Genomic DNA, 55817 nt, shown 5'->3' with positions numbered 1-55817 from the left:
CGCGGGCGGCGTGCAGATCGGTATGGCAGACGCCGCAGGCATCGACCTTGACCAGAATCTGGTTTGCGTTGATCTGCGGAATATCAAGTTCCTCGATCGTCAGCGGCTTGCCGAATTCCCGCACGACTGCCGCCTTCATCTTGCCAACCATCTTGCACCTTCAGTTTCACTGCCCTGAACGGGCCGGTATTGCACCTTGCCGCCTGCCAGCCCGGTCAGGGCGGCGGGGGCGGCATCCGGGATGTGACTCTTTCACCACAGCGCCAGATCAGCCTTGATCTGCGTCAGGCTGGCCCGTGCCGGTGGCGGCCAGCAGACATGCCATCAAGCCCACGGGCCAGATCAGCTACCAGCGCCTCGCCTGCTTCAAGCCCGATATGCAAACGGCACGTTGGCCCCGCCTGCGTAACCGAGGGACATTGCCGCGAAATCCCGCCCGTGGTGGGCAGGATCAGGCTTTCATACCCCCCCCATGAGGCCCCGATGCCGAACAGGGAAAGCCCGTCGATCATCGCCACCATGTCATCCATGGTGAAAGCCGCGTCAAACACCACGCCAAACAGCGAGGACGCGCCAGTGAAATCGCGCTTCCAGTATTCATGGCCGGGGCACGATGGCAGCGCCGGGTGCAGCACGCGCGCCACCTCCGGCCTACCTTCAAGCCACAGCGCCACGGCCAGCGCGGTTGCAGCCTGCTGCATCTGGCGCACGCCCATGGTGCGCAGGCCGCGCAGGGTCAGCGCGCAGTCATCGGGGCCTGCCACCTGACCTGCCTGAATGGCGGCATCACGCAGGGGGCGCCAGTCAGCCTCGCTGGCCACCGTCACCGCGCCGATAATGGTATCGGAATGGCCCGACGGGTATTTGGTCAGCGCCTGCACCGACACATGCGCCCCGTGGGCGAACGGGTTGAACAGGCCGATGCCCCATGTATTGTCCACGATCAGGCGTGCGCCGATCTGGGCTGCAAGGCGGCCCAGCATGGGCACGTCCTGCACCTCGAACGAGTGGCTGCCGGGGCTTTCGGCAAAGATGATCTGGGTATTGGGCTGGATCAGGCCGCGCAGTTCGGCCTCGGTCGCGGTGGGGGGAAAGTAGGTGATCTCCACGCCAAAGCGGCGCAGTACCTTCTCGGCAAAGCGGCGGGTGGGGCCATAGACGGAATCAGCAAGCAGGCAGTGTGCACCCGCCTGCGCGTAGGCCAGGAACGGCAACGCGCAGGCTGCCAGCCCCGAGGGCACGAGTTGCGCATGCGTGCCGCCCTCGATCAGGGCTATGGCCTGCTCCAGCCGGTGGCCAATCGGCGTGCCCATGGCGCCATAGATCAGTTCATCCCCATAGCGGCCCTGCCCCGCCTGCTCCATGGCCCCGACGCTGGAGAACAGCACGGTGGAGCCGCGCTCGGCGGGCGGGTTGACGAATACGCCCTTCGCCCCCTGCGGCGTGTCACGGCCAAGGGGCACCAGCCGGGGCGAGAGATCGCGCCAGCCGCGCACCACGCTTTCAAGCAGGTCTGGAGGCACTAGGGCCATCGGATCCATCATATTGGCCGTCCGCCCTTATGCGCCGCACACGATGGGCGCGTCCGGCGTCGAGGCCCATTCCGCCCATGAGCCATCATACACCACGGGTTCGCCCGCCCCGGCCTGCGCGCAGACCAGCCCCAGCGCGATCATGCACGCGGTCATGCCGCTGCCGCATGAGCAGGTGACGGTGGTGGTGTCGGTCACGCCCAGCGTCTCGAATTTCGCCTTCAGCGCCTCAACAGGCAGGAAACGGCCGTTATCATCAAGCAGTTCGCCATAAGGCAGGCTGCGCGCGCCGGGCATGTGGCCCGATTCAATGCCCGCGCGCGGCTCGGGGTCGCGCCCTTCAAAGCGGCCACGGCTGCGGGCATCAAGGATCAGGCCGTGCATGTGCCCATGCACGATGTCGAGCACATCACCCGTGCCGTGCAGCCGGTCATAATGCGGGCGGCTGACAAAGGGGGCGGGCGTGGTCAGGTCCGGCCCGCTTTCCAGCGGCAGGCCGGCGCTTTTCCATGCGGGCAGCCCACCTTCGAGCACCTGCACGCTTTCATGGCCGAACAGCCGCGTCAGCCACCACGCGCGCGCGGCGCAGGCCATGCCGTCCTGATCATAGAATACGATGCGCTTCGTGTTGGCCATGCCGCGCTCGGTGGCGAGGCGGCTGAAACGGGCCTGGCCGGGAATGGTGTGCGGCAGGGGAGAATCCGGGTCGGAAAAAGTATCGATATCAAAGCGCACCGCACCGGCTATATGTGCGTTGGCAAAACGCTGTTGCGGGTCGAAGGCCTGCCCCGGCAGCGCCATGGAGGCATCGAGCACAAGAATATCACCACCATTGTGGATGGCCTGTGCCAGATCACTGGCTGAGATCAGCGGATGCATACCTTCTCCCGGTCTTCAAGGAATTGCGTGTTCGACGATAAGGTGCAGCATACACGACAGGAGCGGAAGTCCTGAACATTTGTCTTTCGTTTCATGGCAGGAGGGGATAGGCCACCGATATGGTCGAACGTATCATGATGGGGTTGATGCTGGGGGGGATCGCATTTGGCTGCGTTCTCATCCTCTATCCGTTCCTTACCGCCCTGCTCTGGGCCGCGATCCTGACCTTTTCCACCTGGCCGGTGTTCATGCGGCTGCGCGCGCGCATGTCGCTGCTGCCTGCGGCCCTGGTCATGACGCTGCTCTGCGCGCTGGTGCTGGTGGTGCCGCTGGCCATCGTGGTGTCGAGCAGCATTGCCGATGTGCCCGCCACCTTGCAGTACATGGTCAACGCCATTGGCGCGCTGCACCTGCCGCCATTGCCCGCGCGTATTGCCCATATCCCGCATTTCGGCCCGGAAATTGTTGAAAAATGGCAGAAATGGTCGGCTGATGTCGGCAGCATAGACCAGGTCGTGCGCCCCTATGCCGGGCGCATCGGGCAGTCCGTGCTCAGCGCCATGATGCAGCTTGCCAGCGGGCTGGCGCATCTGGCCATGGCGCTGTTCATCTCCTTCTTCTTCTGGCTGGGTGGCGACGCACTGGGCAACACGTTCGTGGCCGTGATCAGGCGCATCGCGGGCGTGTATGCCGACCGGATACTGGGCATCGTGGGCCGCACCATACGCGGCACGGTTTACGGCATTCTGGGCACGGCCATCATCCAGGGCATCCTGACCGGAATCGGCTTCGCCATCTCGGGCATTTCCAGCCCGGTACTGCTTGGCGCGGTCACCGCCTTCGTGGCCGTTCTGCCCATCGGCGCGCCGCTGATCTGGATCCCGGCTTCGGTGTTCCTGCTCATCACCCACCATCCCGGCTGGGGCATTTTCCTGCTGCTGTATGGCACCATCATCGTATCGGGCGCCGACCACATCATCCGCCCCATGTTCATTGCCCGTGGCGCGCAGATGCCCTACCTGCTGACGGTGCTGGGCGTGCTGGGCGGCGTGCTGACCTTCGGGGGGCTGGGCATTTTCCTTGGTCCCGTGCTGATTGGCGTGGGCTATACGCTCACGGCCGAATTCGCGGCGGGTGGTGCCCGCAGCCGCAATCCCGTTCCTGATGACATCCGCGAGCCGTTTATCGAACCATGACCCTTGCCCGCCCCTATCTCCGCCTGCCTTCCATCCAGCCACGCCACGGCACCCCACCCCGGCTGGACCTGACCCCGCCCACGCGTGAGGGGGATGGGATCAAGATCATCAGTTGGAACCTGCTGCGCCGCATTGGCGCCACGGTGCGCGACGTCATCAACCTGATCCACGCCGAACGCCCGGACCTTCTGCTCATGCAGGAGGCCACGGTGGAAATCGACACCCTGCCCACCCTGATTGGCGGCCACTACGCGCGCTCGCCCCTGCCCGGCCGCATTCACGGGCTGGCCTGCTGGAGCCCGTGGCCCTATCGCCGCCAGCCGCTGACCTGCACCCTGCCTGCTGGCACGCTCATCCGCCGGGTGGCGCAGGTGATCGAGTGCCGGTCGCTGGTCGTGGCCAACGTGCATCTTTCACACGGGCAGTTGCTCAACCGCCGCCAGTTGCGCCGCGTGGTGCAGCTTTTGCCGCACCAGGCCGCCATATTGGGGGATTTCAACCAGGTCGGCCCGGCGCTGATCCGCCATTTTCAGGATGTGGGGCCACGCGCGCCCACCCACCGCATGGCCGACATGCTGCCCATCCGCCTCGATCGCTGCCTGGTGCGCGGCCTGACCTGCACCGAGCGGCATGTGATCGAGAACTATGCCTCCGACCACCGCCCCATATCGGTCACGCTGCGCCCCTGTGGCAGCGGGGCCTACAGGTAGGGCAGCATGAGACGGGCCGCGGCGTCGCGCAGCTTGCGCACGAAGGGGCGGCGGTCGAGATCATGGTGCGTGAGCCTGATGTGGCGGTGGCTGGCGATGAAATCATCAAGCGAACCCGCAAGGTCTGCATCATAGGTTTCGAGGTTGATCTCGAAGTTCAGGCGCAGGCTGCGCACGTCGAGGTTGGAACTGCCCACGAACGACCAGTGCCGGTCCACCACCATGAGCTTGGAATGGTTGAAGGGCGGCCGCGCCATCCAGATCCTGCACCCTGAATCCAGAAAACGCGGCAGGTTGGCCGCCCGCGCCCAGTCCAGCAGGGTGTGGTTGCTGTGCGCAGGCACCACGATATCCACCTCGATGCCGCGCAGCGAGGCCAGTTCCAGTTCGGTGAGGAACCGGTCATCTGGCAGGAAATAGGGCGTCATGAGCCTTATGCTGTGCCGCGCCATGGTGAAGGCCTGGAGCATGGTGTACTCGATCTTTTCCAGATCCATGTCCGGCCCGGCGGTCACGATGCGGCTGGGCGTTTCGCCACAGCTTGCCTGGGGGGGGAAGAAGATGTCCGCCGCCAGTTCCTCGCCCATGGTAAAGGCCCAGTCCCGCGCGAAGGCCTCGCTCAACTGGTGCACGACCGGGCCTTTGATCTGGAAATGCGTGTCGGATACCGGGTGCGTGGGATGGGAGGCGGCGATATTTTCCTCACCGATGTTCAGGCCGCCCATAAAGCCGGTCAGACCATCAACGACCAGAATCTTCTTATGGTCGCGCATGTTGATGAACGGCATGCGCCACGGCAGCATGGAATGCATGAACTGCCCCACCGGCACGCCGGCGCGGTGCAGGATGCGGGCCACCCCGCAATTGAAATAACCCGACCCCACACCATCGACCAGCACGCGCACTGCCACGCCACGCCCTTGGGCCTTGACCAGGGCCTCACAGAACTGGCGGCCAATGCTGTCGGCGCGGAAGATATAGGAGCACAGCAGCACGCTGCGCTCGGCTGCGTTGATGGCGGCCAGCATGCGCGGATAGACCGTATCGCCATCATGCATCGGCTCGATGGCGTTGCCGCCAAGCAGCGGGCGGCCGGTCAGCTTGCCCACCATGGAACCGAGCGGGGCGAACGTCCCCTTCTCGTCGCATCGCCACTGCGAGGACATGGTGCGGCTGCGCCACGGGTGCTGCCCCGCCATGCGCCGGGCGCGCCGGTGCACGCGGTTGATGCCGAACATGAGATAGAGGATGCCGCCGGTCAGCGGCATGAGCACGGTCACGCCAATCCAGCCAATCGAGGCCCCGACATCGCGCTTGGTCAGGAGCACATGGATCACGACCGGCACGACAAAGCACAGCCGCAGCACAAGCAGGGTAAGATCCCATATGGTCAAGGAATAAAAGATCATGTCGCCTCATCCTGCTCCAGCCAGCTCATGCTCTTAGCCTACCCGCAGGGTTTTACACACCCACGACCCTGTGCGGCGAACATCGTTTTCAGACAACCCGTTGATAAAGAATACTCCTGTTTCCGTCTGTCGCCTTTTGTCAAAAAAGCGGCAGGCCTTGATGCCTGTAGCCGGATGCATGCTGGACGGGCGTTCGAGAAAACCTGTAAAAACAGGGCATGACAGCACGCCCGCCTGCCCTTCACCGCCAGCGCCGTGGCAGGCGCGTCTTTGCCGATGGCCTGACCGCCGAACAGGCCGCCATGGCCGACCTGAGGGCGAAGGGCTGGCAGGTGCTGCTGCACCGTGCCCGCACGCGGTGGGGGGAAATCGACATCGTGGCCCTGCGCGCGGGCTGCCTGGCTTTTATCGAGGTCAAAGCCCGCCCTTCCCTGCTGGCAGCAGGCGAATCGATCCGGCCTGCGCAGGTCACACGCATCATGAATGCAGCCCAGGCACTCTGCGCCGCCAATCCGCACTGGACCTATGACAGCATGCGCCTCGATGTCTGCGCGGTGCTGCCGGGCAATGTCATTGAATGGATACCGGACGCCTTCAGGCAGTACTGAACCCCCGCCAAGCCCCTCACAATAAAAAACGCCGCCCTTAAAAAAAGGCGACGCCCGGATACTTTTATCATTCCCTCAAAAGTCTGTTTTCAAACAGGCTCTCAGGTGCGATGGCGGATCGGCGCCGGATGGATATGGTGGGTCACGCTGCCATGCGGATGATAGACGATGGTATGCACCATCGCATGCTGCGTCTGGGCAGTGGTGCCATGATGCGCGGCGAGCACGACGGACGCATGGCCCTTGCCCGCTGCCGGATGATAGACCACATGCCGCACCGGCGGCGGAGGGGCCGCCGTCAACGCGCCAAGCGTGAGCCGGTCGGCCTCGCTCTCGGTTACCGCATGGGTGCGGGCATGGGCGGGGGTGGCGATGCTTCCAATCAGACCTGCGCCAAGCAGCAGCATTGTAGCAGAACGCAAGTCAGTATAGCGCATCAGGCCCCCTTGTTTTTTTCAAATGCAGGGGAAAGTTAGGCGAAAGCGATGGCATGACGCAAGGGATGTTATGCCCCAGATATGGAACGGGCGGAACATTTCTGCTCCGCCCGCCATCTTTACTGCCTTCGGGCTGCATGGATCATGCAGCGGCGGTGGCAATGCCCTTCTCGGTCAGGAGCTTTTCAAGCTCGCCGGTCTGGTACATCTCGGTCACGATATCGCAGCCGCCAATGAACTCGCCCTTGACGTAAAGCTGCGGCACGGTGGGCCAGTTCGAGAAGTCCTTGATGCCCTGGCGCAGTTCAGCGTCGGCCAGCACGTTCTCGGTCTTGAACGGTACGCCAAGGTGCTTGAGCACCTGCACCACGCGCGCGGAGAAACCGCACTGCGGGAAGTTGGCATCACCCTTCATGTACAGCATGACGGGGTTGGCATCGATCTGCGCCTGAATGCGCTGTGCAACTGTTTCGGCCATAATCTTGTTTTCCTGCTTTGGGGGTAAGGATACCGTTTTTTGGTCAGTCGGGCGTCTGGGTCTGCAGTGCCAGCGCATGCAGCTTGCCGCCCATGTGCCCCTGCAACGCGTTATAGACCATCTGGTGCTGCCGCACGCGGGGCAGGCCGCGAAAGGCCTCGCTCACCACGCGGCAGGCATAGTGGTCGCCATCGCCTGCCAGATCATCGATCGTGATCTTTGCATCAGGCAGGGCCTCGCGGATGTAGGTCTCGATTTCCTGTGCCGTCATTGCCATGTGGCTTAAAACTCCTGCCCTATCGGTCCATCAGTCGCGGAAAGAATTCGGAATGCACCGCGAGCAGACGCGCCTTGGATATTGTGGACCCGCTGGGCAATGTCAAACCCTCGCCGCCCGAACGGCCCAGCCTGCGGCATGGCACCCCTGCCTGTGCCGCAAGGGTGGCAAGGGCCTGCCCGTCACGCACCGCCACGACATAGCGCGACTGGTCCTCGCCAAACCAGAAGGCTTCGGGCCGCATGCCGGATTGCGGGGCGTCGAGCACGCAGCCCGCCTGCCCTGCCATGACCATCTCGGTCACGGCCACCAGCACGCCGCCATCGGCCACGTCGTGGCAGGCGATGACGGTGCCATCCAGGATCAACCCGCGCACGAAATCGCCATTGCGCCGTTCGGCGGCCAGGTCGAGTTCAGGCGGTTCGCCATCCTGCGCGCCAAGGATCTCACGCAGCCAGATCGACTGGCCAAGCTGGCCCTTTGTCTCGCCAAGCAGCATGACGTCACAGCCCTCTGGCATTTCCAGCCCGACCGCCTGGCGCACGTTCTCCAGCACGCCAAGCCCGCCAATGGCAGGCGTGGGCAGGATGGACTGCGAGGTGCCATCAGGCGCCCGCGTCTCGTTATACAGCGAGACATTGCCGCTAACGACCGGGAAGTCGAGCGCGCGGCACGCCTCGCCCATGCCAGCGATGGCATCGACGAACTGGCCCATCACCTCAGGCTTTTCAGGCGAGCCGAAGTTGAGGTTATCGGTTACCGCCAGCGGGCGGGCACCCGTGGCCGTGATGTTGCGCCATGCCTCGGCCACGGCCTGCGCGCCGCCAAGCTTCGCATTGGCGCGGCAGTAGCGCGGCGTGCAGTCGGTGGTCAGCGCCAGGCCGATCTCGGTGTCTTCCACCTTGACGATCGCGGCATCGGCCGCACCCGGCCTGCGCACCGTCTGGCCGCCCACCGTGCTGTCATACTGGTTGTAAACCCATGCGCGCGAGGCGAGGTCGGGGCAGCCGATCAGCCGGATCAGCGCCTGCTCCACGCCCACGGGGTCGATGATCGGCTCCATCGGCTGCGGCTTTTGCGCCGGTGCCGTGGGGCGACGGTAGACCGGGGCCTGATCGGCCAGCGGGGCCAGCGGAATCTCGGCTTCGACTTCACCCTTGTGGCGGATGACGATATTGCCGGTATCGGTCAGGTGGCCGATGACGGCAAAGTCGAGTTCCCACTTGTCAAAGATGGCGCGGGCCTGCTCGGTGCGGTCGGGGCGCAGCACGATCAGCATGCGCTCCTGGCTTTCGGACAGCATCATCTCGTACGCCGTCATGCCACGCTCGCGCTGGGGCACGTTATCGAGGTCGAGGTCGATGCCAACGCCGCCCTTGCCCGCCATTTCCACGGCGGAAGAGGTCAGGCCAGCCGCGCCCATGTCCTGAATGGCCACGATGGCGTCGGTCGCCATCAGTTCCAGGCAGGCCTCGATCAGCAGCTTTTCAACAAACGGGTCACCCACCTGCACGGTCGGGCGCTTGGCCAGCGCATCCTCGTCAAACTCCGAGGACGACATGGTGGCCCCGTGAATGCCGTCGCGCCCCGTCCTGGAGCCGACATAGATCACCGGGTTGCCAATGCCAGCGGCCGCCGAGAGGAAGATGCGGTCCTGCCGCGCGACGCCCACGGTCATGGCATTGACCAACGGGTTGCCATCATAGGCGGGGTGGAAGTTGATCTCGCCGCCCACCGTGGGCACGCCCACGCAGTTGCCGTAGCCGCCCACGCCACGCACCACGCCGTCAACGATGCGGCGGGTCTGCGGGTTGTTGGGGTCGCCAAAGCGCAGGGCATTGAGGTTGGCCACCGGGCGCGCGCCCATGGTGAACACATCACGCAGGATGCCGCCTACACCCGTCGCCGCACCCTGATAGGGTTCGATGAAGGAGGGATGGTTGTGGCTCTCCATCTTGAAGATGGCGGCCAGCCCGTGGCCGATATCGACCACGCCCGCATTCTCGCCGGGGCCATGAATGACCCACGGCGCCGTGGTGGGCAGGGTCTTGAGGTAAGCGCGTGATGATTTGTACGAGCAGTGCTCGGACCACATGACCGAGAAGATGCCCAGCTCCGTAAAGCTGGGCGTGCGGCCCATGATGGACAGGACGTTGCCGTATTCTTCCGCCGTCAGGCCGAATTCGCGCGCCAGTGCCTCATCAACGGTGCGTTGTGCCTTTGCGCTCATCCGACCAGAGCCTCCACAAGTCCCGTAAACAGGGGTTTACCATCCTCGCCGCCCATCAGCGGATCAACCAGATCCTCCGGGTGGGGCATCATGCCGCAGATACGCAGGTTCTCGCTGAACACGCCGGCAATGGCATTCATCGAGCCATTGGGGTTGAGCTGCGGGTCGCCTGCGTCAAGCCGCCCGTTTTCCGCCACGTAGCGGAAGGCCACGCGCCCGGTATCTTCAAGCATGCGGATGGTCTCGGCCTCGGCAATGTAATTGCCATCGCCATGCGCCATGGGGGTGCGGTACACATCGCCCTTGGCCCAGTGGCGGGTGAACGGCGTGTCATTGCGCTCCACGCGCAAAAAGCAGTCCTGCGACAGGAAGCGCAGCGCCGCGTTGCGCAGGAGCGCTCCAGGCAGAAGCTGCGCCTCGGTCAGGATCTGGAAGCCGTTGCACACGCCCAGGATATGGCCGCCTTTTGCCGCGAACTCACGGATGGCCGCCATGATCGGCGCATGCGCCGCCATCGCGCCGCAACGCAGGTAGTCGCCATAGCTGAAGCCACCGGGCAGCACCACAAGGTCCAGCCCCGCGGGCAGGGCCGTATCACGGTGCCAGACCATGGCCGGGGCCTGCCCGGTCACGCCACGCAGCGCGATGGCCATGTCACGCTCCCGGTTTGTGCCGGGAAAAACTACAATCGCCGCCTTCATTTGCCGCCGCCGCAGGGATAGGATTCATGCAGCGCCGTGAACACGACCTCGCCCGCCGGGCGGCTCAGGTCGTCGCGGTGGTCCTTCATCCAGCTTACGACCTTGCCGCGCATGTCCGCCGTGGGCGTGGCGGACGCGATGCAGAAGGCCGGAACGTCCTTGCTGTCCTTTTCCGCATTGTGCTCGAACAGGTGCGCAAGCGTTACCGAATCCGCAATGCCGGAGATATAGGCATCACAGATGCCAGTGCCCGCGGGCTTGGTACACAGCGAGCCGAGCCGCGCGCCATCAAGGCGCGAGACACGCTGGGCGGATGCATGGGCTACGGGCAGGCCCGCGGCCAGGACGCAGCCAAGGGCAAGAAGGCGGGCGATCTTCATCCAACGACCTCCGTTGTGAAATCCTCGATCACGAGATTGGCCAGCAGGGCGCGCGCCATGGCATCGGCCTGGGCGCGGGCGCGCTCGCGGTCGGTCTCGTCAACTTCAAGCTCGATCACGCGGCCAATGCGCACCTCGCCCACATTACCAAAATCGAGCACATGCAGCGCATGTTCCACGGCCTTGCCCTGCGGGTCGAGCACGCCTTCCTTCAGCATGACGGTCACGCGCACCTTCATTGCATTACCTCCGGTCCCTTCATGTCGGAATTCGTGGCCTCGGGCAGGATGCCCAGGCGCATCGCAACTTCCTGATAAGCTTCTTCAACCTTGCCCATGTCCTTGCGGAAACGGTCCTTGTCCAGCTTCTCGCTGGTCTTGGCATCCCACAGGCGGCAGTTATCGGGCGAGATTTCATCCGCCAGAACGATGCGCATGTTGTCGCCCTCGAACAGGCGGCCGAATTCCAGCTTGAAATCGACAAGGATGATGCCGATGCCCATGAACAGGCCGCACAGGAAGTCGTTCACGCGCATGCTCAGCGCCACGATGTCTTCCATGTCATGCGGGCAGGCCCAGCCAAACGCGGTGATGTGCTCCTCGCTCACCATCGGGTCGTTCAGGGCGTCGTTCTTGTAATAGAACTCGATGATGGGACGCGGCAGGCGCGTGCCTTCCTGAATGCCCAGCCGCTTGGACAGCGAACCCGCCGCCACGTTGCGCACCACGACCTCAAGCGGAATGATCTCGACTTCGCGGATCAACTGCTCGCGCATGTTCAGGCGGCGGATGAAATGGGTGGGAATCCCGATATCGTGCAGGCGCAGCATGAGGTGCTCGCTGATACGGTTGTTCAGCACCCCCTTGCCGGTGATGATGCCCTTTTTCGCGCCGTTACCGGCGCTGGCGTCATCCTTGAAATACTGCACGAGCGTGCCCGGCTCGGGCCCCTCGAAAAGGATCTTGGCTTTTCCTTCGTAAAGCTGGCGGCGGCGGCCCATACTCGTCCTTCACATAACGCTGTGGGGACGGGCCGGGAGCGGCCCCTCCCCTGATCTGCAGGATCTGTTTGCGGCATGATCCCCAATGGTTCGCATGCCATAGCAGCGTTCCGGGCGGGAAGATACCATATTTACCTTAAGCCCGCGGCTGCGGCGCCGCGATGTCGATGGGCTGGTAGCCCACGCGGTCAGGCGCGCCCGCGGCAAAGAACCACGACCTGCGGCCATCGCCTGCCACCCCGATGGCCGATGAACTGCACGTGCCAAAGCCCGAGCGTGGCGGGATGTTGAGTTCGCTGCCCGCTGGCAGCGAGCGGTCGGCCAGCAGCGTGGTCCAGGCGGTCCACTCCGGCGGCACGGGCCGTGTTGCCGCCCGAAAGCGCGGCAGGTGGCGGGCGATGCGCGGCATGCCCATGTCATCGGGGTCGGTGGTGGCGACCATGTGCACGCCGGGGGCAAGTGGCTCGACCTGCGGCTGGCCGTAGCCGGGGCCGCGAATGAAGAAGGCTTCCACCCGGTCGGCCACGATCATGTTGAACGAGCGCCATGCGCCTGCATTGATGGTGGCAATGTGCTCCACTGCCGCCCGTGCCGTATCAAACCGGCCAGCCAGCAACGGCAGCGCGCCGCGCGAGTTCTTGCCCGGCATGGGGCCGAGGCTGCCCACGCGGTTCATGATGCCGGCCACAACCCCTGCATCATTGAGCGTGAGCCACGAGCCACCGGCCACCTGGTCCTGCCCGCCAATGACGGTGGGCTGGTCGGCCCAGTGCCGCCCGGGCGGCAGCCAGGGCCGGTCGAGGCGTTCGTCACGGTTGGCCGCCATGAGCAGCGGCCAGTCCTGATCCGGATCGTGGGAAATGACGACTGTGCACACGCCTCGATATCCTGCTGCTGTTTTCCGTCAGGGCACGGCGCTTCAGCTCCGTGCGGGGCCTGCCTCACCAAACACGCGGGTGAAGGTGTGGTCGATCTTGCCAAGATGGGCATTGCTGTCCATGGCCGCATCGAGCACATCCGCTGGCACCCGGCCTGCCACCTCGGGGTCGGCTGCCAGGTTCTCGCGGAAGGTCTTTCCATCCTTGTGGCCCAGCTTCGTCCATGTTTCCATGGCGTTGCGCTGGACGATGCGGTACGCATCCTCCCGCAGGATGCCCGCGCGCGCAAGGGCCAGCAGCACTTCGCCCGAATGCACCACGCCGCCAAGGCTCTCGATATTGGCCTGCATCTGGTCGGGATAGACCACCAGCTTTTCCATCATGCCCGCAAGGCGCATGAGCGCGAAGTCGAGGCCGATCGTGCCATCGGGGCAGATGTTGCGCTCGACGGAGGAGTGGCTGATGTCACGCTCGTGCCACAGCGCCACGTTCTCGAGCGCGGGGATGACATGCGAGCGCACGAGGCGGGCCAGCCCGGTCAGGTTTTCCGACAGCACGGGGTTGCGCTTGTGCGGCATGGCAGACGAGCCCTTCTGCCCCTTGTGGAAGAACTCTTCCGCCTCGCGCACTTCCGAGCGCTGGAGGTGGCGCACCTCGGTGGCCAGCCGCTCGATGCCGCTGGCAATGACCGCGAGCGCGCAGAAATAGGCGGCATGCCGGTCACGCGGAATGACCTGGGTGGACACGTCCTCGGGCTTCAGGCCAAGCTTCTTTGCCACATAGTCCTCAACGCGCGGGTCGATATGGGCGTAGGTGCCGACAGCGCCCGAGATGGCGCAGACGGCAATTTCCTCACGCGCGCGGACAAGGCGGGCGCGATTGCGGGCGAACTCGGCATAGTGACCCGCGATCTTCAGGCCAAACGAGGTCGGCTCGGCGTGGATGGCGTGGCTGCGGCCGATGGTGAGCGTGTATTTATGCTCGAACGCGCGGCGCTTGAGTGCCGCGAGCACGGCATCGACATCCTGCAGGAGCAGGTCGGTCGCCTGCACCATCTGCACTGACAGGCAGGTGTCGAGCACATCCGACGAGGTCATGCCCAGATGCACGAAGCGGCTGTCCGGGCCAACCTTTTCAGCCAGCCAGGTCAGGAAGGCGATGACATCGTGGCGGGTCTCGGCCTCGATCTCGTCAATGCGGTCAAGGTCGGCCTGCGAGAAGGCGGCCATGGCGGCATCGCCCTTCTCGCGGATGGTCCTTGCTGCCTCGGCCGGGATCGCGCCGTATTCCGCCATGGCCTCGCAGGCGAGGGCCTCGATCTCGAACCAGATGCGATAGCGGTTCGTGGGGGACCAGATGGCGGCCATGACGGGGCGGGTATAGCGCGGTACCATGTTCTCGGGCTTCCTTAACTCAAAAGCTTGGGGCAATCAGGATCAGGCCGCCTTCCTAGCCAATTCTGCGCCGTGCGTCTCCCTTATATTCACGCAGCTTTCCGCACATGGCATACAATCTGTCATGACAGGCATGATTGCATGTTGCCCATGCACGGCGGCATAAAGCACCTGTCACGCCCGCCCCGCCCTGCGGTGGCACGACCTTGCCTTCAGGAATCCATCAGCCCATGTCTGCCATTTTTTCCCCGTCTTCCCTTTATGCACTGGCCCAGGTTATCCTGATTGACGTAACTTTGGCGGGCGATAACGCCATCGTGGTGGGCATGGCGGTGCGCAACCTGCCGCAGCAGTCACGCCGAATCGCCATATTGTGCGGCGTGCTGGGGGCGGCGGTCATCCGCATCGGGCTGGCGCTGGTGGCGGTCAGGCTGCTGGCCATCATCGGGCTGACACTGGCGGGCGGCCTTCTGCTGATGTGGGTGTGCTGGCGCATGTTCCGCGAGATGCGCGGGGATGGCCATGCCGAAACGGACACCCCTGCCCCCGGTTCCCTGCGTAACGCCATCATCCGCATTATCGTGGCTGACCTGTCCATGAGCCTGGACAACGTGCTGGCCGTGGCCGGGGCCGCGGGCGAGCATATGGGCGTGCTGGTGAGCGGGCTGGTCATATCGGTGGTGCTGATGGCGGTCGCGGCCTCGCTCATTGCAAGGCTGCTGGAGCGGTACAAATGGATTTCATGGGTGGGGCTGCTGGTGGTGCTGGCGGTGGCCATCGAACTCATTGTCAAGGGCGGTGGCGAGGTCTGGACGCATGTGGGGCATGGCTGATGCAGCTTCTGGGTTCCCTACGCCTGGGCCACATGGGCCGGGCGGCCTGCCTTGCCACGGTCATGGCGGGACTGGCCATTCCTGCCCACGCCACCACGGCTCCGGGCGACTGGCCCACGCCACGGCAGGCTGCCACGGGCAATGCCGATGATGATCCCGTCGCGGCCAGGCTGCTGGTCTATCTGCGCCTGCTCTCGGGCGCTGGCGGCACGGCGGAGGAATACGCCACCTTCCTGAACGAAAACCCCGCCTGGCCCCAGCGTGGCCTCCTGCTCGCCCACTACCAGCAGGCGCTGGCGGGCGAAGCGGATGATACGGTAGCGGGCGCGCTGTGCCCCCGCCTGCCGCTGACGGACGTGCATGCCCTGCTGCGCTGCGCCCATGCCAGCCCCGCCCCCGAAAAACTGGTGGCCTGGGCGCGTGATGCATGGATCAACCGCGCTGACAGCCCTGCCGAGGCACAGGCCCTGCTGGCGGGCTTCGGGCCGCAGCTTGCGCCACAGGACCACTGGCAGCGCTTTGACCGGCAGGAACGCGCGGGCAAGGTGGATGCCGCGACCCGGCAGGTTGCGCTGCTTGAAGCCACGCAGCAGCCCGTGGCCCGCGCGCGTCTGGCTTTTCGCCGCAACGACCCGCAGGCCGAAGCCACCTTGGGCACCCTGCCGCCCGAGCAGCAGGCCGATGGCGCGCTGGTGCTCGACCAGTTGCGCTGGCTGCACCACGCACAACGCCTCGATGAGGCGCTGGCCCTGTGGCACGCCCGTGGCGTGGACACCGAAAAGCAGCAGGCCCCCGCCATTGCCACCGTGTTCTGGCGCGAGCGTGACGGGCTGGCGCGCGACCTTTTGCTGGCCCACCGGGTGGATGACGCGCTGTTCATGGCCAGCGACACGGCGGATATCGGCTCGGCCAACCATTATGATGCCCTGTTCCTTGCAGGCTGGATCCGGCTGGAATACCTGCATGATGCCGGGCACGCGCAGGCTGATTTCGCCCCGCTGGCGCAGGCGGTTCCGGTCATTACCCGCAGCCGGGGGCTGTTCTGGGTGGGGCGTGCGCTGTGGGCACAGGGGCGCCATGGCCCGGCCCGCGCGCAATGGACGCAGGCCGCAGGCCTCGCCAACACCTTTTATGGCCAGATGGCCATAGAATGGCTGGCAGGCAACAGCGCCAACCAGCTCATTACGCCTGACAGGGCGGGTCGCCAGATCCGCGCGCAGCTCCTGCGCGAGAGCGAACCCAGCCCCAGCGTGGCTGATTCCGTCCGGTTCGACACGACCGACCTTGCCCGCGCGGCCGAGATCCTCGTCTCATGGAACGACCGGCACCATGCCCGTGACTTTGTTCTGGCACTGGATGCGCAGGGCACCAGTCCCGTCACTCATGTGCTTGCCGCCCGCATGGCCACCCGCCTTGGCATGCCCGATGCCGCCGTGATGGTAGCCCGGCTTGCGGGCAAGGATGGGCTGACACTGGTGCATGAGGGCTGGCCACGTGCCTGCGCGCCCCCCACGAGCACCCTGCCGCCCGATGTGGAACTGGCCATAACCCGGCAGGAAAGCGGATTTGATGCAGGCGTGGTCAGCCCCGCCCATGCGGTGGGCCTGATGCAACTGCTCGTGCCGACCGCGCGTGAAGTCGCGCGCAAGGCGGGGCTGAACGTGAATGTCAGCGCGGCCAGCCTGACCAACCCCGACCTGAACATGCAGCTAGGCGCTGCCTATCTGGCCGATATTGCCCAACGCATGGGGGGCGCCGTGCCATACGTGGCCGCCGCCTATAACGCAGGCCCCCACCGCATTGATGGCTGGCTGCTCACTCTGGGCAACCCCGCGCGCGACACCCCCGTGCCCGATGCCATGCTGGACTGGATCGAGAGCATCCCGTTTGGCGAGACACGCAACTACGTGGAGCGGGTGGAGGAGAACATGGCCATCTACCAGGCCACCGACCCGGCGCTGGGAGCGGGCTGATGGCGTTTTCTCCCGCCCGCTTCATCGCCAGTTTCTGTGGCACCGGCTTTGCGCCGCGCGCACCGGGCACGGTGGGTTCGCTCGCTGCGCTGATCGTGGGCGTGCCGCTGCTGGGGCAATGGATATGGATGGCGCTGGCGGTGCTGGTGGTGACCTTTGTGGGCTACCGCGCCACACAGCTTGCCTCCGGCGGGGAAGATCACGGCTGGATCGTGATTGATGAAGTGGCGGGCATGTGGATTGCCATGTTTCCCCTCGCCCCGTTGCCGCTTGCAGGCCTGCGCTGGGCCGATGGGCTGTGGCTGGCGCTGGCCTTCGTTTTGTTCCGCCTGTTTGACATTACCAAGCCTGGCCCGGTGGGCTGGTTCGACCGCAGGCATGATGCGCTTGGCATCATGGGTGATGACGTGGTGGCCGGACTTATGGCGGCCGCGATCCTGGCAGGCATCCGTTACCTTGCCTGATGCGTTGACGCCCCGGAAAGAGGAGAACGCCGCCGATGTTACCTGATACCTTTCTGAGCCACATGCCCGATGCCCTGGCCCGCCTGCGTGCCGCAGGCCAGCGTGTTGTCACGGCGGAAAGCTGCACCGGTGGCCTGCTGGCCGCCGCCATGACAGAACCCGCTGGCGCGTCCGATGTCGTATGCGGCGGTTTTGTCACCTACTCCAACAGCATGAAGCACCATGCGCTGGGCGTGCCGCTGAAACTGCTGGAAGAATATGGCGCGGTCAGCCGCGAGGTGGCCGCCGCCATGGCGCAGGGCGCGCTCGGCCATGCGCCCGATGCCAACCTGTCGGTCGCCATTACCGGCATTGCAGGCCCCGGCGGGGCCACGCCGGGCAAGCCGGTGGGGCTGGTCTGGTTTGCCGTGGCGGGTGGCGGCACGGTGCATACCGTCTCGCACCATTTTGCGGGCGAGCGGTGGGATATCCGCACCCAGGCCGTGCGCGCGGCCCTTGGCCTGCTGCTTGACCACGCAGGCCGACTGGCAGCGGAATAACAAGGCAGCATGATAATAGAAGTTTTTGGTGAAGCTTTTTTCAAAAAGCTTCGAGGAACGCCGCCTTTTCGAAAAAAGGCGGCAACCAAAAACTGCCTTCTGTTTTCAAAACAGGCTGGCGCGACCTAGTACCCGGCCACCGTGCTGCCGGTTTCCGGAACGCGGATGGGGCTTGCCGTCTGGCCCGTGCCCTGTGCCTGCACGGGGTGGCCGGCAGATGCAACCGGCGCGGCAACCTGAAGTGAGGCGCGGGCCTTTTGCAGGCTCTGCTCGTTCAGGTCGGCGGTCTCGGCATCGCTGCCGGGCGCGGGGGCTTCCACCTTGTGCGGCGCGGGCGAGGCGGCATGAGCCAGCGGCGCCGCGCAAACAAGTGCGGCCCCCATAATGGCGGGAATAATCCTGTTCATGAACGTGTTTTCCTGTCCTGTCTGGTACGATACGGGGGATCAGGCGTTGCCCGCCTTTGCCGTACTGACCTGCGCTGGCTCGACCGCGGGCGGCGGGCCATAGATATCACGCGCGCGCCGGATGAAGGCCGAGACCATGAGGCGCACGGCCTCGTTGAACACCACCCCGATCGCGGCCTGCAACAGGCGGGACTTGAACTCGAAATCCACAAAGAAATCGACCAGGCAGCCACGCGGCTCGGGCGTGAAGGTCCAGACGTTGTTAAGGTAACGGAACGGCCCCTTCTCGTAGCTGACGCGGATGGTGGTGGGCGCTTCAAGCAGGACACGGCTGGTAAATGTCTCGCGGAAAGGCCCGAACCCGATGGTCAGGTCAGCCACCAGTTCGGTTGCGGTGCGCGTGCGCACGCGCGCACTGGTGCACCACGGCAGGAACTGGGGGTATTTCCCAACGTCGGCCACCAGGTCAAAAAGCTGGCTGGGCGAATAGGCGATAAGCCGACGTTCGGCATGGGTAGGCATCTACTTGATCTCCATTGCGCCACGCTCTGCCTTCAGGCGTTGCTCACGCGCGGCGCGTAGCTGCGCAAAATCTGAATCCGCATGGTACGACGACCGGGTCAGGGGCGAGGAACTGACCTGCAGGAAGCCCTTCACCCGGGCCATGCTCGCATAATCGGCGAATTCCTCAGGCGTTACGAACCGGGCCACCGCAGCATGCTTGACCGTAGGCTGGAGATATTGCCCCAGGGTGATGAAATCAACGTCCGCAATGCGCAGGTCATCCATGACCTGCAGGATTTCGGGCCGTTCCTCGCCCAGACCCAGCATCAATCCCGATTTTGTGAAGATGGAGGGATCCATCCGCTTCACGTCATCAAGCAGGCGCATCGACTGGTAGTACCGCGCGCCAGGGCGGATGGTGGTGTACAGCCGGGGCACGGTCTCGAGGTTGTGGTTGAACACATCGGGCCGGGCGCGCACCACCACCTCAAGCGCGCCGGGCTTGCGCAGGAAGTCGGGTGTAAGGATCTCGATGGTGGTATCGGGCGCACTGGCACGGATCGCGCCGATCACGCGGGCGAAGTGATGCGCGCCCCCATCAGGCAGGTCGTCACGGTCTACCGATGTTATGACCACATGCCGCAGGCCCAGCTTCGCCACCGCATCGGCCACGCGCCCGGGCTCATCCCCGTCAAGCGCATTGGGCAGGCCGGTGGTGACATTGCAGAACGCGCAGGCCCGGGTGCAGATCTCGCCCATGATCATCATGGTGGCATGGCGCTGCGACCAGCATTCGCCAATATTGGGGCAGGCCGCCTCCTCGCACACGGTCACGAGGTTGTTGTCGCGCATGAGCTTGCGCGTCTCGTGATAGGTGGGGTGGTTGGGCGCGCGCACGCGGATCCACTCCGGCTTGCGGGCAATCGGGTTATCGGGCCTGTGCGCCTTTTCTGGATGGCGCAGCGTGGCTTCACCCTTCTTGCGGTGGTCGATCATCAAACGCACGGACATGATACAAAAAATCCCGTAAACAGGCAGATATCCAGAAGTGAAACGCCTGCAGCAAGACGTCAAGCATTCTTGCCGCCGTGAGCCGGGGGCAGGATCACAACCGCACGATCAGGGTGCGGTATGGCCCTGCCCCCGGCTTTCAGTGGGGGTCAGATATGCAGCGCCCCGTCATACGCGGCCAGCACGGCCTCGTGCATGGTCTCCGATATGGTGGGATGCGGGAAGACCGTTTCCTTCAGTTCGCCATCGGTCAGTTCGCCCGTGCGGGCAATCACGTAGCCCTGGATCATCTCGGTCACTTCCGCGCCGACCATGTGCGCGCCGAGCAGTTCGCCGGTGGCGTCATCAAAGATGGTCTTGACCATGCCCTCGGGCTCGCCCATCGCAATCGCCTTGCCATTGCCAATGAACGGGAAGCGACCCACGCGGATTTTGTAACCCGCCGCCTTCGCCTTCTCCTCGCTCAACCCGACGGAGGCCACCTGCGGGCGGCAATAGGTGCAGCCGGGAATGTTCATGGGGCTGATCGGGTGCACGTCGCGGCCCGCGATCAGTTCCGCCACCATCACGCCCTCATGGCTGGCCTTGTGGGCAAGCCACGGTGGGGCTGCAATGTCACCAATGGCGAACACACCCTTCTCGCCCGTGCGGCAATAAGGATCGACCGTGATGTGGGTGCGGTCTACCTTGATGGCAGTACCCTCCAGGCCGATATTCTCGACATTGCCGACAATGCCCACCGCCGAGATTACGCGCTCGACCGTGATGGGCGCGGTCCTGCCGCCAGCGGTTACGTCTATCGTAACCGAATTCTCGGCCTTGGTGATCTTGCCCAGCGTCGCCCCGGTCAGGATCTTCATGCCCTGCTTTTCCAGTGCCTTGCGGGCAAAGCCGCTAATCTCGGCATCTTCCACCGGCAGGATGCGGTCAGCCACTTCCACAATGGTCACCTCCGCGCTCATGTTGCGGTAGAAGGAGGCGAATTCCACGCCAATCGCGCCCGAGCCGATCACCAGCAGGCTGTGCGGCATGGCCTTGGGCACCATGGCTTCGCGGTAGGACCAGACCAGCCTGCCATCAGGCTCCAGCCCCGGCAGCACACGGGCGCGCGCACCGGTAGCCACGATCACGTTCGGCGCGGTCAGCACGGTGGTCTCCCTGCCCTCCACGCTGACCGAGACCTTGCGGTTCGCACCCGCCGTGCCTGCCAGTTTGCCAAAGCTGCTGATGACCGTGACCTTGTGCTTTTTAAGAAGGTGGGCGACACCAGCCGAAAGCTGCGCTGAAACCGCGCGCGAACGCTTGACCACCTTGTCAAAGTCAAAACGCACGTTATCGGCCGCGAACCCGAACTCGCCAAGGTTGTGCAGCAGGTGGTTGATCTCGGAGGCGCGCAGCAGCGCCTTGGTGGGAATGCAGCCCCAGTTGAGGCAGATGCCACCAAGCTGGGAGGCCTCCACCACCGCGACCTTCAGCTTGAGCTGGGCCGCGCGGATGGCCGCGACATACCCGCCGGGGCCGCCGCCAATGACAATGACATCAAACTGTGTGGTGCTCATTGAACGCGCCCCCTCAGACCACAAGGCTCATGGGGTTTTCGACCACCTTGCGGAAGGCCGATACCCACTGTGCCGCCAGCGCGCCATCGACCACCCGGTGATCAACCGAGAGCGTTACGGTCATGACGGTGGCGATGGTGATCTCGTTGCCCTTGACCACCGGCCTGCGCTCGCCCGCCGCAATGGCGAGGATGGCCGCCTGCGGCGGATTGAGAATGGCCGAGAACGCCTTGACCCCATACATCCCCATATTGGAGATGGAGAAGGTGCCGCCCTGGAATTCCTCCGGCTTCAGCTTGCCTGCCCGCGCACGCGCCACGAGGTCACGCGTTTCGAGGCTGATCTGGCGCAGGCTCTTGGTATCGGCCTTGCGCACGATGGGCGTGATCAGTCCATCGGGGATGGAGACCGCGACCGAAATGTCCACGTCCTCATAGACCCGCACGGCCTCCTCGGTGAAGGAGACATTGACCTGCGGCACCCGGCGCAGCGTGACAGCCGCAGCCTTGACCAGCATGTCGTTGACGGAAATCTTGTACGCCCCCGGCCCCTCATCGGGCGAGGCCGCGTTCATCTGGCTGCGCAGTGCCAGCAGCGCATCAAGCTCCACATCCACTTCCACATAGAAATGCGGCACGGTGGACTTGGATTCCGTCAGCCTGCGCGCAATGACCTTGCGCATGGTGGTATGCGGAATGCTCTCGAAGCCCGCCTCTTCCACCACAGCCGCAGGTGCCGCAGCCTTGGGTGCCGGGGTCACGGTCGCCTGCTCCACGTCACGGCGCACGATGCGCCCGTTGGGGCCGCTGCCCTTGAGGCTGGCAAGATCAATGCCCTTCTGCGCTGCAATGCGCCGCGCCAGCGGGGAGGCAAACACGCGCGTGCCTTTGGCCGGAGCGGCAGCCGGAGCCGCTGCGGCGGGCGTCGCCACTGCCGGGGCAGATGGCGCGGGCGCGGGTGAAGCTGCTGCCGGGGCAACCGGGGCTGGCGCATCCGGCACGCTTTCCCCCTGCGCCACCAGAATGGCGATGGGCGTGTTGACGGCAATGCCGTGCGTGCCGCCCTCGATCAGGATGCGGCCCAGAATGCCTTCATCCACGGCCTCGACTTCCATCGTGGCCTTGTCGGTCTCGATCTCGGCAATCACGTCGCCTGCGGCAATCGTGTCGCCTTCCGCCTTGAGCCAGCGGGCCAGCGTGCCTTCCTTCATGGTCGGCGAAAGGGCTGGCATCAGGATGTTGATGGACATCGCGCGTTCCCCTCACACAACCTGCCGGACGGCATTGATGATCCAGTCCGTATTGGGCAGGGCCAGCTTTTCAAGGTTGGCGGCAAACGGCATGGGCACGTCAGCCCCCGCCACGCGCACCGGCGGCGCGTCGAGGTAGTCGAACGCATGCTCGATCACCTGCATGGCCACTTCTGCGCCAATGCCCGCAAACGGCCAGCCTTCTTCCACCGTCACGAGGCGGCTGGTTTTCTTCACGCTGTCCACCACGGTCCGGGTATCGAGCGGGCGGATGGTGCGCAGGTTGATCACCTCCGCCTCGATGCCCTGCTCGGCCAGTTTTGCCGCCGCCTCAAGGGCCACGCCCACCATGATCGAGAAGGTGACGATGGTCACGTCATGCCCCTCGCGCTCCACCTTGGCCTTGCCGATGGGCAGGATGAAGTCCTCATCCACCGGGCAGGGAAAGCGCTGGCCGTACAGGATCTCGTTTTCAAGGAACACGACCGGGTTCGGGTCGCGGATGGCCGCGCGCAGCAGGCCCTTGGCGTCCGCCGCCGACCAGGGTGCGACCACCTTCAGCCCCGGCACATGGCCGTACCAGCTTGCATAGCACTGCGAATGCTGCGCACCCACGCGGGCTGCCGCACCATTGGGGCCACGAAACACGATGGGGCACGACATCTGCCCGCCCGACATGTAGCGCGTCTTGGCCGCCGAGTTGATGATCTGGTCAATGGCCTGCATGGCGAAGTTCATGGTCATGAACTCGACAATCGGCCTGAGTCCGGTCAGCGCGGCACCGATGGCCATGCCGGTGAAGCCCTGCTCGGTAATGGGCGTATCGATCACCCGCTTCTCGCCAAACTGGTCGAGCAGCCCCTGCGAGACCTTGTAGGCCCCCTGGTACTGGGCCACTTCCTCACCGATCAGGAACACGTCCTCATCGCGTGCGAGTTCGGCGGCCATGGCGTCACGCAGCGCCTCGCGCACGGTAATCTCGGTGGTCTCGCCCCAGTCCTTTTCGGGCTGCGGGGCGACGGGGGCGGCAGTTGGCGCGGCTACGGACGGCGCGCACGAGGGCTGGGCCACCGCAGGCTTTGCCGCTGCCGTGGGGGCCGCCGCCGGCATGGCGGATGCATCCTCGCCTTCGGCCAGCAGAACGGCGATGGGCGTATTGACCGCCACGTTCTCGGTGCCTTCGGGCACCAGGATCTGGCCAAGCCTGCCTTCGTCCACGGCCTCGACTTCCATCGTGGCCTTGTCGGTCTCGATTTCGGCAATCACGTCGCCTGCGGCAATCGCGTCACCGGGCTTGCGCAGCCAGCGGGCCACCTTCCCCTCCTTCATGGTCGGAGAAAGGGCGGGCATGAGTATTTCTGTTGCCATCTCTAGATCAGCTTTCCACCAGTATGTCAGTCCACAGCTCCGAGGGGTCGGGCTCGGGACTGGTCTGGGCAAACGCCGCCGCATCGGTCACGACCGCCTTGACCTGTTCGTCCATGGCTTTCAGTTCGTTTTCTTCAACGCCCATGGCCAGCAGTTCGCGGCGCACGCGGTCGATGGGGTCCTGGGTCTTGCGGATTTCATCCACTTCCGAGCGCTGGCGGTATTTTGCCGGGTCGGACATGGAATGGCCACGGTAGCGGTAGGTATCGACCTCAAGCAGCACCGGCCCCTTGCCCGCGCGGCAATGGGCCACGGCCTCGGCCGCCGCCGCGCGCACGGCCTGCACGTCCATGCCATCGACATACATGCCGGGAATGCCCCACGGCTCGCCATTGCGCCACAGCGCCTTCGAGGCCGAGGCCCGCTCCACGCTGGTGCCCATGCCGTAGCGGTTGTTCTCGAGCACGAACAGGCAGGGCAGCTTGTGCAGGGCGGCGAGGTTGAAGCTCTCGTAAACCTGGCCCTGGTTGGAAGCGCCCTCGCCGTAATACGTGACCGAGACCTCGTCCGTGCCGCGATACTTGTTGGCGAATGCCAGCCCGATGCCCAGCGAGACCTGCGCGCCCACGATGCCGTGGCCGCCATAGAAATGTTTCTCGCTCGAGAACATGTGCATCGACCCCCCCTTGCCGTGGGAGTACCCTCCTTCGCGCCCGGTCAGTTCAGCCATAACCCCGCGCGGGTCCATGCCTGCGGCGAGCATCTGGCCATGATCGCGGTAGGAGGTGATGATCTTGTCGCCCTGCCTGAGTTCCATCTGGATCCCGACCACGACGGCTTCCTGCCCGATATACAGGTGGCAGAACCCGCCAATCAGCCCCATGCCATAAAGCTGGCCCGAACGCTCCTCGAACCGGCGGATCAGCACCATCTGGTAATAGGCATGCTTCAGGTCGGCTTCGGTCATGGCGCGGCTGTTATGCCCGCCCCCCAGGCCGGGATCGGTCTCGTTACTCATCGAACGTCCTTGGTTCATGGTGCCCGTGCCGCCACCCGTGCAGGGATAGGGCAGCCGTTGCGATTACAGGATGTAGCCGGTGCCATCAGGAACCTGATGCACGGTCATAAGTACCAGACGCGCCACCGGATTTATGGATCACATGGATCTGACCAATTTCCATGTCGCGCTCCACGGCCTTGCACATGTCATATAAGGTCAGCGCCGCGACGGAGGCCGCCGTCAGCGCCTCCATCTCCACCCCGGTCGGCCCAGTCGTGCGCACGCGCGCGGTAATGTCGATCCCCTCGCCTGCCCTGTCTGGCGCGAGTTCCACCTTGACGGAGGAAATGGCCAGCGGGTGGCACAGCGGGATCAGTTCCGCCGTTTTCTTGGCAGCCATGATGCCCGCGATGCGCGCCGTGGCCAGCACGTCGCCCTTGGGCATGGCCGCCGCCAGGATCAGGCCCAGCGTTTCGGCGCGCATTTTTATGTGCCCATGCGCCACGGCCTCGCGCCGCGTGTCAGGCTTGGCCGAGACATCGACCATGACCGCGTGCCCCGCCGCATCGAGGTGTGACAGGCGGGGTGCGGTCATGGCGTGCTCTCGGCCGGTGGCGCTGCCGTGTCCGGGCTGGCCGGGGCGGTGGTGCCGAGCAGGGCATGCACGGCGGCCCCCACATCCTCATGGCGCAGCAGGCTCTCGCCCACCAGAAAGCCCGATGCGCCCAGGGCGTTGAGCTTCATCACATCCGCATGCGTGCGGATGCCGCTTTCTGACACGATGATCCGGTCGGGCGGCACCAGGGGGGCCAGGCGGCAGGTGGTCTCGATATCAGTCTGGAGTGTCTTGAGGTTGCGGTTGTTGATGCCGATCAGCGAGGTATCGAGGGCCAGCGCGCGGTTGAGTTCGCCTTCATCATGCACTTCAACGAGCACATCCATGTCGAGGCCACGGGCGATGTCGAGCAGTTCGGCCGCTTCGGCATCGGTCAGGATGGCCATGATGAGCAGGATGCAGTCGGCCCCCATCAGGCGACTTTCATGCACCTGCCACGGGTCGATGATGAAGTCCTTGCGCAGGATGGGCAGCTTGCACGCCTCGCGCACGCGGGTCAGATCCTCGGCGCTGCCATGGAAGCACGACCCCTCGGTCAGGACGGAAATGCACGCAGCCCCCGCCGCCTCGTAGGCTTCGGCAATGACGGTCGGCTCGTAGTCGGGGCGCAGGATACCGGCGGAAGGCGATGCCTTCTTGATTTCCGCGATCAGGCCGATCTGGTGGTCGGCGGTCTTCTGCTTCAGCGCCTGGCCAAAGCCGCGGGGGGGGGTGCTCACCTCACGCGCGCGGGCGGTGATTTCCTTCAGCGGCATGACCTTGGCACGCTGCGCCACGTCCACCCGGGTCCGTGCACAGATACGTTCCAGAACATCGGGGATGCCGTCCACATCCACGGGCTGGACACTGCCTGTCTGGGGGGGGGTCATTGGCGTGTCGTTCATGTTTTACCCTGTTACTCTGTTTGGCCCGTCTGCCCGGAACTGCCGGACAGCCTCCAGCACGGCCGCGACCGCGCCATTGTCGAGCACACCCGCAGCCTGGCGGATGTTCTCGTGCAGGGCGGCATAGTCAATCACGCCACCGTGCATGATATTGTCCCCTCGCCCCGCCACATGCAATGCCACGGCTGCATTGAGCAGCACGGTATCACGGTAGGCACCTCGTCCGCCCGCCGCCAGCGCGCGCAGGGCGGCAGCATTATGGGCGGGCGCGCCGCCTGCAATGGCCGCTATGGGGACGGGTTGCAGGCCGGTCTTTTCGGGCACGATGGTCAGGGCGTGGATCTGGCCATCTTCCAGCACGCAGGCCTGCGTGGGGCCGGCAAGGGTCAGTTCATCAATGAAGCGCCCCTGCCCGCACTCACCGCTCACCGCCCAGACCCGCTCGGAGCCAAGGGCGCGGAGCGTGCGCGCCATCACATCAAGCCATTGCGGCGCAAACACGCCCACGAGCTGCCGCCTGACCCCGGCGGGATTGGAAAGCGGGCCGACAAGATTGAAAATGGTGCGAAACCCCAGCGCGCGACGCACGGCGCCCACATGCCGCATGGCGGGATGATGGCTGGTTGCGGCCAGGAACGTCACGTTATGCGCCGCCACCATCTGCCCGATCGGCTCTGCTGCAACGGGCATCGGCACGCCAAGTTCCAGCAGCACGTCGGTCGCCCCCGATCGTGATGACAAGGCGCGGTTGCCATGCTTGACCACCGGCACGCCAAGCGCTGCAAGCACAAAGGCCACGGCGGTCGAGACATTGAGCGTGCCCAGCCCGTCGCCCCCGGTGCCACACACGTCCAGCGCGGCGGCGGGCATGTCGGGCACGGCCAGCATGCGCGCGCGCATGGCCTTTACGGCGGCCTCAAGTTCGCCCACGCCCTCGCCACGCATGTGCAGCGCGGTCAGGAAGGCGGCCAGCATGCCCTCGCCCACCGCGCCATCCATGATCAGCCCGAAGGCTGCGTCCGCCATTTCGCGCGGGAGTTCCCGGCCTTCCAGCACCACGTCAAGAATAGCCCGGAACGTGGCGGATCGAGCCGAAGGATCAGCCGCGCGCCCGGTCAGGACGCCTTCAAGCTCGACCGGGTCCGCGTGCAGCATGCCGCGCAGGCGCAGCCCGGTCAGGAAGGCAACTGCCGGAATTTCCGCCACCCCGCCTGCGCGAACCTGCGCCAGCCCGGCCTGTGCCAGTTCTGGCGACACCGCCCCCTGCCCCACGACACGGGCCAGAATATCCCTGAACGCGGCCTGCGGATCGGGGGCGTTGTCCATCGTGCTGCCCATGCCGGCTCAGGCGGCCTTGCGCGGTGTGTTCCTGCCCCGCGCGATGGACAGGAAATTGGCCATGATCTCGTGGCCGTATTCCGAGGCAATGCTTTCGGGGTGGAACTGCACGCCAAAGATCGGCAGGCTGGCATGGCGCAGGCCCATGATCACGCCATCGGATGTATGGGCGGTGGCGACCAGCGTATCGGGCAGGCTGTCGGGATCAACCGTCAGGCTGTGGTAGCGGGTGGCGTTGAAGGGGTCCGGCAGGCCGGTAAAAATATCGGTGCCGTCATGATAGACCGGCGAGACCTTGCCATGCATGGGCGTGGGCGCCCGCACCACCCTGCCGCCAAAGACCTGGCCAATGGCCTGGTGGCCAAGGCAGACGCCAAAGACCGGCACCTTGCCAGCAGCAGCGGCAATCAGGTCGCAGCAGATCCCGGCCTCATTGGGCGAACAGGGACCGGGCGAGATGACAATGACCTCGGGCCTGAGCGCAAGGGCTTCTTCCACGCTGATGGCATCGTTACGGTACACATCGCATTTCTCGCCCAGGTCACCGAGGTAATGGACGAGATTGAACGTGAAACTGTCATAATTGTCGATCAGGAGGATCATGGGCGTATCATGGCTTTTCCGCTGGGCCGGGTCAAACCCTGCGGCCTGCCCCGGCATGTCTGGGCGCATCCTATCATGTACGCCCCTGCTATCAAATCGCCTTATGCGCCGTCATCAGTGGCAAAACGTACCGCTTCCTCCGCCGCGCGGAACAGGGCGCGGGCTTTCTGGCGCGTTTCCTCGTATTCCGCCTCGGGCACGCTGTCGGCCACCACGCCGCAACCCGCCTGCACGTACATCCGCCCGTCCCTGACCACCGCCATGCGCAGGCCAATGCAGGTATCCATGTCACCATCGGGGCCGAAATAGCCGATGCACCCGGCATAGGTGGCGCGGCGGGTCGGTTCCACCTCGTCAATGATCTGCATGGCGCGGATCTTGGGCGCGCCCGTCAGCGTGCCCGCGGGGAAGCCCGCCATCAGGGCATCAAGCGCCTCAAGCCCCGGCCGCAGCGTGCCCTCCACGTTGGATGAGATGTGCATGACATGGCTGAAGCGCTCGATCACGAACTGCTCGGTCACCCTGACCGAACCGAGTTCGCACACCCGGCCCACATCGTTGCGACCGAGGTCGATCAGCATCAGGTGTTCGGCGCGCTCCTTGGGGTCGGCAAGCAGTTCTTCTTCCAGCGCCAGGTCCTCCGCCGTGGTGTGGCCACGCGGGCGGGTGCCAGCCAGCGGGCGCACGGTCATGGTGCCCTCGCGCAGGCGCACCAGGATCTCGGGCGAGGAGCCGACAAGGCTGAACCCGTCAAGGTCGAGATAGAACAGGAAAGGAGCCGGGTTGATGCGCCGCAACGCGCGGTACAGCGCAAATGGCGGCAGGGTGAAGGCCGCGCTGAAGCGCTGGCTCGGCACGATCTGGAACGCATCGCCCGCCGCGATGTAGTCCTGCAGCCTGCGCACGATATCGCAGAACGCCTCACGCGACAGCGTGGATTGCGGCACCGGCGCCTCGATCGCGCCCGCAGGCGCGTCGGGCAGTTCCACCGGGGTGGACAGGGCCGCGCGGGCCTGTTGCAGGCGGGCCTGCCCCTCATCCCAGATGGCCTCGGGCGCAACACCGGGCCGGGGACGCAGCGGGCTTGCCAGCAGCAGTTCATCGCGCACGGTGTCGAATATGGCGAACAGGCCGGGGCGGATCAGGATGCCCTCGGGCAGGTTCAGGTCATCGGCGGGCATGTCGGGCAGGTGCTCGACCTGACGCACCATGTCATAACCCAGATAGCCGAACACGCCGCCGGTCATGGGCGGCAGGCCCTCGGGCAGGTCGATGCGGCTTTCATGCAGGATGCGCCGCAGCGAGACCAGCGGAGCCTCGGCCTCGGGCGTGAAGACATGGGCGGGCGCTGCCGGATCGTGGCACACACAGGCCCGGCCATCATGACAGCGCCAGATCAGGTCGGGCAGCAGGCCAATGACCGAGTAGCGCCCGCGCGAGGTGCCCCCCTCGACGCTTTCAAGCAGGAAGGCGTTATGCCCGCCATTGCCGCCACCATGGCTGCGCGCCAGTTTTGCCAACCGCAAAAAGGCCGCGACCGGCGTGAGCAGGTCGGCAGGCTCGACACGCCACGCCACACTGGCCTGACCCGCCCGCAGGCGGGTTAGCGCCACGTCGCGCCCTTCCTGATCAAGAGAGAAACCAGGGCCTGCCGTCTGTGCGCTCACTGTGCTGCTCCCGCCTTCTGCTGGCCGGTCACTTCCGCCATCACCGCCTGAATGGCACCGTTATTGGGCTTGGGCTTGACGATGCCTTCAAGGGCCGCGCCATAGCTCATTTCAATATCATCGCCCATCGACTGGCCCAGCCCGGCGCGCACCCGGTCATACAGGTTTTTCTGGGTGGCGGGATCGGGGTGGTTGATGGCGGTGAGCGTGGCCACGACGTAAGAGTCGTCCGCCTGCGTCATGACACTCTGCCCCGGCTGCGACAGGCGGAAGATCAGGGCCGCCACCTCACGCGGGATTTCGGGCGCGGGCTGCATGGGCAAGATCGGCTGGCTGTGCTCAAGCCCGGCAATGGCGGGGCTGACATGGCCAAGCCCGCCCTGCCCTGCCGCCTGCGTGTAATAGGCAGTGGCCTGCTCATCGGCCATATGGCGACGGGCCGCCGCCTGCCACGCGCTGGCAACCTTCGGCCCGGCCTCGGCCAGGGTCTGCACATGGCCCGGCGTCACACCATCAACCGCAACAGCGTACCACACGCCATCAGGCCCCTGCACCAGTTCGGGGTTCGCCCCTTTGGCCTGCGAGAACACGCGCGCGATGATCGCCTGCCGTGCGGCATCGCTACCGGGAATGGGGGCGGGCGTGCCCTCATGCGTCAGGCCCTGCGCGTCCAGATCACCCGAGACGGCAGTGGCGGCCAGATCGGTGGGAATGGCGTCAAGCCCGCCGCCTGCAATCGCATCCTGCAGCTTCTGCACCCGGTCGGCCAGTAGCGCCTGGGCGCGGTCATGCGCCAGCTTGTCGTGCAGGGCCTGCTTCACATCATCATAGGGCGAGAAATGGGCGGGGCTGATGCCGGTGATGCGAAAGACCACCCAGCCGCCCTCGCTCCTGACAGGCCCCTGCGTTGCATTGGCGGGGGCTGCGAAGATCTGCTTGCCCAGGTCGGCCGATGGCACGTCACCTACCTTGATGCCCGGCAGTTCCACCGCCGCCGCATCCTTGCCCGCGTTTTTCTGCACGCTGGCCCAGGCGCCGCCATCCGTCCACTGCGCGGCAAGCGCCCTGGCGCGGTCCTCGGTCGGCACGGTCACGATCTGCACGCTGCGCCGCTCGGGCTGGTTGAAGGTCTGGGCCTGCGCCTCGTAGGTCTGGTGCAGGTCGGCATCGGTAATATCAAGCCGCTGGCCGATCGTATCGGCTGACAGCACCACGATGCGGGCATGGCGGTATTCCGGCACGGTAAATTCCCACGGGTGGTTGGCCTGGTAGCGGGCAAGCTGGGCTGCCGTGGGGGTGGCGGTCACGTCCTGCGCGGCAAAGGGCACGCGCACGAGGTCGATGGTGCGGGTCTGGGCCTCGAAGTCGAACACGCGGCGCACCATCACATCAGGGGCGGCCACGCCATCGCGAATCGGCTGGAGCAGCACGCGCGAGGCCTGCTCCTGCTGCACCAGCTCGATCAGGCGGCCCTCGGTCATGCCGCTGCGGCGCAGGCGGTCATTGAACAGGGCGCGGTCGAACTGGCCATCGCGCCCCTTGAAGGCAGGGATGGAGAAGATTTCGTCGCGCACCACGGAATCGGGCACGATCAGGCCGTGACGGTCCGCAGCCTCCGCAATCTCGGCCTGCAGCATGAGGCGGCCAAGCACCTGCTGGGCCACCTGCTCACGCGTGGCGGCGGGAATTTGCGAGGGGTCGGCAAGGTGCATGGACTGCGCCACCTGCGGCATCTCGGTCTGCAGCGCGGTCTGGTAGGTCTGCACCAGTATGGGGCGGTTGCCCACGCGGGCGGCCACGTCGGCGCGCTCGGTGCCGATATTGAGCAGCACGTCGCCCATGCCAAACCCGATGAAGGCCAGGAAGAACAGCCCGGCGACGATACGCCCCACCCATGAATCGACAAACACGCGATACAGAAAAGATAGCATGAAAAACCCTGCACCAGGACCAAGACAAACGCGGACGGATCAGACCCGCGCACCCCGTACGCCGTGCGGGCGGCCCTGTTTTCCGGTCGGGCACCATACGGTCACGGTAGCGGTTTGACCAGCGCTAGCATGCATGCGGGCCGGTTGTGCCGCGCGCGCGGGTTGCAACACCGCCGCAGCCGTGGTGTAGGCTTGCCGCCATCATCGCCATGCCCCGTGCCGCCCGCAGGCCGCACGACCGGGCCATGGCCAGGAGGGGAAACATGAAACAGATCATTGTTGGCAACTGGAAGATGAACGGCCTGAGCGCGGATGCGGATGCGCTGGCAGGGGCGCTGGCCACGGAACTCGCCGCCCTGCCCACCCGCGCCGACGTGGTGGTCTGCCCGCCCTTTACGCAGCTTGCCCGCCTTGCACCAAAACTGAAGGCGGCCGGCATCGCCCTTGGCGCGCAGGATTGCCACAAGGATGCCTCAGGTGCGCATACCGGCGATATTTCCGCCCCCATGCTGGTCGACCTGGGGGTGCAGTATGTCATCCTTGGCCATTCCGAGCGCCGCGCCGAGCACCATGAGCTTGACGAGACGGTGCGCGAGAAGGCGGTCGCCGCCATGGCCGCCGGACTCACCCCCATCGTGTGCGTGGGCGAAAACGACGACCAGCGCTCATCAGGGGATTCGCAGGCCACCGTGGGCTGGCAGCTCGAGGGCTCGCTGCCGCAGGGCTTTACCGGCATCGTGGCCTATGAGCCGATCTGGGCCATCGGCACCGGGCAGGCTGCATCGCAGCAGGATATTGCCGATATGTCCGCCTTTATCCGCGCCGAACTGGTGCGGCAGTTCGGTGAAGCTGGCAAAACGATCCGAATCCTTTATGGTGGGTCCGTTAACGCACGCAATGTCACCGATATCCTGCCTGTCGAACACGTTGACGGGGCGCTGGTGGGCAATGCCAGCCTGAAGGCCGAGTCCTTCGTGCCGCTTGTCCGCGCCGCCCGCGCATCGTGATTGCCGCGCGGCCTGCGGGGATCTACTGGAAAGACGCATGATTACAGTTCTTCTTCTACTGCACCTGTTCGTCACCATCGCGCTGATCGGCACCATCCTGATCCAGCGCAGCGAGGGTGGCGGGCTTGGAATCGGCGGCTCGCAGGGCATGGGTTCGTTCATGTCCGGGCGCGGCACGGCAACGCTGCTCACCCGCTCGACCGCGGTGCTCGGCACGGCGTTCATGGTGCTCTCGCTTACGCTCGCGGTCATGAACCGGGGCGCCTCGAGCGGGCTGGGCCACGATATCCTGGCCCAGCCGCCCGCAACTTCGGCCCCCGCAGGCAAGTAAGCCCGCCCCCTTTCGGGCAAGGGCCGCGGCCCCCGCCCCGCATGTGTGGGGTGGGGGTCTTTTTATTTTTTCAATCAGCCCGCAGGTAGGCTTTGCGCGTGGGCTGCAAGCAGTGTAGGAAGGCCATCCATGACGCGGTTTGTATTCATCACCGGCGGCGTGGTGTCCTCCCTCGGCAAAGGCATCGCTTCGGCTGCCCTTGCTGCCCTGCTCCAGACCCGTGGCTATCGGGTCCGTTTGCGCAAGCTTGACCCCTACCTCAATGTCGATCCGGGGACCATGAGCCCCTACCAGCACGGCGAGGTCTTCGTGACCGACGACGGTGCCGAGACGGATCTCGACCTCGGGCATTATGAACGCTTTACCGGCGTGCCCGCCACCAAGGCGGATAATGCGACCACGGGGCAGATCTACTCCGGCGTGATCGCGCGCGAACGACGTGGCGACTACCTTGGCGCCACCGTGCAGGTCATTCCCCACATTACCGACTCGATCAAGGAAACGATCGTGGCGGATACCGAGGACCTCGACTTTGTGCTTGTCGAGATCGGTGGCACGGTGGGCGATATCGAGAGCCTGCCCTTCCTTGAATCCATCAGGCAGTTGCGCAATGACCTCGCACCTGACCAGACGATGTTCATCCACCTCACCCTGCTGCCCTGGATCGCGGCTGCGGGTGAGCTGAAAACCAAGCCCACGCAGCATTCGGTCAAGGAACTGCAGAACGTGGGCATCCAGCCGCAGATGCTCGTCTGCCGCTCGGACCGTGAAATACCGGAAAACGAGCGCCGCAAGATCGCCAATTTCTGCAACGTGCGCCCGCAGGCCGTCATTGCCGCGCGCGATGTGGACACGATCTATGCCTGCCCCATCTCGTATCATGCCGAGGGCATGGACACCGAGGTGCTGCACCATTTCGGCCTGCCGACCGATACGGCCCCCGACCTGTCGCGGTGGGAGAAAATCGTTGACGCCGTGCGCCACCCCGACCGCGAGGTGGTGGTGACGGTGGTGGGCAAATACACCGCCCTGCTCGACAGCTACAAATCGCTTATCGAGGCACTGCAGCATGGTGGCATTGCCAACCGCGCCCGCGTGCGGCTGAACTGGGTCGAGGCCGAAAGCTTCGAGAAATCGGACGACGCGGTGAAGATGCTGGCCCGCAGCGACGCCATTCTGGTGCCCGGCGGGTTTGGCGAGCGCGGATCGGAAGGCAAGATCCGCGCCGTGCGCTATGCGCGTGAGAACAACATCCCCTTCATGGGCATCTGCTTTGGCATGCAGATGGCGGTGGTGGAATGCGCGCGCAACCTCGCGGGCATTCCCGATGCATCCTCGACCGAATTCGGCCCGACCGACCAGCCGGTAGTGGGCCTGATGACCGAATGGGCACGCGGCAACGAACTGCTGCGCCGGCGCGAAGGCGGCGAGATGGGCGGCACCATGCGGCTTGGCGCCTACCCCGCCAGGCTGGCCGAAGGTTCACGGGCAGCCGAGACCTATGGCCGCACCGACATCCGCGAGCGCCATCGCCACCGCTACGAGGTGAACGTGCATTACCGCGAGCAGCTGGAAAAGACCGGCCTGCGCTTTTCGGGCATGTCGCCTGACAATATCCTGCCTGAAGTGGTGGAATACCCCGACCATCCGTGGTTCATCGCGGTGCAGTACCACCCCGAACTGCTCTCCAAGCCATTTGACCCGCATCCGCTGTTCTCCGGCTTCATCAAGGCGGCGGTGGCGCACGCGGCGGCCAAGCGATGACAACGCACGCCACGGTCGATATCGGCGCGCTTGCGGTTGGCAACGAACATCCGTTCGTGCTGATCGCGGGGCCATGCCAGATCGAGTCCGCCCAGCATGCGACCGAGGTGGCCGATGCCCTGCAGGGCATGGCGAAGCGCCTCGGCATCGGGCTGATCTATAAAAGCTCGTTCGACAAGGCCAACCGCACCTCCATCAACGGGGCGCGGGGCGTGGGCATGGCGCAGGGGCTTGATATCCTGGCGCAGGTGCGCGCGCGTTTTGGCATGCCGGTCCTGACCGATGTGCACCAGCCCGAGCAGTGCGCGCCGGTGGCGGAAGTGGCCGATGTGCTCCAGATCCCCGCCTTCCTGTGCCGCCAGACCGACCTGTTGCTGGCAGCAGGCCAGACCGGGGCTGCCATCAACATCAAGAAGGGGCAGTTCCTTGCCCCGTGGGACATGGCGAACGTGGCCGCCAAGGTCGCCTCGACCGGCAATGCGCGCATCATGCTGTGCGAGCGTGGCACGTCATTTGGCTACAACACGCTGGTCAATGACATGCGTGCCCTGCCCATCATGGCGGGTACGGGCTATCCCGTAATCTATGATGCCACGCATTCGGTGCAGCAGCCCGGCGGCCTGGGTTCTGCCTCGGGCGGGCAGCGCGTGTTTGCGCCCATTCTGGCGCGCGCGGCTTTGGCCATTGGCGTGGCGGGCCTGTTTATCGAGACCCATCCCGACCCCGACACGGCCCCGAGCGATGGCGCGACCATGCTGCCGCTCTCGGCCATGGAAGACCTGCTGGGCACCCTGCTGCGCTATGACCAGTTGACCAAGCAGACCCCGCCGGATGAGATCCTCTGACCGCCCGACCCTGACAAAAAGGCGGCACCCAAAAACTTTTACTTTTTCGCTTTTAGCCAGTTAACGGCGCTATGCAAGCGCCGCCATGCGCTGCAACACGGCACTCCCGGCCTGCATGAAGGCCGCCGGGCTGAAATGCTGCGCCACATAGGCCCGCGCCGCCTGCCCCATGGGCGCAAGACGCTCGGGCTGGCGCAGGGCCTGCTCGAGCTTGACTGCAAGTTCATGTGGGCGCCGGGGGCGGACGTGCCAGCCGCTGACCCCTTCGGTAATGGAATGCGTCATCTCGCCGACGGTGCTGCCCAGCACCGGCAGGCCCATGTTCATGGCCTCATGGGCGGCAATGCAGAACCCTTCCTGCCGCGAAGGCTGGGCATAGAGATGGCAGCCCCGCAGGAACGCCGCCGTATCCTCGACATAACCCGCGAAACGGACCTGATCCAGCCCGTGGCGCTGGCAGAAGCCCTGCAACCGCGCATACTCCGCCCCCTCGCCGCCTATGGTCACCCTGTAGGGCGGCAGGCCCGGCACATCGCGCAGGGCCAGCAGCGCGCGGAACAGCACGTCATACCCCTTGGATGGATCAAGCCGCCCCAACGAACCGATCTGCACCACCTCGCCCGCCCGCCACGGCGCTGCAGGTGCCAGATCAGGATCAATACGGAAGATGGGCCATGACATGACCCGCTCGGCAGGCAGGCCGAGGCGCTGGCAGGTCAGTTCGGTCACGTAGCCTGAATCGCCCACCCATAACCGGCTGCGGTTTCGCATGAGCCGCAGCAGGGCCAGGTTGGCAGGCTTGAGAAAGGCGTTGTGCTGCCAGCTCACCACCGGAATGCCCTGACGCAGCCCGACAAGCTGCCCAAGCAGGGTCGCACGGGTGAGCGACGTCCAGATATGGGTCGGCTGCACCTTGCGCACCCAGGCATCAAGCCGGTGCAGCATCAGCGCGGGAGATGACGTATCCTCGGCCAGCACGACCGGCTCAAGCCCGGCCTTGCGCAGGGCGGGCATGGCGCGGCCATTGCGCGGGGAGAGCGCCGCAACATCAACACTATGCCCGTTGGCGCGGCAGACCTCCACGATATCGGGTATGGGCAGGGCAGCGCCACCACCCTCGAACGTGTTGATGACATAGGCGATCCGCATGACCTTCTCCTCCCACACCGATGGTCATGGGTTCTCTCAGCTTTCAGGCGGCGGCTGTTTTACCATGCGAGAGGAAATACACAATGTCCCGGGCGGCGCGGCTGGCGGCACTCTCATCGGGCGCGGTGTGGAATGTTGCGGCAAAAGCCACCTGCTGGCGTGGTCCATAAAGGGCCTGCTGCGCCTGCGCCACCGCAAGCGCATGGGGCAGTTCGTCCACCCGGTCGATCACCTGCCCCATGTTCCAGTGGGCATAATTGGGATTGTCGCGCCACTTCGCACCGTGCGAATTGAGGAAGATGCACGGTCGTGGCTGGTAGATCCATTCATAGATCTGGCTGCTGACATCACCGAGGTAAATATCAGCCCCGCGCACATAGGACATGTCAACCGAGTTGGGGCTGCCGGTATCGATCAGGATATGTGACAGGTTGCGGATTTTCTGCGGTATCATCCGGCGCAGGCGCAGCCTGCGGTGCTCGACCGATGTATGCAGGTTGCGCCTGAACAGCATGACATGGGGCGCAAAGATCAGGTTGTAGTCATCCTGCCTTGCAAACCAGTCCAGCACCTCCAGCCCCATGTCCCACCATGATGACAGGACCGGATCGAAATGCGGGTTGTACAGCACGGTCGGGCGGTCATTATCAAAAAACCGGGGGCGCCTGGACAGGTCGACAATATCGAATTTGGGGTAGCCGACCACAGAATGCGCATCGGGGCGGATGAGGTGGCTGGCCTGCATGCGTTCGCGCGTTTTCTCACCGGGCAGCAGCACCAGGTCGAAAAACCGCGTCACGTCGCGAAACCCGATGGAGCGGTCGCCCGCGCCATGGGGGAAGTAGATCAGCTTGATATCGAGCCGGAAATGGCTCTTGAGCAGGGCGGATGTGGTCTCGGGCACCACCAGCGCGTCAAAGCGGGAGAACAGGCGGATATTCTCGCGCAGGTTGGCAATGCGGCGGAACGGCAGGAAGGAACGGGCCACCACGTTGACGGCCCGCGCGAGCAGGCTGATGTCGATGCGCACGAAGGTCACATTCCGCGCGCAGGCGGCAACCATGCGGCGTACGTGCGCCTCCTGCTCCACCGATGAGGTAATGACCGTAACATCCTGCCCCAATGCGACAAGCTGGCAAATGATGGGAGCCGTATGCGAAACCTGGTGGATACAGTCGTGGTTGAATAGAAAGCCGATCTTCATGCCATGCAATGTCATGCCTGTAACTATATCGGTTTTTTATCGCAATAAATAGCCGCGGATCATGGCCTTGACCCATTTCTAGCACCGTTGGCGACGGGGGAGAATACCCCCATCTTTACGCCCTTCTTTTTATTGTCTGACATTTGCGCGAACAGCCATGCCTCCATCACGTATCCGTGTGCCTTCAGGCGCAGGCCAGGGCGGGGCTGCGGCTTTCATGCCCGATCCGCGCCATATCGAACGGCGTGGTCTGATAGATCTGGTTGATCCAGTTGCCCGCCAGCAGGTGAGCATGCGCGCGCCAGCGGTTGATGGGGCGCAGGGTCGGGTCATCATGCGGGAAGTAGTTGTGCGGCACCGTAATATCGAGCCCCCGCTCGCGGTCGCGGAAATATTCATCGGCCAGCGAGGTGGAATCATATTCAAGGTGGTTGAACATGTGCAGCGCATGGTGGCGCGGGTCATCGAGCAGGCACAGGCCGGTTTCGGGGCTTTCGGCCAGAACGGTCATGTCGGTGCCGCGTGGCAGGTCGGCACGCCGCACCTCCGTCCAGCGCGAGACGGGAATGGACAGGTCATCGGCAAAGCCTTGCAGGTAAGGCGATGTCGGGACAAGGATGCCGTGGTCATACACCCCGAACGCCTTGCGGGCGAGCGCGTGCTTGGGCATGCCATGAAAGTGATGCACCGCGGCCTGGGCAGCCCAGCAGATGTTGAAACATCGGTGCACGTTGGTCCGGGTCCAGTCGAACACGCGGCGCAGTTCATCCCAGTACGTCACCTCGGCAAAAGGCAGGCGCTCGACGGGGGCGCCGGTGATGATGAAGCCATCGAAACGCGCGCCGCGCACCTCCTCCCACGCCCGGTAGAACGAGGTCATGTGGCTGGCGGACGCATTGCGCGGCACATGCCCGCTCATGCGCACCAGCGTGAGTTCGACCTGCAGCGGTGTTGCCCCGATGAGGCGGGCGATCTGGGTCTCGGTGCGGATCTTGTTGGGCATGAGGTTGAGCAGGCCGATGCGCAGCGGGCGGATATCCTGCCGTATGGCGTCGGTCTCGCCCATCACCATCACGCCCTCGGCTTCAAGCGTGCCACGGGCGGGGAGATCATCGGGTATTCTTATGGGCATTGCCGCGTCCGTCCTCCATTGTGTGGGGCGTGACGCGCTGCGTGGCATGATCCGCTTGGTTGCCGGCCTGGCCACATCCTCCCTTGCGGGAGCGCCACCTTGCCCGGAACGGCAGGTTGGCGTTGGGCGTCGCCCCAACTCCTGATGCTGGCCGCAGTTCTACGTGTTTTGCGTTACGGGTGCAAGACCATGCCGCCCCTGCGCTCAGGCATGGGTCAGGAGGCTCTGCCGGATCATCTCCGATGGCTGGGGGCGGCCAAGCAGGAAGCCCTGCACCTGGTTGCAGCCCAGTTCGTTAAGATGCGCCCACTGGTCCTGCGTTTCCACCCCTTCCGCCGTGATGGGAATGTCCATGCTCTGCGCCAGGCTGATGATGGCGCGGATGATGCCCGCGGCCCCGCGCTCGGGCAGTTCCTGCACGAAGGAGCGGTCGATCTTGATTTTCTGGAAGCGAAACGAGCGCAGGTAGCCCAGCGAGGAATAGCCGGTGCCGAAATCATCAAGCACGATGCTGCACCCGATCTGGCCCAGCCTGTGCAGGATGTCGCGGTTGGTGGCGCTGTTCTGCACAAAAATGTTTTCGGTAATCTCGACCTCAAGCCGTGCCGGTGCCAGGCCCGAGCCTGCCAGCGCCCCTTCCACAATGCTCAGGAAGCGCGGGTTACGCAACTGGATGGGCGAGACATTGACCGCAATGCGCACCTGCTCGGGCCAGCCCGCCGCCTCAAGGCAGGCGGCGCGCAGCACCCATTCACCAAGGTCGTGGATCAGGCCGTTTTCCTCGGCCAGGCCCACGAACTGGTCGGGCGGGATCATGCCGCGCTCGGGGTGGTGCCAGCGCACCAGCGCCTCGCACGCGCTGATGCGGTTGCCCGGCATGGAATAGAGCGGCTGGAAATGCAGCGTCAGCGCATTGCCCGCAATGGCCGCGCGCAGTTCGTTGCCAAGGCGCGCGCGGGTCTGGATTTCATCGCGCAGGTCGGCATCAAAGAACTGGAAGCCGTTGCGCCCGAGCGACTTGGCGCGGTACAGCGCGATATCGGCATGCTGGAGCAGCATTTCGGCATTCTCGCCATCCTGCGGGTACAGCGCCGCCCCGATACTGGCGCCAATGACGATATGATGCCCGTCGATGATGTAGGGTTTGCTGACAGTCTCGACAATTTCGCGTGCACGACCGGTCAGCTCGTCCGGGTCGGGCACATGGGGCCAGATGATGGCAAACTCGTCACCGCCCAGCCTTGCCACGAGGTCTTCGGGCCGGCTGCAGGCCAGCAGGCGGGCGGAAACCAGCCGCAGCAGCGTGTCGCCCGCCGCATGGCCATAAACGTCATTGACGGTCTTGAAGTAATCAAGGTCGATGCACAGTAGCGTCGCACTCAGGCTGGAGGCGCAACTGGCCTCTAGCCGGGCGGAGAACAGGGCGCGATTGGCCAGCCCGGTCAGCGGATCGTAATGGGCGAGTTGCTCGACGCGGCGCTGGGCGCTGCGCTGTTCGGTCACGTCATCGGCCACGCACATTTCCCACCGCGCGCCGCCGCGCTCATCGGTAATGGTGACATGGCGGGTGGCAATGGCGCGCGCGGTACCGTGATGGTCGCACAGAACCTGCTCCGCCGCCTGCGCGGCGCCTGCCGCGCGGCTGAGCAACAGGTGGCCGATCTCGTCGGCATCAAATACGGCATCGACCTTGCGTTCAAGCAGCAGGTCGCGCGTGCAGCCCATCATCTCCTCCGCCGCGCGGTTGACCAGCACGGGGTGGTCCTCACGCATGGAGCGCACGATCAGGGCGGAGGGAATGTTCTCGACAATGGTGTCGATGAACAGCTTGTCGCGCAAAATGCGTTTATTGGCCCGCCTCAGGTCTTCGGCCGCGGCCTTCAGCCCGGCGGCGGAGGTCACGGCGTGGGAATGCGAGGCGTTGATCAGGTCCAGCGCCGAGCCGGTGCCGTGATAGCGCCCGGCCTTTGTCACGATATAGCCACGCATGAGATCGGAGGGCTGGGTCATGAGCGCGCGCGCCGTAAACTCGGCGGAGGGAATGCCGGCATCGATCATGACCGGGCTGTCATCCATCAGCAGCGCCACGGGGCGGCGGTTGAACAGCGCATGGCCAAACCGGCCCGATACCTTGAGGAAGAAGGTCTGCCGCTCCACCAGGCCCACCGGCGCATCGTGCTGATCCACGACCGCCACCAGCATCAGCGCCGGATCATTGTGAAACAGCTCGAACAGCCGCTCGCCCAGCGCATCCGGCCCGATGACCGGCCCCTGGCAGGCGATATCGCCCATGGTCATGAAGGCCGAGGGAGCTGGCGGGGCAGCGATATCATTCATCATGCAATGTTCCACAACCATTTCAAAGCGGAGGGCGCCATGCCTGAGCCAGCGTTCAAAAAGCGCATGGCAACCCGACCCGCCTGCCCGAAACCAGGAGCCGCGTGCGATCGACATACGGGCACATCATGATGTGGCAACGAACCGGCAGGCCATCTTCATCATTCCTTAACCACGGCCTCTTCATCTAGCCGCCCCGCCTGCCCGCATGTGTTATATTTTCGATACATTTTTATTATGCTTTTATGAACAAGCTCAAAAAATGCAGTATAGATCAGCCATCAATACAATATGGCGCCTCCCGCCCTGCGCCCTGGCCGCCTTATTTGCGCCATGCCCCTGCCCCACGCTGGCCCGCCCGGCGGGGCTGGCAGCGACCGGGCACAACACGTGTCGCGATCGGGCACGATCGTTTGTATAAACACCTGCCCGCGCGCCAGCGTTGTGCGCAGGATTGGTCAGGAGCGAGAAAGAACCCATGAAGATAGCCCAGTGGATGCAGCATTCCGGTGTCGCGTTTGGAACAAGCGGCGCGCGCGGCCTTGTCAGCGCCATGAAGGATTCGGTCTGCTTCGCCTACACCGTGGGCTACCTGCGGCACCTGGCCAGCCTTGGCGAGTTCGCGCCCGGCGCATCGGTGGCCGTGGCGGGTGACCTGCGCCCGAGCACGCCGCGCATCCTGCGCGCCTGCGCCGCCGCGATCCGTTACATGGATGGCGTGCCGGTCTTTTGCGGTTACGTGCCCACGCCCGCCCTGTGCCTGCATGCCTTTGCGCAGGGCATGCCCTCGCTCATGGTCACGGGCAGCCATATTCCGGCGGACCGCAATGGCATCAAGTTCAACCGCGCGCGTGGCGAGTTCCTCAAACCTGACGAGGCGGCAATGCGCGAACTCGATGTGAGCCTGCCTGATGGCTGGTTCGATACGCAGGGCACGCTGACCGCGCCGCCCGACCTGCCCCCCGTGACCGACGTGGTGCCCGGCTTCGTGGCCCGGTACCGCGACTTTTTTGGCCCCGATGCGCTGGCGGGGCTGAAACTGGGCGTCTACCAGCATTCCGCCGTGGGGCGCGACGTGCTGGTGCAGATTGTCGAGGCCCTTGGCGCCACCGCCGTGCCACTTGGCCGCATGGACAGCTTCATTCCCGTCGATACAGAGGCCGTCCGCCCCGAGGATGCCGCCCTCGCCCGCGAATGGGCCGCCGATGGCACGCTGGACGGCATCCTGACCACTGATGGCGATTCCGACCGCCCGCTGCTGGCCGACCGGCATGGCGCATGGCTGCGCGGCGACGTGCTGGGCATTCTGGCCGCCCGCTTCCTGGCCGCCCGTGCCGTGGCAACCCCGGTCAGCAGCAACACGGCGCTGGAGCAGGCGGGGTTTGCCCATACGGTGCAGCGCACGCGCATCGGCTCGCCCTACGTGGTCGCGGCCATGACGCAGGCGGCGGGCGATGGGCATGAACCCTCGGTCGGGTATGAAGCCAATGGCGGCTTCCTGCTGGCAAGCCCGGTTACGCGCGGGGGCCGCACGCTGGCAGCATTGCCCACGCGGGATTCCGTGCTGCCCATGATCTGCGCGCTCGTGGCCGCGCGTGAGGCAGGCACCGACCTTGCCGGGCTTGTCGCCACCCTGCCCCGCCGCTTTACGCTGAGCGACCGGCTGAAGGACATGCCCACCGCACGGAGCACAGCCCACATTGCCGCCCTGCGCCACGACCCGGCACAGGGCGCGGACGCGCTGGGCCTGACTGACGCCTGCGGCGCGCTGGCCCATGTGGATGAAACCGATGGCCTGCGCATGACGTTTGCGGGTGGCGAGGTCATTCACCTCCGCCCGTCAGGCAACGCGCCGGAACTGCGCGTCTATGTAGAGGCAGCAAACCCCGAGCGGGCGGCGCAACTGTTGCATACGGGGCTTGAGGCCGTCAGCGCATGGCGCTGAGCCTGCGGCCCACGCAGGATTGAAGGCCCTGCCTGCGTAGCCCGGGGGCTTCCAACCCCGGGCATTCGGGACCACAATGGGGCCAGCCGTCATGACCCGATCTGGCGCATGGCACCCGTTTTTTCCCTGCAATGAGCCGCCAGGACCTTCGCATGCCCCTCCCCGATCCCCTGCCCGCGTCCCGTCCATGGCGCTCTTGCCGGCGCGCCCTGGCAGGTGCCCTGCTGGCCGCCCCGTTCATGATGGGCGGTGCCTGCGCCGCACGGGCCACAAGCTGTAGCGACCTTGCCCGCCACGCCCTGCCAGACGCCACCTTCACCACCGTTGAAACCGTAAAGGCCGGAAGCTGGCACGCCCCGCAGGACCAGCTCAGCCACATCATGTCCTCGCCGGGCATGAACCTGGCCGGGCACCCGAGCGAGGCCGCGAACCCCGCCTTCTGCCGCATAGCCCTCACGCTCCACCCGACGGCGGATTCCCACATCCGCACCGAGATCTGGCTGCCGCTCAAGGGCTGGAACGGCAGATTGCTGGGTGTTGGCAATTTCGGCTGGGCCGGTTCGCTCATGTATGACGGCATGGCCACGGGCATAAGTGAAGGCTACGCGGTGGCCAGCACCGATACCGGGCATGACAGCGCCACCCCCGAGGGCCAGGGCGGCCGCTTTGCGCTGGGCCACCCCGAGAAAATGATCGACTACGCCTACCGCGCCGACCACCTGATGACGGTCGCGGCCAAGGCGCTGGTCAGGACATTCTATGGCCACGAGGCCACGCATGCCTACTGGATCGGCTGCTCGCTCGGCGGGCTGGAAGGGCTGATCGAGGCAAAACGCTACCCCGAGGATTATGACGGCATCGTAGCGGGCGCGCCGCCCAACCCGATTGTCAATTTCAATGCCGAACAGCTCTGGGCGGGGTGGATGAGCTATCATGACCCCGCGCTACGCGTATCACGCGACAAGTTCCGGCTGCTCAATGCGGCCGTGATGAATGCCTGCGCGGGGCCGGTGGGCAGGAAGCAGGGCTTTGTGGATGAACCCGACCGCTGCGCCTTCAGGCCCGAACAGTTGCTGTGCAAGACGGGCAGCAACACGGGCAATTGCCTGACTGCGGATGAAGTGCGCGCAGCGCGCAACATCTATCAGGGCCCCGTTGACCCGCAGACGCATACGGTCATCTTCCCCGGCCCCGCCAAGGGGAGCGAGGATGGTTTCTCGGCTGATGGCAAGGCGTTCCCCGTAGCGCTCGACCTGTTCAGATACGCAGCCTTCCAGAACCCGGACTGGGACTGGACCACCCTGAAATGGGATACCGACGTGCAGGAGGCCACCCGCAAGGTCGGCCCGCTTTTGCATGTGGATGACAACCTTGCGCCCTTTCTGGCCCGTGGCGGCAGGCTGCTGCTTTATATCGGCTGGAATGACGGCCATAACCCCCAGCAGCTCGCCACCTACTATCAGGCCGTGCAGCGCCGCGCGGGTGCTGCAGGCCATGACGGGGTCAGGCTCATCACCATTCCCGGCATGGAGCACTGCCACGGTGGGGCCGGGTGCGACACCTTCAGCAAGCTCGGCGCAATCGATAGCTGGGTCAGTAACGGGCAGGCGCCTGACATGATTGTTGCCGCCCGCGTTGACGGGGGGAAAGTCGTGCGCACCCGCCCGCTCTGCGCCTGGCCCGCCGTTGCGCGTTATGATGGGCAGGGCGACATGGATGACGCCCGCAGCTTTGCCTGCGTGACACCGGGTGCGAACTGATTTTTAAAACGCTCAAGGGAACGCCGCCCGCCTGAAAAAAGGCGGCGCCCAAAACGTCAGTTATTTTTCAGCAACCTTTTCAGTTTTTGAGAATAACCCATTCACCCTCGACCTTCTTGACCGGCAGGGTCGCCTCGCGCACGTCACCCTGCGCGTTTTTCAGCGTGATCCTGCAGGTATAGATGGAGTCATCACCTTCCTTCGTGTGGCAGTCGCTATCAACAACCTTGTCCTGCGGGGTCTGTGACACGAGCGGGTTGGGGCGACCGATCAGTTCCATGCTGAGGTGGTTTGCCTGGTCGAGTTCCTGCTTCACGCTCTTGTCCAGAGCCGTCTGTATGTCGCCTGTCGAAGGGCCGCCGCAGGCGGTCAGCGCCAGCACGGGAAGCAGCACCAGGCCGGAACGCAGGGATTTAACTGAAAAACGCATGGAGGGTTCTTTCACAGGCAGGAATTGAGGCCGTGCTTATGATAAAGCTGCCCATGGATGTCAATAAAACAGGCTCTATGCCTGACCACCCGACAGGCATTGGCCATTCCTTATCAAGATCCATGCCACGATTAGCCACGCCCGACCGGAGACCATGATGACAGCAGACCCCGAACACACCCATGCCGCCCAGGGCAGTCCGGAAGGCGATGATGCCTCCCTTCCCCCTGAAAAGAGTGGCAAAAAGGGATGGTTCAGATCAGGGATCGCCTCGGTGGCCGCGAGAACAGGCCGGGTCAAGGAAGGGGTGAAAGACTATTACAGAAGCGACGCCTCGCAGGAGAAGATCCAGTGGCTGCGCAACAAGACCCTGTCCATCAGGGAGTCCGAACTGCTGGAAAAATATGGCCCGCTGATCGAACGGACCATCCGGCATGTCGCCTCTTCCGCCGCATTCGATATTCTGGCCGATGAACTGATCATCGCCCGATTTGCCGATCTGGTCATTGCGCACCTGCCGCCACATGCCCAGCTTGTCCTGCGCAGGACGGGCATGGACAGGCTGCTGACAGCAGCCCTGTCGCGCGCCAAGGCGCCGATCCTGCGCAAGATCGCCGCCATCCGCCTGCATGGCGTGCCCACCGCTGACGCGCTGAAAGCCCAGCCGCCCGAGATTGAAGCCAGCCCGGCTACACCTTCGCCGGAAAAGACGCCGAAATAAAACAGCACTGTTCTGAAGCTTTTTGAAAAAAGCTTCACCAAAAACTTCTTTCAGTTTTTTAAAATCAGGTAGGCAGGCGCATTAATACTGCGCCTGCCTTCATTTCAGGTGCTGCTTTTAAGCAGGCGCGCGGCCCGGCTCAGCGCCATGATGGGGAAGAGCTGCCGGTACAGGTCATAGCGCAGCATGAACGCACGCGAGAGTTCCGCGCCCTGCTGCAGGCGGCTTGTCAGGGCCGGGTCATCGAGCTTGATGGTCTGCCCCACTCCGTAACCGGGGAAGCCGGTGCCGGTAAACTCCTTCTCATCCCAGTGGCCATCAGCCTGCTGCAGGTCGATCAGGTAGCGGCAGCCGCGCACGATGGCCTCATGGTCCTGCTTGCGGTTGGCCGCGATCAGCCCCATCAGCGCCCAGGCGGTCTGTGATGGCGTGGTCGGCCCGCACCCGATGGAGGCGATCTCCATATAGGATGCGCAGCTTTCGCCCCAGCCGCCATTTTCCTGCTGGTGGGCCACGAGCCAGTCACACGCCTTGCCAATGTAAGGCTGGGTCATGTCCTCGCCAATGGCGGCAAGCGCGGGCAGCACCGCCCCCGTGCCATAGAGGTAATTGACGCCCCAGCGGCCAAACCATGGGCCATCGGCTTCCTGCTCGGCGCGGATATAGGCCAGCCCGCGCTGGAGTGCGGGCATGTCGCGCGGCAGGCCCAGCACGCCGAAGGCCTCGAGCACATGCGCCGTGACATCGACGGAGGGGGGATCAAGCGCCTCGCCAAAATCACAGAACGGGATCTTGGACAGCAGGGCGCGGTTGTTGTCCTTGTCAAACGCGCCCCAGCCGCCGCAGGTGCTCTGCATGCCCACGAGCCAGTTCACGCCGCGGGTAATGGCGGCCTCCACGCCCCTGCCCTTCCATTCCTCGCGGTCGCGGCAGGCGGCGAGTGCGATCAGGGCCACGGCGGTGTCATCGGTATCGGGGTAGCGGTCATTGGCGTATTCAAACGCCCAGCCGCCGGGTTCGAGATCCGGCAACTTGACGGACCAGTCGCCCTTCACGCGCACCTGACGATCAAGCAGCCAGCCAAGGGCCTTGTCCATCTCGGGGGTGAAATCGGTCTCGGCATCGGCATCATGCAGGGCCATCAGCGCCAGCATGGTGTCCCATACCGGGCTGTTGGTGGCCTGCACCCAGCTTGCATCGCCCCGGTCATAGCGCCAGCCGGGATCATCAAGCGCTGCCAGCCCCTTGGCCATGACGGGGTGATGGAACTGGTAGTCCTCGCCATGCAGCGCCATCAGGCCATAGACCCATGGCGGCTGGATGCCGCCCCAGCCGCCATCGGCATCCTGATGGCGGATGATCCATTCCAGCATGTGCCGGATCGCGGCCTCGCGCATGGTGTTGCGCTTGAGGAATTTGGTCTGCAGCCAGTGCAGCGCGCGATCGGTCTTGCGGAAGAAGGTGGCCCACAGGTCCTGCCCGTCACGCGGGGGCAGTTCGTAATCGAAATTCTCGCGGCCTGCGGGAAAGAGCGCGTCAAGCCGGTCCTGCGGGCGCAGGGGGCGCGACGAGCGCCGCGCGGACAGGATGGCCAGCGGCACCAGCGTTGCGCGCGCCCACTGCGCGAAATTGTAGATGGAAAAAACGAATTTGTTGGGAAACCAGATGATCTCCGGCGGCAGGTTGGGCGTTTTTTCCCACGGCCATTCCCCGATCAGGGCCAGCCAGTAGCGGGTGAACACGCGCACGTTGCGCAGGCCGCCCTTGCTCGCAATCCATGTGGCTGCCCGGCCCAGGGCGGGGTCATCGGCGGCATAGCCCAGCGAGCGCAGGGCGGCGTAGGCTTCGACGGTGGCGTTGATGTCGCCATTGCCCGCGCCGTAATAGATGCCCCATGAGCCATCCTCGCGCTGCATTTCCAGCAGGGCCTTGCCCAGGCGGGGGCGCAGGGGATGGTCCTCAAGGCCAAGGAACCACAGGGCCAGGCACCACTCGGCCTCCATCGAGGCGTTCGAGGCGACCGAGCCAACCCAGTGGCCATCGGGCTTCTGCTGTTCCATCAGCCATTTGCAGGCGGCGGAGATCGTGTGCGTCAGGCTGTTGTCAATGCCCCTGAAAGCCGCCGCCGGAGCGGAATCGGAGCGGGATTCGGTCTTGTTGGGGCCGGAAGTTCCGGCCTGCTTGCGTGAAGGGCGACTTTCGCTGTTCATTTCATCCATACCTGTGGGCGAGATAATAGTCAGGGGCCTTGTCAATCCGTGCTGGCCTGCGGGGACGTGACCAGTTGCTCAAAATCAGCGAAGACAGTTTCCCACTCCGCCTGATCCATTTCAATAAACCCTGTGCTGCGCAGAAAAAATGCCCCCTCGGCGGCAAAAAGCGCCGTGCGGGCCCGGCGCGCCACGGCAGAGGCCGGATTACACACTTTGAACCAGCGTGCATACCACGCCCGCAGCCGGTGCAGGTGTTTGGGGGACTGCATGAGGGTAACGAGCATGCCCGCCATCCTCGCCTGCGTGGCCTCATCAATCTGGCTGGCGACGAGCAGATAGGCACGCGCGCGATCGGTGGCATCGGGGTTGCCTGGCATGTTCTGGCTGACCTGGGCATCAAAAACCGCAATCCAGCGGTCGATCAGGGCGGTAATCAGGTCATCCTTGCTGCCAAAGCAGTATTGCAGCCCACCCTTGGTTATGCCGGCCTCGCGCGCCACGGCATCGAGCGTGAGGGCGGCAACCCCTTCGCGCTGCACGAGGTGTTCGACACAATCAAGCACCCTGTCGCGGTCAATGGTTCTCGGGCGCGCCATGCGCGGGGTCTCCGTAGTTTCATTCCGTCTGGATGGAATTAAACCATGGCGGCCTGCCCTGCAAGCCATGCCCGCGTGCGCGGCACGGTGCCACCATAAAAAAAATGGCGGCACCCCTGCTGGCGTGTCGTACTGTCAGGCTGCGGTGAGCGAGGCCATGTCGATAACAAAGCGATAATGCACATCGCCCTGGTCCATGCGCGTGAAAGCTTCGTTGATCTGCTGCATGGGCACGATCTCGCAATCAGGCAGGATGTTCTTGCGCGCGCAGAAATCAAGCAGTTCCTGTGTCTGGGGCAGGCCGCCCACGGGCGAGCCTGTAATGCGCCGCCGCCCCATGACCAGCGGCAGCGAACTGAACGCGGGCACCGGGCCAAGATTGCCCACGATCACCAGCACCCCTTCCACATCAAGCAGGGCAACATAGGGCGAGACATCATGCGAGACGGGCACGGTGTCGATAATGACATCAAGCGAGGAGGCCCCGGCCTTCATGGCCTCATCGGAGGTGGACACGATGACATGATCCGCGCCCAGCGCCTTCGCTTCCGCCGCCTTGGCGGCGCTGCGCGTAATGACCGTAACCGTGGCGCCAAGCCCTGCCGCAAGCCGCACGGCCAGATGCCCCAGCCCGCCAATGCCCACCACGCCCACGCGGCTGCCCGGCCCCACATTCCACGTGCGCAGCGGGGAATAGACGGTAATGCCCGCGCACAGCAGCGGCCCCGCGCGGGAGGGATCAAGCCCTTCAGGCAGGCGCAGCACGAATTCGTCACGCACCACGATGTGCTTGGAGTAGCCGCCATGCGTGGTTTCGCAGGTGAGCCGGTCGCGGCCGTTATAGGTCAGGGTCGGGACTTCGCGGCACATCTGCTGCTCGCCCCGGCGGCACTGGTCGCATTGCTGGCAGCTATCGACAATGGTGCCCACGGCAACCGCATCACCCACCTTGTGGCGTGTCACCTTCGGGCCGACGGCCACGACCTGACCAATGATTTCATGCCCCGGCACGCAGGGGTAAAGGGTCGGCCCCCATTCCTTCCAGTCATCACGGCTCTGGTGCAGGTCGGAATGGCAGACGCCACAGTACAGGATTTCGAGGGCCACATCATTATCACGCAACGCCCGGCGCTCGAAGGCATAGGGTGCCAGCGGGGTCTTTGCATCACGCGCGGCATAACCAATGGTTTTCATGTTGTTCCACCCTGTTCAGACTCTTGTTCTACAGCACAGACACACAGTCCTTCACCCCTGAGCGGCGAGCATGATGGATGTCCGCCCGATGGGGGCTGAAACCGGATTCCCCAGGCAGAAGGTATCTCTGAGGTTCTGCCATGCCGGAGTTTGGAAGAGCGCAGTCTTGCACTGATGGTTCAGCGCCGCAAGAAAACAACATGCCACCAGACAGCGCGCATTGCAGGGCATATGCGCCACAATGCGGCGGATTACAGGCTGTTTTCAGAACGGCATCGAAGAATGCCTTCATGTCGGCTGGCGGAACAATGGTTGCCAGCATGGATGCCGGTCGTACGCACATGGCTTGAAAACCGCGCTGCGACCGATGGTTCATCTGCGCATGTGCGAGGAACGCACATGCGCTCGCGAAATCAAAATCCATGCTGAACATGGATGACATGATGGAAATACGCGCGGATGTAGCCTATATCAGCGAAGCGATGTGCCGTGACACGGTGCCATTTTCCCAGCCGTAGGACCGCCCTTGTGGCGGGACCGCTATGAGGGGTTGCCGGGAGGCCCCTCCGGCGCATCGTTTCCAGATCAGACAGTCTGTCTTGGGTGCAACACCCCATGCCGCGGCCGCGTCCATGCGCGCCTGCGGCACCGCTACGGTATCAAGCGCGTCATCCGGTGCCACGACCGCGGCAAAACGCGGGTCGAGCAGGGTCAGGCCATCCACGTCATGGCGTGTGTCCACCACCGCATCGGGCAACGGCCCGAGCGCCTGCCAGGACCAGTGGGCCGGAACCTTTGCCTGGAAAGCGGGCGTGACCTCGCCAATATCATGCAGCGCCACGAGCAGGCCAGGTTGCCGACGGTCCAGCGCCAGTCACCCTCTGCCGGGCCACAGAACCGCCACCGCCACCACATCGAGCATATGCGCGACAAGGGGATGGATGGGCGCGCCCGTATTGCCGCTCTGATCCGCCGGGCGTGCCTTGCCCCATAAAAAGCGCAGCGTGTCGTGGGCTTCATTTACCATGCGCGGACACCAGCTTCATCCATTTACGGGTATGGTCAGCACTGCGCCCGGGTTTTTGGTCGTTTTGGAAAGTTCCATCAGGATCTGCAGCATGGTGAACCCGAGCTTGCTGGGGAAATCAGTATCCGATATATAATAGAATTTGTTATTGTATTTCGTTGATACAAAAGACGACTTTGGTCGTTCATTACTGACATGAACAAAAACGGTCGGCTTTGTATTGCGCCCGACCAGAATGACTTTGGGCAGGGTACGCCCTGAATCAATATCTTCCTGCGGAACATCGATCTGGTAGGCAATCTGCCCCATAACGCCCAGCATCGTGCGCGTGAGCAGCCGGACCTGGCCGCGTTGCGGCTTGCCTGCCCCGTAGATGACTTCCACGCGCTCGTCATTGGGGCCCATTGCAAAAAACCGCCGCGTCGCCTTCACGACTTCAGACAGGATCGGGTCGGTCGTTGAGGATACCGTCAGGAATACCCGGTCAAATGCCGGGGTCTTTCCAGGTATTTCCTCACTATGTTCAAGCTGTATGCCGAGCAGGCCCGCGATCTGCAACCGACGCAGGTCATAGAGCAGTTCAAAGAATTCGGGCGAGCCGCGCCCAAGATCCCCCCCGATGGCGCCCGCGTTATTGATAAGATTGACCGACTGGACCGACAGGCGGAACAGGATATCGATGGGCAGGCCGCCCATGGCCAGAGGCAGCAGGCTGCCGGGGGGTAGCGGGCGCAGGAAACTCTGCGCATAGGCATCGCCCGTAACGGGCTGGAATGTAAAAGTCGGGCTTTCCTGTATCTGCGCCCCGATTGTCCCTGCGGGCCTGATCGGGTTGGAGTCCGAGCCGACCCCGATGGAAATATTGCGCTGCAACTGGTAGCCGGAAATCAGTTGGGTCGTATCAAGGAAGCCGGGCGTATCAGCATACCGCAAGCGGACGACATTAAGGAGTGTCTGCTGCTTGGAAGAACCAATCAGCGCCTGTGAATAGTCAAGTTGATCACGATCCAGTCTCTGGGAGCCAACGCCATAACATCCACTCAGCAATAAAATAAGCGGCACCACCATAATTTTTTTCATGACAACAGAACTCTGCATCCCTTAATACGACATATTACATAGACTTTAATTATTTTTTAATGATACGTGGGTCCCTGACTTCATACACTGCGGCGTTGCATTGTATCATGATAACATGCGGTTTTCTTGAATTGTAACTCTATTGATTTTTATCCGGTAATGGAAAGAATCCTGCCTGCCTTCATTTCATGAATATTTTTCAACGATATAGGCCAATATCTGGCGCAATGCGCCGGGGCGCAGGCTGTATGATATAATTAAAATCATGTAAAATATACTGCTTCATCCACCCATGGCCATGGTCCGACCACCTGCCCCGCGCATGAAAGCCATTTTTTGCAAGATCATGAAATAGTGTATCAACCTGCCGATGCCGCCCCATCATATCCTGTGCAGAAGGGACAATCTGGAGTAATGATCAGGATTGTGAGCGTTGTCCAAATCTCCTTAAGGTGTCTTGATATTATGCGTAAAAGCTTTTTTGCCCTTGTTCCGGCACTTCTGCTGACGGGCCATGCGCATGCAACGGACGTGAAGCTTCCCGATGGGACACAGGCAAGCACAACCGTTCAGACACCATGCACAAGCGAGAGCTACAAGGAATACGAAACCTGTATTTCCGCCATCCTGAGCCTGCCCTCCAACCGTGGTGGTGATATCGACATCAGGGCAATCGAAACCCTGCTGCCCAAAGACATCCAGAAAGCAGCCATCATCAGCGGAATCACGGCGGCGCCGGTTGCATCGATGACGGTGTCGTTAAAGCATTATGATGACAAGAATATCACCTGGCCCTCAACAGATACGCCTCTCGACCACATCATCATTCCCAATAACGGCACCTATCAGGTCGCGCTCACGACAACTGACGGCGGAAAAACATGGGGCATGCGGATCATTATCGAACAGCCAGGATCAGTTGATCAGTAAAATACAGTGCGGAGGGCATCCATCCCGTCGCAGCTCCTGCCTCCCGGTTTTCATTTATGGCATGAAATAAAAATTGCTGCGCTTGCATAGGCAATACAATATTTCCAGCCAGGAAATACCGTCAAAAGCCCATCTGCGTCCGACCTTATTCACCTGCCCTTCCCCCAACCGGCATGCCGGTTGGGGGAAGGGCAGGTTATTTCAGAACCCTGTGAAAATTATTCCCCACTCGATGGTCAATAGGTTTGAGTTCGTATTGTAGTTATTGGGCTTTCCGCTCACGCTCCAAACCCATACCAACAGCGATACCACCAGGGTAAGGGCGCTAAATTCGTGGATTCTCTAGAGCAAGTATCTTACTATAAGCGCGTTCGCATCAAAAACAAGCGTCGGGAAAATGTAGGCCAAAAGAGGCTGAACTTCGAGGAAGTGCAGCCTCCCCCCTCGCCGGTCCCCGCCTCTGAAATCCCCGTCGTAAGCCCGCACTCTACCATTGAGATCGCGCTCTCTCACGATGGCTCCTGAGTCGGCGCCGGTGCTCGTCCGTTAGCGAAATTGGGGCACTCCAGCGCAATTCTGCGCGCGCCTGGTCGCTGAGTGCCGACGAAAACTCCGGTTCTCCCGCGTCGCTGAAAGTGACGAGCGCACGATCGAAGGCGGCATCCCACAACGCTGACAGCAGCAAGCCATTATGCACGTCGAGCCGTTCGGCGTCGCTTTCGCAGTCGGCCCAAGGGATGATGTGCGATGCGCGTAGCAGGGCCGGATCGGAAATCTCAGTCAGAGGGCAACGACCCTGCCAGTAGTCCATCAGGCGGTCGCGAAAGATCTCCTGCCCGATCCGTTGCACCACCAGACGCTCAACCTCGGTGGCTCGAGGCAGGTCCGCCACGCGCCGCTCGAACTCGCGCAGAGGTGCTTCGGGAAGGCTGATCGCCAAGGCATAGACGCGATTGAGCGCCGCGTAGAGTTCACCTAGTGCATCGAAGGAGTAGCGTCGCGTGCCGGGGCCGGGCATACTTGCGGATGGCCAATCCAGTTCCGCTACGACGCCGGCATGGTCGGTGGCGAGAAACCACGGCCCCTTGCTGCCTTCCGCCGCCAGATAGATGGTGCCGTGCGCTGTCGTGGATGCAAAGGCACGCCATCCGGCTTCCTCGCCCAGAACGCGGCGAAAGCCGTTTTGCGAGGCGGCTTTCTGACATTCTTCTCGGACGATGAAGGATTGGGGTGCCTCAATATCCATGTCGAAACTCAAATATCCATAGCAAACAACCGCATGTCCGCCGGTGTCGAACTCATCTGAAGCCGGACGTAGCGTTCGTCCTGCAACTCAGGTGGCGGGGCGGTGGTCGTCGTTACGATGTATTGGAAACACGGCGTTCCTGCCTCCTCCCACTGATGCACGAGCTTGAACAGACCAGCATAGAGCTGCCCATCCAGGTCGGCTTCGCGCGGGCTATCGTGAATAAGGAAGGCTGGCAGGTCGGCCTTTTCTTCAATAGCCATATGCAGCGCGGCGAGGTCGAAGGCGTAATCATCCGGCGAGAGACGCGGGCGTATTCAGGCGGCGATGGTATTGTGGACCTGCTGGTGGGCTTTCCAGTGCCAGGGCAGGAGTTCATGGAGGCGTGGATTGGGAATGTCATTGATCCGTGCCAGGACATCAGCGAGCCATGCCTGGGGATCGACATCGTTCAGGCGCGCGGTGACGATCAGGGAATACATGGCGGCGACGCGCTCTCCGCCACGATCGGACCCGGCGAACAACCAGGCTTTCCTGCCCAGGGCGATGCCGCGCAGGGCGCGTTCTGCTGCATTGTTCGTCAGACAGATACGGCCATCTGTGAGGAATCGTGTGAATGTATCGGCACGCCGTAGAAAATAGTTCATGGCGTGGGTAACGGGATTTTTGGTCGACATGCGCCGGCAACACTCCCGCATCCAGTCGAACAGATCGTCGACCAGAGGGGCTATGTCTGTTTGACGGACTGCCAGCCGATGTTCTGGGGGCGTACCGTTGATGGTGCGCTCGGCTTGGAATATGGCGTCGATCCTGCCTACTGCCTCTATGGCGAGGGGCGCCTTGTCCCTCTC

Annotated in this window: 55 protein-coding genes, 1 pseudogene and 1 riboswitch (1 of these 57 running past the window's edge); of the genes and pseudogenes, 15 read left to right on the top strand and 41 right to left on the bottom strand. The window is 64.0% G+C overall.

Features of this window, described 5'->3' with window-relative positions; genetic code table 11:
* From adhP to GXY01S_RS08845, 3 genes are all read right to left on the bottom strand, one after another.
* Positions 1 to 151: the start of an alcohol dehydrogenase AdhP gene (gene adhP, locus GXY01S_RS08855; RefSeq protein WP_061274227.1), read on the bottom strand. It extends 884 nt beyond the left edge of the window; 151 of the gene's 1035 nt are visible here — the first part of the coding sequence; its start codon is at positions 149 to 151; its stop codon lies beyond the left edge, outside the window.
* A 133-nt stretch (positions 152 to 284) separates the two neighbouring features.
* Positions 285 to 1532 carry a cystathionine beta-lyase gene (metC, locus tag GXY01S_RS08850; protein ID WP_242501335.1) on the bottom strand — a complete coding sequence of 416 codons (1248 nt, stop codon included), beginning with the start codon at positions 1530 to 1532 and terminating at the stop codon, positions 285 to 287.
* A gap of 27 nt (positions 1533 to 1559) precedes the next feature.
* Positions 1560 to 2411 carry a sulfurtransferase gene (locus GXY01S_RS08845; protein WP_061274223.1) on the bottom strand — a complete coding sequence of 284 codons (852 nt, stop codon included), beginning with the start codon at positions 2409 to 2411 and terminating at the stop codon, positions 1560 to 1562.
* Between the two features lie 119 nt (positions 2412 to 2530).
* On the opposite strand from GXY01S_RS08845, the gene GXY01S_RS08840 reads away from it, so the two are divergent.
* On the top strand, positions 2531 to 3607 hold the full coding sequence (locus GXY01S_RS08840; protein ID WP_061274221.1) for an AI-2E family transporter: 1077 nt from the start codon (positions 2531 to 2533) through the stop codon (positions 3605 to 3607).
* The gene (locus tag GXY01S_RS08835; protein WP_061274219.1) at positions 3604 to 4317 is read left to right on the top strand and encodes an endonuclease/exonuclease/phosphatase family protein; all 714 of its coding nucleotides are present in this window, start codon (positions 3604 to 3606) and stop codon (positions 4315 to 4317) included. Before GXY01S_RS08840 ends, GXY01S_RS08835 begins: the two co-directional genes overlap by 4 nt.
* On the opposite strand, the gene cls is transcribed toward GXY01S_RS08835, so the two are convergent.
* Positions 4308 to 5726, bottom strand: a complete 1419-nt coding sequence (cls, locus tag GXY01S_RS08830; protein WP_061274217.1) for a cardiolipin synthase — start codon at positions 5724 to 5726, stop codon at positions 4308 to 4310. The genes GXY01S_RS08835 and cls overlap by 10 nt on opposite strands.
* Before the next feature lie 218 nt (positions 5727 to 5944).
* On the opposite strand from cls, the gene GXY01S_RS08825 reads away from it, so the two are divergent.
* Positions 5945 to 6334, top strand: a complete 390-nt coding sequence (locus tag GXY01S_RS08825) for a YraN family protein (protein ID WP_174520935.1) — start codon at positions 5945 to 5947, stop codon at positions 6332 to 6334.
* A 101-nt stretch (positions 6335 to 6435) separates the two neighbouring features.
* Here the strand turns inward: GXY01S_RS08825 and GXY01S_RS08820 are convergent, their stop codons facing one another.
* The 10 genes from GXY01S_RS08820 to purB form a co-directional block, all read right to left on the bottom strand.
* Entirely contained in the window at positions 6436 to 6771 is a 336-nt protein-coding gene (locus tag GXY01S_RS08820; RefSeq protein ID WP_174520934.1) for a hypothetical protein, read from the bottom strand.
* Between the two features lie 142 nt (positions 6772 to 6913).
* On the bottom strand, positions 6914 to 7249 hold the full coding sequence (grxD, locus tag GXY01S_RS08815) for a Grx4 family monothiol glutaredoxin (protein ID WP_061274213.1): 336 nt from the start codon (positions 7247 to 7249) through the stop codon (positions 6914 to 6916).
* A gap of 43 nt (positions 7250 to 7292) precedes the next feature.
* Positions 7293 to 7526 (bottom strand): BolA family protein, encoded by a 234-nt coding sequence (locus tag GXY01S_RS08810; RefSeq protein WP_061274211.1) that lies wholly within the window; start codon positions 7524 to 7526, stop codon positions 7293 to 7295.
* Positions 7527 to 7545: 19 nt separating this feature from the next.
* Positions 7546 to 9756 (bottom strand): phosphoribosylformylglycinamidine synthase subunit PurL, encoded by a 2211-nt coding sequence (gene purL / locus GXY01S_RS08805; RefSeq protein WP_061274209.1) that lies wholly within the window; start codon positions 9754 to 9756, stop codon positions 7546 to 7548.
* Positions 9753 to 10457, bottom strand: coding sequence for a phosphoribosylformylglycinamidine synthase subunit PurQ (purQ, locus tag GXY01S_RS08800; protein WP_061274207.1), 705 nt, complete (start codon positions 10455 to 10457; stop codon positions 9753 to 9755). Before purQ ends, purL begins: the two co-directional genes overlap by 4 nt.
* A complete protein-coding gene (locus GXY01S_RS08795; protein WP_061274205.1) occupies positions 10454 to 10837 on the bottom strand; it encodes a Rap1a/Tai family immunity protein in 384 nt (127 codons plus the stop codon). The genes purQ and GXY01S_RS08795 overlap by 4 nt, the downstream gene beginning before the upstream one ends.
* The gene (gene purS / locus GXY01S_RS08790; RefSeq protein ID WP_061274203.1) at positions 10834 to 11076 is read right to left on the bottom strand and encodes a phosphoribosylformylglycinamidine synthase subunit PurS; all 243 of its coding nucleotides are present in this window, start codon (positions 11074 to 11076) and stop codon (positions 10834 to 10836) included. The genes GXY01S_RS08795 and purS overlap by 4 nt, the downstream gene beginning before the upstream one ends.
* Entirely contained in the window at positions 11073 to 11837 is a 765-nt protein-coding gene (purC, locus tag GXY01S_RS08785) for a phosphoribosylaminoimidazolesuccinocarboxamide synthase (protein WP_061274201.1), read from the bottom strand. Before purC ends, purS begins: the two co-directional genes overlap by 4 nt.
* A gap of 136 nt (positions 11838 to 11973) precedes the next feature.
* On the bottom strand, positions 11974 to 12714 hold the full coding sequence (locus GXY01S_RS08780) for an NRDE family protein (RefSeq protein ID WP_061274199.1): 741 nt from the start codon (positions 12712 to 12714) through the stop codon (positions 11974 to 11976).
* Between the two features lie 42 nt (positions 12715 to 12756).
* Positions 12757 to 14109 carry an adenylosuccinate lyase gene (gene purB, locus GXY01S_RS08775; RefSeq protein ID WP_061274197.1) on the bottom strand — a complete coding sequence of 451 codons (1353 nt, stop codon included), beginning with the start codon at positions 14107 to 14109 and terminating at the stop codon, positions 12757 to 12759.
* Between the two features lie 230 nt (positions 14110 to 14339).
* Between purB and GXY01S_RS08770 the strand changes: the two genes are divergently transcribed.
* Genes GXY01S_RS08770 through GXY01S_RS08755 form a run of 4 tightly spaced genes read left to right on the top strand, consistent with a single transcriptional unit; the run spans position 14340 to position 17918 of the window.
* Positions 14340 to 14942: a YjbE family putative metal transport protein gene (locus GXY01S_RS08770; protein WP_061274195.1), complete on the top strand. Its 603-nt coding sequence runs from the start codon at positions 14340 to 14342 to the stop codon at positions 14940 to 14942.
* Positions 14942 to 16915: a lytic transglycosylase domain-containing protein gene (locus GXY01S_RS08765; protein WP_110570393.1), complete on the top strand. Its 1974-nt coding sequence runs from the start codon at positions 14942 to 14944 to the stop codon at positions 16913 to 16915. Before GXY01S_RS08770 ends, GXY01S_RS08765 begins: the two co-directional genes overlap by 1 nt.
* A complete protein-coding gene (locus GXY01S_RS08760) occupies positions 16915 to 17379 on the top strand; it encodes a phosphatidylglycerophosphatase A family protein (protein WP_061274193.1) in 465 nt (154 codons plus the stop codon). The genes GXY01S_RS08765 and GXY01S_RS08760 overlap by 1 nt, the downstream gene beginning before the upstream one ends.
* A gap of 35 nt (positions 17380 to 17414) precedes the next feature.
* Positions 17415 to 17918, top strand: a complete 504-nt coding sequence (locus tag GXY01S_RS08755) for a CinA family protein (protein WP_061274191.1) — start codon at positions 17415 to 17417, stop codon at positions 17916 to 17918.
* A gap of 125 nt (positions 17919 to 18043) precedes the next feature.
* Here the strand turns inward: GXY01S_RS08755 and GXY01S_RS08750 are convergent, their stop codons facing one another.
* The 14 genes from GXY01S_RS08750 to GXY01S_RS18095 all read right to left on the bottom strand — a co-directional run bounded on the left by GXY01S_RS08750 (position 18044) and on the right by GXY01S_RS18095 (position 32320).
* Positions 18044 to 18325: a hypothetical protein gene (locus GXY01S_RS08750; RefSeq protein ID WP_174520933.1), complete on the bottom strand. Its 282-nt coding sequence runs from the start codon at positions 18323 to 18325 to the stop codon at positions 18044 to 18046.
* Between the two features lie 39 nt (positions 18326 to 18364).
* Entirely contained in the window at positions 18365 to 18847 is a 483-nt protein-coding gene (locus tag GXY01S_RS08745) for a type II toxin-antitoxin system RatA family toxin (protein WP_061274189.1), read from the bottom strand.
* On the bottom strand, positions 18848 to 19840 hold the full coding sequence (lipA, locus tag GXY01S_RS08740) for a lipoyl synthase (protein WP_061274187.1): 993 nt from the start codon (positions 19838 to 19840) through the stop codon (positions 18848 to 18850).
* Between the two features lie 149 nt (positions 19841 to 19989).
* Entirely contained in the window at positions 19990 to 21399 is a 1410-nt protein-coding gene (gene lpdA / locus GXY01S_RS08735; RefSeq protein ID WP_061274185.1) for a dihydrolipoyl dehydrogenase, read from the bottom strand.
* A 13-nt stretch (positions 21400 to 21412) separates the two neighbouring features.
* Positions 21413 to 22648 carry a pyruvate dehydrogenase complex dihydrolipoamide acetyltransferase gene (locus GXY01S_RS08730; protein WP_061274183.1) on the bottom strand — a complete coding sequence of 412 codons (1236 nt, stop codon included), beginning with the start codon at positions 22646 to 22648 and terminating at the stop codon, positions 21413 to 21415.
* Between the two features lie 12 nt (positions 22649 to 22660).
* Positions 22661 to 24016, bottom strand: a complete 1356-nt coding sequence (locus GXY01S_RS08725; protein ID WP_061274181.1) for a pyruvate dehydrogenase complex E1 component subunit beta — start codon at positions 24014 to 24016, stop codon at positions 22661 to 22663.
* Positions 24017 to 24023: 7 nt separating this feature from the next.
* On the bottom strand, positions 24024 to 24983 hold the full coding sequence (gene pdhA, locus GXY01S_RS08720; protein ID WP_242501380.1) for a pyruvate dehydrogenase (acetyl-transferring) E1 component subunit alpha: 960 nt from the start codon (positions 24981 to 24983) through the stop codon (positions 24024 to 24026).
* Between the two features lie 136 nt (positions 24984 to 25119).
* Entirely contained in the window at positions 25120 to 25611 is a 492-nt protein-coding gene (gene moaC / locus GXY01S_RS08715; protein ID WP_061274177.1) for a cyclic pyranopterin monophosphate synthase MoaC, read from the bottom strand.
* Positions 25608 to 26501: an indole-3-glycerol phosphate synthase TrpC gene (gene trpC / locus GXY01S_RS08710; RefSeq protein WP_061274175.1), complete on the bottom strand. Its 894-nt coding sequence runs from the start codon at positions 26499 to 26501 to the stop codon at positions 25608 to 25610. The genes moaC and trpC overlap by 4 nt, the downstream gene beginning before the upstream one ends.
* Positions 26502 to 26519: 18 nt before the next feature.
* Positions 26520 to 27854 carry an anthranilate phosphoribosyltransferase gene (gene trpD / locus GXY01S_RS08705; protein WP_061274173.1) on the bottom strand — a complete coding sequence of 445 codons (1335 nt, stop codon included), beginning with the start codon at positions 27852 to 27854 and terminating at the stop codon, positions 26520 to 26522.
* Between the two features lie 6 nt (positions 27855 to 27860).
* The gene (locus tag GXY01S_RS08700; protein ID WP_061274245.1) at positions 27861 to 28457 is read right to left on the bottom strand and encodes an anthranilate synthase component II; all 597 of its coding nucleotides are present in this window, start codon (positions 28455 to 28457) and stop codon (positions 27861 to 27863) included.
* Between the two features lie 101 nt (positions 28458 to 28558).
* Complete coding sequence (gene trpE / locus GXY01S_RS08695) at positions 28559 to 30070, bottom strand: anthranilate synthase component I (RefSeq protein ID WP_174520937.1); 1512 nt, start codon at positions 30068 to 30070, stop codon at positions 28559 to 28561.
* A 50-nt stretch (positions 30071 to 30120) separates the two neighbouring features.
* Positions 30121 to 32055: a peptidylprolyl isomerase gene (locus tag GXY01S_RS08690; protein WP_061274168.1), complete on the bottom strand. Its 1935-nt coding sequence runs from the start codon at positions 32053 to 32055 to the stop codon at positions 30121 to 30123.
* Between the two features lie 124 nt (positions 32056 to 32179).
* Entirely contained in the window at positions 32180 to 32320 is a 141-nt protein-coding gene (locus GXY01S_RS18095; protein ID WP_156470301.1) for a hypothetical protein, read from the bottom strand.
* On the opposite strand from GXY01S_RS18095, the gene tpiA reads away from it, so the two are divergent.
* The 4 genes from tpiA to kdsA all read left to right on the top strand — a co-directional run bounded on the left by tpiA (position 32319) and on the right by kdsA (position 36002).
* Positions 32319 to 33062 (top strand): triose-phosphate isomerase, encoded by a 744-nt coding sequence (tpiA, locus tag GXY01S_RS08685; RefSeq protein ID WP_061274166.1) that lies wholly within the window; start codon positions 32319 to 32321, stop codon positions 33060 to 33062. The genes GXY01S_RS18095 and tpiA overlap by 2 nt on opposite strands.
* A 37-nt stretch (positions 33063 to 33099) precedes the next feature.
* Positions 33100 to 33393, top strand: a complete 294-nt coding sequence (secG, locus tag GXY01S_RS08680) for a preprotein translocase subunit SecG (protein ID WP_061274164.1) — start codon at positions 33100 to 33102, stop codon at positions 33391 to 33393.
* 129 nt (positions 33394 to 33522) lie between these two features.
* Positions 33523 to 35157 carry a CTP synthase gene (locus GXY01S_RS08675; RefSeq protein WP_061274161.1) on the top strand — a complete coding sequence of 545 codons (1635 nt, stop codon included), beginning with the start codon at positions 33523 to 33525 and terminating at the stop codon, positions 35155 to 35157.
* A complete protein-coding gene (gene kdsA / locus GXY01S_RS08670; protein WP_061274159.1) occupies positions 35154 to 36002 on the top strand; it encodes a 3-deoxy-8-phosphooctulonate synthase in 849 nt (282 codons plus the stop codon). Before GXY01S_RS08675 ends, kdsA begins: the two co-directional genes overlap by 4 nt.
* Before the next feature lie 69 nt (positions 36003 to 36071).
* Here the strand turns inward: kdsA and GXY01S_RS08665 are convergent, their stop codons facing one another.
* The 4 genes from GXY01S_RS08665 to GXY01S_RS08650 all read right to left on the bottom strand — a co-directional run bounded on the left by GXY01S_RS08665 (position 36072) and on the right by GXY01S_RS08650 (position 41827).
* Positions 36072 to 37151, bottom strand: a complete 1080-nt coding sequence (locus GXY01S_RS08665; protein WP_061274243.1) for a glycosyltransferase family 4 protein — start codon at positions 37149 to 37151, stop codon at positions 36072 to 36074.
* Between the two features lie 43 nt (positions 37152 to 37194).
* Positions 37195 to 38355, bottom strand: coding sequence for a hypothetical protein (locus tag GXY01S_RS08660; protein ID WP_255210399.1), 1161 nt, complete (start codon positions 38353 to 38355; stop codon positions 37195 to 37197).
* A gap of 184 nt (positions 38356 to 38539) precedes the next feature.
* A complete protein-coding gene (locus GXY01S_RS08655; protein WP_061274156.1) occupies positions 38540 to 39487 on the bottom strand; it encodes a homoserine O-succinyltransferase in 948 nt (315 codons plus the stop codon).
* A gap of 45 nt (positions 39488 to 39532) precedes the next feature.
* Positions 39533 to 39640: riboswitch (SAM-I-IV-variant riboswitch) on the bottom strand.
* Positions 39641 to 39691: 51 nt separating this feature from the next.
* On the bottom strand, positions 39692 to 41827 hold the full coding sequence (locus tag GXY01S_RS08650; protein ID WP_061274241.1) for a putative bifunctional diguanylate cyclase/phosphodiesterase: 2136 nt from the start codon (positions 41825 to 41827) through the stop codon (positions 39692 to 39694).
* Positions 41828 to 42320: 493 nt separating this feature from the next.
* On the opposite strand from GXY01S_RS08650, the gene GXY01S_RS08645 reads away from it, so the two are divergent.
* Positions 42321 to 43769, top strand: a complete 1449-nt coding sequence (locus GXY01S_RS08645) for a phosphomannomutase (RefSeq protein ID WP_174520936.1) — start codon at positions 42321 to 42323, stop codon at positions 43767 to 43769.
* Between the two features lie 131 nt (positions 43770 to 43900).
* The gene (locus GXY01S_RS08640; protein WP_061274152.1) at positions 43901 to 45529 is read left to right on the top strand and encodes a tannase/feruloyl esterase family alpha/beta hydrolase; all 1629 of its coding nucleotides are present in this window, start codon (positions 43901 to 43903) and stop codon (positions 45527 to 45529) included.
* A gap of 79 nt (positions 45530 to 45608) precedes the next feature.
* On the opposite strand, the gene GXY01S_RS08635 is transcribed toward GXY01S_RS08640, so the two are convergent.
* A complete protein-coding gene (locus tag GXY01S_RS08635; RefSeq protein WP_061274151.1) occupies positions 45609 to 45959 on the bottom strand; it encodes a hypothetical protein in 351 nt (116 codons plus the stop codon).
* A 154-nt stretch (positions 45960 to 46113) separates the two neighbouring features.
* On the opposite strand from GXY01S_RS08635, the gene GXY01S_RS08630 reads away from it, so the two are divergent.
* Positions 46114 to 46680, top strand: a complete 567-nt coding sequence (locus GXY01S_RS08630) for a hypothetical protein (protein ID WP_146222771.1) — start codon at positions 46114 to 46116, stop codon at positions 46678 to 46680.
* A 104-nt stretch (positions 46681 to 46784) separates the two neighbouring features.
* Here GXY01S_RS08630 and shc read toward each other — a convergent pair whose 3' ends face one another.
* The 5 genes and pseudogenes from shc to GXY01S_RS08605 form a co-directional block, all read right to left on the bottom strand.
* Positions 46785 to 48890, bottom strand: coding sequence for a squalene--hopene cyclase (shc, locus tag GXY01S_RS08625; protein WP_110570394.1), 2106 nt, complete (start codon positions 48888 to 48890; stop codon positions 46785 to 46787).
* Between the two features lie 41 nt (positions 48891 to 48931).
* Positions 48932 to 49489: a TetR/AcrR family transcriptional regulator gene (locus tag GXY01S_RS08620; RefSeq protein ID WP_061274145.1), complete on the bottom strand. Its 558-nt coding sequence runs from the start codon at positions 49487 to 49489 to the stop codon at positions 48932 to 48934.
* Between the two features lie 135 nt (positions 49490 to 49624).
* A complete protein-coding gene (locus tag GXY01S_RS08615; RefSeq protein ID WP_061274143.1) occupies positions 49625 to 50683 on the bottom strand; it encodes an NAD(P)-dependent alcohol dehydrogenase in 1059 nt (352 codons plus the stop codon).
* A 466-nt stretch (positions 50684 to 51149) separates the two neighbouring features.
* Positions 51150 to 51710: pseudogene (locus tag GXY01S_RS18560) on the bottom strand (HD domain-containing protein).
* A 15-nt stretch (positions 51711 to 51725) separates the two neighbouring features.
* A complete protein-coding gene (locus GXY01S_RS08605; protein WP_255210398.1) occupies positions 51726 to 52643 on the bottom strand; it encodes a hypothetical protein in 918 nt (305 codons plus the stop codon).
* A 612-nt stretch (positions 52644 to 53255) separates the two neighbouring features.
* Between GXY01S_RS08605 and GXY01S_RS08595 the strand changes: the two genes are divergently transcribed.
* Positions 53256 to 53720: a hypothetical protein gene (locus GXY01S_RS08595; RefSeq protein WP_061274135.1), complete on the top strand. Its 465-nt coding sequence runs from the start codon at positions 53256 to 53258 to the stop codon at positions 53718 to 53720.
* 487 nt (positions 53721 to 54207) lie between these two features.
* Here GXY01S_RS08595 and GXY01S_RS08590 read toward each other — a convergent pair whose 3' ends face one another.
* From GXY01S_RS08590 to GXY01S_RS17070, 3 genes are all read right to left on the bottom strand, one after another.
* A complete protein-coding gene (locus GXY01S_RS08590; RefSeq protein ID WP_061274133.1) occupies positions 54208 to 54966 on the bottom strand; it encodes an HNH endonuclease in 759 nt (252 codons plus the stop codon).
* A gap of 8 nt (positions 54967 to 54974) precedes the next feature.
* Positions 54975 to 55229 carry a hypothetical protein gene (locus tag GXY01S_RS08585; RefSeq protein ID WP_061274131.1) on the bottom strand — a complete coding sequence of 85 codons (255 nt, stop codon included), beginning with the start codon at positions 55227 to 55229 and terminating at the stop codon, positions 54975 to 54977.
* A 54-nt stretch (positions 55230 to 55283) separates the two neighbouring features.
* The coding region (locus GXY01S_RS17070) for an IS66 family transposase (protein ID WP_156470300.1) at positions 55284 to 55817 on the bottom strand (534 nt) is incomplete at its 5' end.

This window comes from Komagataeibacter xylinus NBRC 15237 (genome assembly GCF_001571345.1).
GTDB classification, from domain to species: domain Bacteria; phylum Pseudomonadota; class Alphaproteobacteria; order Acetobacterales; family Acetobacteraceae; genus Komagataeibacter; species Komagataeibacter xylinus.
Note: the sequence above shows the minus strand (reverse complement) of the source record. Positions and strands in the feature narration are given on the sequence as shown.

Coding starts and splice junctions, on each gene's coding strand:
- metC (WP_242501335.1), bottom strand. CDS start 1,532: ATGGCCCTAGTGCCTCCAGACCTGCTTGAAAGCGTGGTGCGCGGCTGG.
- GXY01S_RS08845 (WP_061274223.1), bottom strand. CDS start 2,411: ATGCATCCGCTGATCTCAGCCAGTGATCTGGCACAGGCCATCCACAAT.
- GXY01S_RS08840 (WP_061274221.1), top strand. CDS start 2,531: ATGGTCGAACGTATCATGATGGGGTTGATGCTGGGGGGGATCGCATTT.
- GXY01S_RS08835 (WP_061274219.1), top strand. CDS start 3,604: ATGACCCTTGCCCGCCCCTATCTCCGCCTGCCTTCCATCCAGCCACGC.
- cls (WP_061274217.1), bottom strand. CDS start 5,726: ATGATCTTTTATTCCTTGACCATATGGGATCTTACCCTGCTTGTGCTG.
- GXY01S_RS08825 (WP_174520935.1), top strand. CDS start 5,945: ATGACAGCACGCCCGCCTGCCCTTCACCGCCAGCGCCGTGGCAGGCGC.
- GXY01S_RS08820 (WP_174520934.1), bottom strand. CDS start 6,771: ATGCGCTATACTGACTTGCGTTCTGCTACAATGCTGCTGCTTGGCGCA.
- grxD (WP_061274213.1), bottom strand. CDS start 7,249: ATGGCCGAAACAGTTGCACAGCGCATTCAGGCGCAGATCGATGCCAAC.
- GXY01S_RS08810 (WP_061274211.1), bottom strand. CDS start 7,526: ATGGCAATGACGGCACAGGAAATCGAGACCTACATCCGCGAGGCCCTG.
- purL (WP_061274209.1), bottom strand. CDS start 9,756: ATGAGCGCAAAGGCACAACGCACCGTTGATGAGGCACTGGCGCGCGAA.
- purQ (WP_061274207.1), bottom strand. CDS start 10,457: ATGAAGGCGGCGATTGTAGTTTTTCCCGGCACAAACCGGGAGCGTGAC.
- GXY01S_RS08795 (WP_061274205.1), bottom strand. CDS start 10,837: ATGAAGATCGCCCGCCTTCTTGCCCTTGGCTGCGTCCTGGCCGCGGGC.
- purS (WP_061274203.1), bottom strand. CDS start 11,076: ATGAAGGTGCGCGTGACCGTCATGCTGAAGGAAGGCGTGCTCGACCCG.
- purC (WP_061274201.1), bottom strand. CDS start 11,837: ATGGGCCGCCGCCGCCAGCTTTACGAAGGAAAAGCCAAGATCCTTTTC.
- purB (WP_061274197.1), bottom strand. CDS start 14,109: ATGGTACCGCGCTATACCCGCCCCGTCATGGCCGCCATCTGGTCCCCC.
- GXY01S_RS08770 (WP_061274195.1), top strand. CDS start 14,340: ATGTCTGCCATTTTTTCCCCGTCTTCCCTTTATGCACTGGCCCAGGTT.
- GXY01S_RS08765 (WP_110570393.1), top strand. CDS start 14,942: ATGCAGCTTCTGGGTTCCCTACGCCTGGGCCACATGGGCCGGGCGGCC.
- GXY01S_RS08760 (WP_061274193.1), top strand. CDS start 16,915: ATGGCGTTTTCTCCCGCCCGCTTCATCGCCAGTTTCTGTGGCACCGGC.
- GXY01S_RS08755 (WP_061274191.1), top strand. CDS start 17,415: ATGTTACCTGATACCTTTCTGAGCCACATGCCCGATGCCCTGGCCCGC.
- GXY01S_RS08750 (WP_174520933.1), bottom strand. CDS start 18,325: ATGAACAGGATTATTCCCGCCATTATGGGGGCCGCACTTGTTTGCGCG.
- GXY01S_RS08745 (WP_061274189.1), bottom strand. CDS start 18,847: ATGCCTACCCATGCCGAACGTCGGCTTATCGCCTATTCGCCCAGCCAG.
- lipA (WP_061274187.1), bottom strand. CDS start 19,840: ATGTCCGTGCGTTTGATGATCGACCACCGCAAGAAGGGTGAAGCCACG.
- lpdA (WP_061274185.1), bottom strand. CDS start 21,399: ATGAGCACCACACAGTTTGATGTCATTGTCATTGGCGGCGGCCCCGGC.
- GXY01S_RS08730 (WP_061274183.1), bottom strand. CDS start 22,648: ATGTCCATCAACATCCTGATGCCAGCCCTTTCGCCGACCATGAAGGAA.
- GXY01S_RS08725 (WP_061274181.1), bottom strand. CDS start 24,016: ATGGCAACAGAAATACTCATGCCCGCCCTTTCTCCGACCATGAAGGAG.
- pdhA (WP_242501380.1), bottom strand. CDS start 24,983: ATGACCGAAGCCGACCTGAAGCATGCCTATTACCAGATGGTGCTGATC.
- moaC (WP_061274177.1), bottom strand. CDS start 25,611: ATGACCGCACCCCGCCTGTCACACCTCGATGCGGCGGGGCACGCGGTC.
- trpC (WP_061274175.1), bottom strand. CDS start 26,501: ATGACCCCCCCCCAGACAGGCAGTGTCCAGCCCGTGGATGTGGACGGC.
- trpD (WP_061274173.1), bottom strand. CDS start 27,854: ATGGGCAGCACGATGGACAACGCCCCCGATCCGCAGGCCGCGTTCAGG.
- GXY01S_RS08700 (WP_061274245.1), bottom strand. CDS start 28,457: ATGATCCTCCTGATCGACAATTATGACAGTTTCACGTTCAATCTCGTC.
- GXY01S_RS08690 (WP_061274168.1), bottom strand. CDS start 32,055: ATGCTATCTTTTCTGTATCGCGTGTTTGTCGATTCATGGGTGGGGCGT.
- tpiA (WP_061274166.1), top strand. CDS start 32,319: ATGAAACAGATCATTGTTGGCAACTGGAAGATGAACGGCCTGAGCGCG.
- GXY01S_RS18095 (WP_156470301.1), bottom strand. CDS start 32,320: ATGTTTCCCCTCCTGGCCATGGCCCGGTCGTGCGGCCTGCGGGCGGCA.
- secG (WP_061274164.1), top strand. CDS start 33,100: ATGATTACAGTTCTTCTTCTACTGCACCTGTTCGTCACCATCGCGCTG.
- GXY01S_RS08675 (WP_061274161.1), top strand. CDS start 33,523: ATGACGCGGTTTGTATTCATCACCGGCGGCGTGGTGTCCTCCCTCGGC.
- kdsA (WP_061274159.1), top strand. CDS start 35,154: ATGACAACGCACGCCACGGTCGATATCGGCGCGCTTGCGGTTGGCAAC.
- GXY01S_RS08665 (WP_061274243.1), bottom strand. CDS start 37,151: ATGCGGATCGCCTATGTCATCAACACGTTCGAGGGTGGTGGCGCTGCC.
- GXY01S_RS08660 (WP_255210399.1), bottom strand. CDS start 38,355: ATGAAGATCGGCTTTCTATTCAACCACGACTGTATCCACCAGGTTTCG.
- GXY01S_RS08655 (WP_061274156.1), bottom strand. CDS start 39,487: ATGCCCATAAGAATACCCGATGATCTCCCCGCCCGTGGCACGCTTGAA.
- GXY01S_RS08650 (WP_061274241.1), bottom strand. CDS start 41,827: ATGATGAATGATATCGCTGCCCCGCCAGCTCCCTCGGCCTTCATGACC.
- GXY01S_RS08645 (WP_174520936.1), top strand. CDS start 42,321: ATGCAGCATTCCGGTGTCGCGTTTGGAACAAGCGGCGCGCGCGGCCTT.
- GXY01S_RS08640 (WP_061274152.1), top strand. CDS start 43,901: ATGAGCCGCCAGGACCTTCGCATGCCCCTCCCCGATCCCCTGCCCGCG.
- GXY01S_RS08635 (WP_061274151.1), bottom strand. CDS start 45,959: ATGCGTTTTTCAGTTAAATCCCTGCGTTCCGGCCTGGTGCTGCTTCCC.
- GXY01S_RS08630 (WP_146222771.1), top strand. CDS start 46,114: ATGATGACAGCAGACCCCGAACACACCCATGCCGCCCAGGGCAGTCCG.
- shc (WP_110570394.1), bottom strand. CDS start 48,890: ATGAACAGCGAAAGTCGCCCTTCACGCAAGCAGGCCGGAACTTCCGGC.
- GXY01S_RS08620 (WP_061274145.1), bottom strand. CDS start 49,489: ATGGCGCGCCCGAGAACCATTGACCGCGACAGGGTGCTTGATTGTGTC.
- GXY01S_RS08615 (WP_061274143.1), bottom strand. CDS start 50,683: ATGAAAACCATTGGTTATGCCGCGCGTGATGCAAAGACCCCGCTGGCA.
- GXY01S_RS08595 (WP_061274135.1), top strand. CDS start 53,256: ATGCGTAAAAGCTTTTTTGCCCTTGTTCCGGCACTTCTGCTGACGGGC.
- GXY01S_RS08590 (WP_061274133.1), bottom strand. CDS start 54,966: ATGGATATTGAGGCACCCCAATCCTTCATCGTCCGAGAAGAATGTCAG.
- GXY01S_RS08585 (WP_061274131.1), bottom strand. CDS start 55,229: ATGGCTATTGAAGAAAAGGCCGACCTGCCAGCCTTCCTTATTCACGAT.